Raw genomic sequence first — 57,671 nt, forward strand, 5'->3', positions numbered from 1 at the left:
TGGGGAACTATTCAGTGGACTGCAAGTACCACCTGAGAACTTTGTCATTGTTAACAAAAAAGGTGAGCGTTTTGTTAATGAATTTTCTGGACGGGATGTCTTGACTAAAGCGGCCATTGAACAGGGAAGTTTATTTTATCTAATCGCTGACGATGAGATCAAGAAAACCGCAGCGAATACCAGCCAAGAAAAGATAGATCGGCAGGTTGAAGCGGGTACTCTTTACAAAGCCGATACGATTGAAGAACTGGCAGTGAAAGTGGGTATGGACCCTCAGGTTCTCAGAACAACGATTGATAAGTATAACTCCTATGTGGATGCAGGGTTTGATCCCGAGTTCCACAAGGATACGTTTAGCTTAAAAGTGGAAAAAGCCCCATTTTACGCTACGCCTAGAAAACCTGCCGTTCACCATACGATGGGCGGGATCAAGATTGATACTCAAACCCGTGTATTGGATGAGAACGGTCAGCCGATTGCTCATCTGTACGCCGCCGGGGAAGTAGCAGGAGGGATACATGCAGGTAATCGTTTGGGCGGTAATGCCTTGACCGATATCTTCACATTTGGACGGATTGCCGGTAAAACGGCTGTTGAAGAAATAGAATGATGTTGAGAAACGGCAAAAAGAATTAAAGTCCTCATGCATATTGGATACAAATTTCATAATTTGAATAACCCGCTATACATGAGGATTTCAGCGTGTATAGCGGGTCTTTTTACGTTGAGAATAACTTCGTTACGACGGGAACATATAGCGTTGCAAGACAATATAAACTTGACGCGTGTAAAAGGGGAACTTCCACAAATTCAAAATGTAAGCGTTATAAAAATTTGTAGACACGTGCTGGGAAAGAGTGATATATTGTTTCTGTAAGAAACAATATTATTTATAACGAACATAAAAATAAGAAAAAGGATGGGATACACGATGAACAGCATCGAAACAACACTAAAATCCTTTGACGGAACACAGCTTTATTTCAGCAAAAATTCAGTTGAGGATGCGAAGGCAGCCGTAGTCATTGTACATGGATTGGCGGAGCATGCCAGCCGATATGATTATTTGACTGAGAAACTGAACGAGCGTGGATTCAACGTATATCGTTTCGACCATCGGGGTCATGCGAGATCGGAAGGACAGCGCACATTTTACAGTGATTTTCATCATTTGATCGATGATGTCAACGCTGTAGTAGAGGTGGCCTTGCAAGAAAGTGGAGATACCCCACTGTATATCATTGGACATAGTATGGGTGGCTTTGCTTCATCATCATTTGCAACGAAATATCCGGGAAAAGTAAAAGGCATCGTTTTGTCGGGAGCGCTTACTCGTTATAATACCAAGGTGGCTGGGGACCTGCCGATGGATCTGCCTGCAGGCACCTATTTCCCGAATGAACTTGGCAGCGGCGTATGCAGCGTTCCTGAAGTTGTATCCGCTTACGCGAGTGATCCACTGGTAGAAAAGCAGATTTCCGTAGATTTGTTTAACAGTCTGGGATATGGAGTAGAATGGCTGAAAGAACATGCAAAGCAATTCGTTGATCCGGTGCTTGTGTTACACGGAGCGAATGATGGACTGGTTAGCGAACAGGATTCCCGAGACTTTTACGGAGATATCGCTTCGACAGATAAAACACTGAAAATCTATGCACATCTCATGCATGAAATTTTTAACGAAACGGCGCGGGATGAAGTGATTGAAGAAGCGATCTCATGGATTGAAAAACGAATCTGATTTCAGTAGAGTAATAGAGAGAGAATTCGAAGACGAAAGGGATTACGCATGAAATTAGATTGGATGGGTGACCATCGGGAGCTTGTCGAGAAGATCATCAAGTACGGCAATGCTTACTCGAACACCTACAAGCTGCAACGAAGTTACGGAACAGATATGACGTTCTCTGCAGCCCAGATTCAGACGCTTGAATATATTCTGGAAGCAGAGGATCAGGAAGAGAAGATGTCCGAGATGGCCGCACGTTTGGGCGTTAGCCGTAGCACCTTTTCCAAAAATGTGAAAAATCTGACCGAAAAAGGACTGCTTGAAAAATATCATCTGAGTGGTAACCGCAAAGATATTTATGTCAAACCGTCTGCCAAAGGGCGGGAGGTATATACGAAGTACACCGCATTTGTTCGTGAGCTTTGTTTTGATGACATATTTAAGCTCGCAGATCAGATTACGGAAGCCGACAAAAAAAGCTTTATTCGTATCATGGATCTGTTCGCTGATGTACTCGTCTGGTACGGTGAAAAAGAACAAGAACCGCGCAAACTCATTAAAATCGAGCCATATAGCGACTAATTCACAATTACCTGAACGACAATTATGAAATGAAAGTAATCCCTTACAGCGCTCTATCCGCTTTAAGGGGATTTTTTTACTTACAGGACAGTCCGTAGCCCATTCCCTCCGCGTGTGTCGGTCATACAGTATAAAATGCCTAATGCAGCAATGCTGTATAACGATGCTAAACGCAGGGAGTGGGATGTGTGAAAACAAATATTAAAACAAAACTGACCGGACGTGTCATATTCAAAGGTGACCCAGGGTATGAAGCGGCACGTAAAAACTGGGACCCGCATACCGACAGGTACCCTAAAGTCTTCGTTTTTGCTCAAAAAACGAAAGATGTCTCCAACGCCATCAAATGGGCTCGCCAAAATAATGTACCCATCCGGCCGCGGAGTGGAAGACATGCGCTTGAGGTTAATCTGTCACAGGTGAATGGCGGGATTGTCATTGATGTTAGTGATCTGAACACCATCAAGCTGAACAAAAAGACAGGAACCGTGGTTGTGGGAGCAGGCAACCGTGTTGGGCGAATTGCACATACACTTGCACGTCAGGGGTTTATCGCTCCATTCGGGGATAGCCCAACCGTTGGTATAGGTGGTATTACACTTGGGGGAGGGATTGGGCCTCTTCAACGAACGATTGGTCTGATCAGTGATAATCTGCTGGAATTTGAGATGGTGGATGCAAACGGGAAAATCATTCGTGCGAACAAAAAATGCAATGCAGATCTGTTCTGGGCATCGCAAGGTGGCGGCGGAGGAAACTTCGGGGTCTACACCCGTTACAAATTCAAAGTACGCCGGGCGCCAGCCAGAGCGACAGTATATCGAATTACCTGGCCCTGGGCTCAGTTCGAGAAAGTGCTCAAAGTGTGGCAAAAGTGGGCGCCTTCCGTTGATACCAGGCTGGGGAGTGAACTGTCCATCGGGCCCAAAAAGGGTGGCAATGTCAGTATGGAAGGTTTGTTTCTGGGTTCTAAATCCGAGGCACTGCGTTTGTTAAAGCCAATGACCAGCACGGGCACACCTTCCCAGACGATCATACGTTCAGTGCCTTACACAGAGGCTGTTACTTTTCTTCTACCTCCAGATCCTGTACTTACTCAGAGATACAGTAATCAATTTTCCTCTGGATTTGGACGAAAGCCGTTTCCTGATCGGGCCATCAAATCGATGCGAGCGTTTCTGGAAAATGTGGAAGGAGAGTTCGCCGGATTCTTTTTCCTCAACTGGGGCGGAGCTGTCAGTCGTAAATCACCTACCTCCACAGCATTCTACTGGCGTAAAGCCAAGTTCTATGTGGAATGGAACAGTTCCTGGACGAAACCGTCTCAGGCGGCTAAAAATATTGCCATTGTGCGTAACACACGCCAAAAATTACAGCCTTACATCGTCGGTTCCTACATTAATGTACCGGATCAAGGCATCAAACGTTCAGGTCCGGTGTATTACGGGGCGAACTATGCGAGATTACGCAGAGTCAAAGCCAAGTACGATCCCCAAAATGTGTTCAACAACCCGCAAAGCATTCCTCCGGCACGTGGCCTGTAGTTATATAAAAGGAAGCGAGATCAATCAGAATGGTGTAATTGAAAAAATGAATATAATGGAAAAGGAGCCGCATGTTGCGGCTCCAGCGAAGTGCACATGCTCTGGCCTGTTACTTTTTCTGGTTAGCCAGCCACTCCATAAGCGTTACGGTTTTACCTTTGATTTTCACAGGTTTACCATTGAAGTCTTTGGCAATGTCATTGTTTAAAACAGGAATCCAGGACCAGTGCCCGTTGTACTCATATGGCGTGTTATCGCCGTTTCCTTTGGTGTATACTCCACTCATATCCAGCACATTATCAAAGTAGGAGTAATGAGCATTGTTGGCGCCCGCAGCAACCAGGCGCTTGTAGGTAGCTGTTGATGTTTTGGACGTATCCACCGTCTGATCCGCTCCTGCAGCCGTGAACCAGATCGGAATATTTTTCAGTTTGGCGATATCCTGTTTGGTCAACAAACGATCCTCGTAAGCTTCTGCGGAAGGATAAGCAGCTGCGAAGTAATCCGGGTTCGCAAGCAGCATATTCAGAGTCATAAATCCGCCATTGGAGCAACCGCCAATGTAGATTCGGTCTGTATCAATATCCGTTGCATGCTGTTTCACGTATTGCTTGATCAACGCGGTTAGCGGTTTCGTATACATACTCTTTCCGTCTTTGGTATATTGCCCGGTTCCATCATTCATCCAGAAGGTTGGAGTCTGGGGCACCAATACAGCGGCATCACCAAAATACTTCTGGATAGATTCATCGGCTAAAGCTGTCACTTTATTACCCAGCAGGGCAATTCTCGGATCAGTACCTCCTTCACCGGCACCATGAAGCCAAATGATCAACGGTTTTTTCTTGCTGGTTTCCGGCATATAGGAAGCGTACGTTAGATTAATCTGACCGAACTTGGAGTCGTTGTAACTGAATTTGCCGGATGTATCAAACACATCAACACCTTGTTCGATCATGGTATGCGGGGTGTCTGGTCTTGTGGTCATATGCTCAATGGCATTGCCCATGTTATCTTGAAGGGATTTTTGCTGAACAATCGTATATTGAAGGTCAACATACTTATTGGTAAATGACTGTAGATCAAACATAAACGGGCTTGTTGTCATTAGATCGGGATGGACTTTCATCTCTATCGTAATATATTGTCCTGTGGACAGGGAAGTTTTGTTGCCATCTTTGTCCGAAAGGTAAACTTTCTCAATCGTTCGGCTACTGCTGTCGGAGCCATCATACTTTTGCTGTGTTTGAAAATTTATCATTGGATAACTGCGTTCTGCAAAAACCTTGAATGTGTCTTTGGTCAGTGTATTTCCTTGAACGGTTATGCCTGTATCCAGAATGATCTTGTAAACACCAGGACCCCAGTCATAACCTTTGGTTACGAGGGAATAAGAGAGAGGAGAGCGTGAGTCGGCAGAATTGTTTGCGCTTACATTTGTAGATACGAGAAGAGTGGAAGTTAAAGCCAGAACCAGGAAACCTGAAAGCAGTCCTTTTTTCATCTTCATCAGCATATACCTCCGAATATATTATGTATGTCGCTTTTCTTATTGTACCATTTCAGGAGGAGCATAGGAAATATTGCACCATTTCCAGCTGTTTAACACGCAAAAGAACCGCTTGAAAATCACCTCTCGGTGAGATCCAAACGGTTCTTTTTATGTGTATTAGTGTTTAACTGCTTCGCCGGCAAACACTTCTACGTTCATTGGTGCAGCCATGAATGCCGCAGCTTGTTGAACAAACGCTTGGAAGTGAGCACTAGCGTTGTGGGCAGCGGTTGCTGGCTCATCTTTCCACAGCTCGATCATCGTGTAGCTTTGCTCACGTTCTGTGCTTTTCACTAGATCGTAGCTGATGTTGCCTTCTTCTTGACGTGTCGCAGCGATCAGTTCTTTGGCAGCAGCCAGGAAAGCTTCTTCTTGAGCGGCTTGTACTTGCAAATGTGCGTGAATGATAATCATAGTTGTGACCTCCAGAAAGTAGTTTGTATATATGAGTAAAAAATCAAGTGCTCCACTAATCCTTATTATTGAAGTCGTTTGAGCAACTTAAAAGCAAATGTTGTTTGAGCCTAATTATGCCCAAGTTGTGATTGTATCTACAGGCAGACGGTAAGATGGGTGACCTTCTTTGGCAGATTTACCGATCGAGATCAGCATAACCGGTTGATAACGGTCTTTATCCATGCCGAATGTTTCAGCGATTTGTGCTTTTTCGTATCCGCCAATTGGGTTTGTATCATAACCGTGAGCACGTGCAGCCAGCATCAATTGCATGGAAGCCAGACCAGCATCGATCAGGTTAACGTCACGCAGATCGGAAGCAGGCATATGGTCGTAGTAAGGTTTAACCACTTTCACTTGTTGTTCAGCGATTTCTTTAGGCATATATCCATGCTCTACCGCTTTACCGAAGATCTCTTCCAAGTACTCTCCATTCTTCATATCGATAAACACACCGATTACAGCGGCAGAAGTCAGCACTTGATTTTGGTTGAATTTAGCAAGTGGTGCGAGCTTTTCTTTGCCTTCAGGTGTATCAACAACAAGGAAGCGCCAAGGCTGCATGTTTACGGAAGATGGAGCACGGGAAGCTTCTGCTAAAATTTCAGTCATTTCTTCACGGCTGATTTTTACTTCTGGATCATACAATTTGACGGAACGACGACCGTACGTAATTTCGTTAAAATCATTTGTTTTTTGGAATTTGCTTTGTGTTGTAGACATGGGAATCTCTCCTCTATATATGGTTTAAAAATTGTTTTGCATACGTTCCAAGAAATCGGCCAGTGCCTGAATCTCATCTTCACTGAAACCATCCAGAATCTGATGAATATAATTGGTTTTCTCTGCTTTATATCCTTCAATCTGTTTGCGCCCATGATCCGTTAGACGAACAAAAGTTACCCGATTATCCTCAGGATTTTTGCGTCTTGTAACCATCTGATCCGCTTCAAGTTGTTTCAGGTGGCGTGTAATTGCTGCACTGTCGATGTTAATGATCTTCTGGAGCATGGATTGGTTGATCTCATCTACCTGATCCAGCTCGTGCAGAATTTCAAAGCGAGAGGAACTGATCCCGGTACAGCGTTCAAACTTGGGACTGATTTTGTTCCCCAGCACATTCAGCAGATTAATGATCTGCTCTTCTTTGGAAACCATACGTGTCATGACTAGACCTCCCGGGTGAATCCAATCAACAACGGCGTATGTTAACAAATAATTAAAGTTGCCAGTATACAATGCCATTGCTTCATGATTCTGTAGCTCTCTCAATCGTTGATGGATCAATAGTTGATACGTCAATCATTGATGGCTCAATTAATATAACATGTCATAGATAAGAATGCAACAGGTTGAAAAAAAGAAAAAATGGATTTTTTTTAAACTATCTTATCGTAGATATTCATAAAAAGGAGAGGTTAATAATATAGGTTGTCCCTAAAAGAATAATTTAACTCGGCATGAGTTTTATTGAGAATTATTATCATTCAAACTATAATGAAAATAAAAAAGTGTCGGCTTTTGCTAGTGAAACGGAAAAAACAAATTATTAATCTGGTGAGAAGCAGGACTTATCATAAGGAAAGGGAGTTATCATGGAAAGTAATGACTGGATTAAACGACTGGAGCAACTATATCTTTCGTCTGTTCACATCTGCCAATATGCTGGCACTCCAGGACAAGCCGAGCACAGGGTATGGAGAAGATTTGCCGTATGCAGAGTAATGGATGGCAGAGGGACTTTGACAATCGATAATGTAATGCATACGGTGTCCCGCGACGATTGGTTTATGCTTAGCCCAGGTATGCACGTGGAATTACAGACGGATATAGAAGCCCCGATCCGATATCAGCTCATCTTATTTTCCGGTGTTGGACTTGTTCGAACGCATAATGTATGGCGAACCGAGGCCTTTGATTTTCCCATTACGGGGAAGCTCAAACTTTCTTCCATTAGGCGAGATATTCAAGAAATGATGGATCGATTATTTTATAAAAATTTCACTGGAGCAGAATCGGAAAACATAGGCAAGAAATATCTTGTGCACCAGCTACTAATACAGTTGATGACTTATGTGCAACCCTTTGGTCAACCTCAGGCAGGAATGGATCTGGCCATAGATTATATGACACATCACTATACGAAGGAAATTCGAATACATGACATGGCCCGCCTGGCAGGACTTAGTGTGAATCATTTTATAAGATCATTCAAACGTCAATTTGGGATGACACCGATCGATTATATCCTGAAACTACGGATGAATAGGGCTAAACAGCTATTGTTTTCTACAGATAAAATCAAGATGATCGCGGAGCAGGTCGGATACAAGGACGAGCACTATTTCAGCCGGGTGTTTAAGAAAAATGAAGGTGTTGCTCCAGCTTTTTATATGAAAAATAAAGTTAGCCGTATTGCAACATTGTACTATGGGTTGGATGATGTTGTTCTAACACTCGGATTGAAACCTGTGTCTGCTTTATCTTATGTTCAGAGAGTAGCTCATCCTACCCTAATGCCTGCACATCAAGCCAATTCTTTTCAAGGACTTATTCTGGACAGTTCCGGTCAGAACTATGATAAGTTGAAGGGATTGCAGCCAGATTTAATCATTACGAGTGACCGTATGAAACCGAATGAATCCCTGCATCACATTGCTCCTACAGCTATCCTTAAACACACGAATCAAGTTGGCGAAAGTCTGCTGTATATGGCGGATATTATGGGACGTAAAGAACATGCTATTCGCTGGATTGAACAGCATGCGGATTTAAGCCATGTTCTTCAAAAGCGTATTCACTCCGAATGGGGAAGGCAGTCCGCTATGTTTATCCGCGTTTCCTCCCAATTTTATCGAATGTATGGATTGCATAATCAGACGGGTTCCTTGCTGTATGACGATATGGGATTACATATGCCAGAGGATTACCCAAGCGAACAGTGGGCTGTGGAGATGAACATCAATGATGTGCAGTTATACAACGCGGATCATCTATTTATTATGGTGGATCCGACAGAAGAAGCCCGTATTCAATTGCAACGTTTGCTGAAGTCTGATGAGTGGATGACATGCAAGGCTGTACTGGAAGGCCGTGTTTATGATGCAGGGGATATTTTCTTCCAAACGCTGGGTCCAACCGGACGTATAAGGGCTATGAAGTATGTAGCCAAGAAGCTTGGTGTTGCCTTAGGGTGATATTTTACACGTAAAGAGAGTGGAATAATCCATGGAAAGCTTGTTTGCTTTTCCCTACCATAATGATAATGATTATTATTATTAAGTAGAGAAGGGGAATTATAACGAATGCTAAGACAGAGAACAGCCTATATGATCTTTTTGTCCTTGCTCATGCTCGTTCTAGCAGCATGTGGCAAGACAACAACGGAAGGAACAGATGCAACATCTTCAAAACAGAATACGACGGCGGAAGAGAAGGGCACACAAACAGTCAACCACCTGAAGGGTACTTCGGTTGTACCCCAAAAAATAGAGCGTATGGTTGTGTTATCTGCCGCCTATATTGATCACATGCTTAGCATTGGAGAGAAACCTGCGGGTGTTAATGTAGAAGTACGTTACGGTGGAGATTACTTGCCCTATCTGGCAGATCAGCTTCAGGGTGTTCCAACGGTAGGTTCGGCAGATAGTCCCAACCTTGAAGCCATTGTTCAGATTGATCCCGATGTGATTGTAATTGAAAGTCGAACAGCTGAAAATTCATATGATCAGTTGGAGAAAATTGCTCCTACGATTGTATTGGGTGACGATTGGATGGACTACAAAGACGATACAACGTATTGGACTCAGGATTTGCTGACTATTGCTGGAATGTACAATAAGGTTGATCTGGCTAAAGAAAAGATTGCGGAAGTAGAGCAACAAGCCGATCAGCTTAAAGGTAAAATCGAACAATTGGATACGAAAAAATTGGCATATCTGAGAGTGAGGGAGAAGAACCTGCAAATTTATGCGGCCAAAGGTCACCCTACGAATACACTTTTGTATCATGATCTTGGGTTTGAACCTTCTGCTGTGACACCTGCTGACCAACGTGAGGATTTATCTATGGAGAAGATAGCAGATATCGATGCCAATTATGTTGTGCTTGAAGCTGACCCCAATGCCCAGGATTATTTAAGCAAGATGAAAGAAAGCGCACTTTGGAAAAACGTCCCGGCTGTTGGAGCTGATCAGGTCTATCAAACCGACTCCTTCTGGCTATTTAAAGGGTGGGGAGTTATAGGACGAAGCGAAATATTAAATGAAATTAAAGATATGATTCAATAGATGGTACTTTATTCAGGGAATGACCGTTCAGAGATGGTGGCTGTTTTGGAAACGTCTTTTGTGACGAGTATCCGTGGGGCCGATGAATCTTCCACCTATGCTTTTGCTGTCGGTGACTTGCTGCATGATGAGAAGAGAGACTTGATATTACACCAACAAGCCATACAACAGGGACTGGATCAAGACGGCACAGGAAGTGTGGCGGTAGGTACCCTTTTTGCCAAGCGATATTCGGTATGGGTTATGGCTGTAATCTCAGCTTGCAGTCTATATGATACTCTTCTGAATATCGAGGATGATGTTGTCCGATTTGAATTGAATGGCACGGGCGGCATGCGCTATGAGACTCGGTTGGAAAGAAGTCTAGATAATGGTTCAGGACTGGGGATTGGGGCAAATGTAGCTCCAACTAGTGAGGTTTTGGCTCAGCGCAGGACAGAAATTAGTATGCTACGGGATAGTTTACAGCTGCACTTGGGACGTATTTTCCAATCAGTTGCAGCGGCAACGGGAGCTAACCTGAGGGTTATGAATGCACTGGTTGCTCATAATGTGCAACAATTGCTTACGCGACTGATCGAAGATCAAGCGATATGGAAGACGGATAAGCGACTTCAGCTTATTAAGGATGATGTACAAGTATGGCTAGAGGAATCAACGAATAATTCATTTTTCACTCGGTTTCAACGCTTTGAACATCCGGAGTGGCAGGGGCCGCCGCTTCTGATCCGCAGGTATTGCTGTCTGGCGTATCAAGTGGGTAGCGGCAGTTCTGCCCACGGCTATTGTAACACCTGTCCAAAACTAGATTCAGAATCGCGACAGCGGATGCTTTTGAGGTAGTAGTCATTTCATACGAATACTAAAAACAGTTACAGTCGGTGTATTTCCCGAAGGTAGCTGTTTTTTGCTATGAGCTTAAGACTCGACGAATCCCTGTGAATTAGGCGGCTCACATAGCTAGTCTTAGACATAAAGTAAATGAATACAACATCGGTAGAAGGACTCTTCTGTAAGGAAGGAGGATTGTCTTGTGAGTAGCATACCTAAAAAGAAGAGAAAATTAAAATTATCTTTAACTGGAAAAACACGGCGAAAAGTTAAAAAGAAGTCAAAAACAAGGTTGATTTTAGTTAAAAAAAATAAATCTCATATAAAGAATAAACATAAAGCTAAAAGAAAAAGGAGATGTGATCCTCTTTATTTACGGGGACCAAGAGGGTATCCAGGGATAAAGGGGGCAACAGGTGGAACCGGAGCTACTGGAGTGGCTGGAGTAACGAGTGTGAGGGGAACAACTGGAGTCAAGGGAGAAATTGGGGCAACAGGTGCGACCGGAGTTATTGGAGATGCCGGAGCCACAGGTGTGACGGGATCGACTGGAGCTACCGGTGCGACGGGCACAGTAGGAGCCCCACCGGAGCCACGGGTACAACAGGAGCCACCGGAGCGACTGGTCCTAATGTTGCAACCGAAGGCTTTTCGGCTTTTCTCGCCAATCTGACTACGTCTACAAGTACACAATTAACAAACTGGTCGACAGCCAGTCCGTTCTACACTAGTCCTAACTTTAATGCAACAACAGGCAATTATACGATTCCAACGACAGGAAGGTATTCAATTGAAGCCACAATTAACTATGCAACAACCGCGGCCATTGCTCTTTCTCTGGGTGCAGGAGTAAATCCGGCTTTTCTGGTTCAGAGAACATCGCCAACCGTAACAACATTAGTGAGTGGATTGTTGCCCGTTCTGAATGTAGCTGTTACGTTGCTTACCCTTAGAGCTGTGCTCGGTAGCAGTTCTGTTACATTAGCGGTGGAAGTGGCTTTAAATGCAGGCGACGTCATTGGGCTGTTCTATGCTGCGAATGGCCTTACCATTTCACTCAACTTAGGTAGTGGTTCGACGAACGGGATTTTCTGGTCTGTTCATCAGATGACTTAGGCACGCCTATATAAAAGGTCATGTAAGAGGGAAAAAGATAATTTGGCAGAATTACAACAAAGGGGAGTCACAGAAAAACAGGCTTGGAGCAGATCTGAGTCTGTCTTTTTGTATGCTCTCCAGTTATCTTCATTGAATAAAGAGCATCTCAGCTCTACTTTACAACATAGTAATCTTCTTTAGTATCAAGAAACAAGTATACCCATCATTTTTAGGTTGAATGACAATTACGTTTCTGTTAGCTTCCCCTACTGGATTTCAACTCATATAATAACGCTAATTCTATTCGGATATTGCAATGCAACCTAGAGATAAGTATGTATGAATGCAACGGAGCCTGTTCTAGATAGATCATGAAAGGGTTGGTGAAGTATGGGCCTCGAAGCTTTGAATGAACGTGTGAAGCATGATTTAGCTTATTTATGTTTTGGAGGTACCAGCTGGGTTCGTACAAGAGAGCATGCAGAGGGGCATGTCTATGATGTTGTTATTGTAGGCGGTGGACAGAGTGGCCTTGGGGCCGCATTTGGACTTTTGCGCGAACGAATCTCGAATATTCTGATCATCGACGAAAATGTGGCTGGACAAGAAGGACCATGGGAAACTTATGCACGTATGGTAACCTTACGGACACCAAAACACCTAATTTCTATCGATTTAGGGATTCCATCGCTGACGTTTCGTGCATGGTGGGAGGCTCAGGCAGGTGTTGAGGGATGGGAGAAGATCGATAAAATTCCTCGCGGAGACTGGATGAATTATTTGCGTTGGTATCGGGAAATCCTGGACCTTCCAGTACAGAACGAAATTAAGTTGAATCTCATTGAGCCTGGACGGGAGGGAATCCATCGGCTACATGTAATCGAAAAAGGAAGTCGTGAAAAGCACATTTTGGCTCGGAAAGTTGTGCTTGCGACCGGTATTCAAGGAGGCGGCGAGTGGCATGTACCCTCACTAATCTCAGATCATCTGCCGCGAGATTTGTATGCCCATACTTCAGAAGGGATTGACTTTGAGCGGTTAAATGGAAAAAAGGTGGCAGTGCTCGGCGGTGGGGCCTCGGCTTTTGATAATGCAAATCACGTGCTGGCCTCAGGTGTGGCTGAAGCTCATGTTTTTGTCAGACGTGCACAATTACCACGTGTCAATCCCATTCGCCAAATGGAACAATCCGGCATGATCGAGCGGTTTCACGCTTTGCCTATTGCGGATAAGTATCAGGTGATATCTCACTTTTTCAAATATAATCAGCCACCTACCAATGATACGTTCAACCGCGCTGCATCTTGGCCTGGATTCGAGCTGCATCTGGACTCGCCTTGGTTAAGCGTGCAAGCTACGGATCAAGGGGCAAAGGTTGAAACTCCCCATGGAAGTTATACATTTGATTTTCTTATTATAAGTACAGGTCTGCTCAGCGATCCCGCTCTTCGTCCTGAACTGCAACTCGTGGATCAGCATATTGCTCGCTGGCAAGATTGTTATGAAGCCCCGTTGGAAGTTCGGAATGCCCTACTTGATGCACACCCTTTTTTAACGCCCGGATTTGCAATGACCAGTAAAAGTGAACAGGGAAAAGCGCTACTGCATGGCTTGTTTATATTCAATTATTCGGCACTGGCCAGTTGTGGGTTGTCTGCTTCAGCGATATCGGGCACCAGAAGCGCTATTCCCAAACTGGTTTCAGGTATAGCCGATCAATTGTTCCTCGATGACCGGGAGGAGACACTTCGTGAGTTTTATGATTACAATGAAGCGGAGTTTACGGAGACATGGGCGAAACGCCCGGTTCTTGGCTGATGCAACCCTATGATCGTTTTCGTGCAGCAGGTGAAGCTGCACGTTTTTTTTGTTTTTTTACAATGTGACTTACACTCGGTGTTGATTTGTTGTAAAATGTCGTTTGGATCATGTTAAAGGCAGGGATAAGAAATGGAACAAAAGAAACAAATAAAACAAATGAATTATGAGCAATTCAGGGCTCATGTGAAAAAGGCATCACGTATACGCAATGTACCTCTAATCAAAATTGTAGCTTTTCAAGAGAAATTTATGAAAATTGAGGAAGTGCAGTTCTATGATGTAGAGCAAAATTTTATGAGTGTACAAGCTTGTAATACGTTGTGGATGAACCTTGAGAACAAATCATTCCGTAATATGGTGTCCCAACCATTACAGGTTTATCGGCAGATGCCTAATCTTGGGCGGCTTTCTTTCGAGAATCTGATCCGAGAATTATATGACACCGCTGTACCGATCCTGATTGATTATGATCCTGATGAATATTATACGCTGGAACAGTTAATGGAGATATTGGCAACGGATGAGGAGAAGCTGATCGAGCAACTGGAGATGGGAAGATTCAAGGATGCTTTTATTAATGAAGAAGGTAAATGGTTGAAACCAAAGCCGGAAGTGGGAACCACGGAGTGAATGTAGAAATACACCCGTATTATACAAAAACGTCAAAATCCTGCAGCACTGCCACCAGAAGCGGCGGTTGTTGCAGGATTTTTAACGACAAGTCTTACTGAGCACGACGAACTACAAATCCATCTCTGCAACCATTGGGAGATCCGGGTATCGATAAGACACGCTTGCCCTGAATCAGGATTCCTTTATCTCTGGCACAGAAGGCGGGTGATCTTAGTAATGCTACCGCGCATACAGTCACCGGGGCAAACCGGATGGGGGATGATCGTTTCGGTTTCCGGCAGAATCCCCCACCAGGCATAATAGACGGGTTTGCCTTTTAGCCAATTATGGCTTGTTCCTGTCTGAATCAGATTTTTGTTTGCAAAACCGTCGATACCAATCCATGCAGATGAATACGAGCGGCGTGAAGAAGGAAGAACATATGGAACAGTCGACTCCGCAGAGATTCGTCTGTAGGATTGCCTTAATTTTCTTTTTACATAACCACTGGGACTAGATTATCAGATGCGTGCTATGGACTATTGGATAGGGACACTTGGACAATCAAATCAGTCGAATGGTGAAAGAATTTGAAGGTTTTTAAATTATTTTGAATGAAAATGATTGTTTTTTGCGGGATTTATGATACTATAGAAGCAGTTGGAGGAATGCATATGCTGACTGAAGAACGATATGCCGCAATTGTAGAACGCTTACATTTGCAGGGCATTGTGAAGTTGCAAGAGCTTGTTGATGTGTTGGGTGTTTCTGAATCCACGATTAGAAGAGATTTGATTGATCTGGAAAGCCGTCAGATGCTCAAACGGATTCATGGTGGTGCTTCACTGGTGAACGAAAAATCATTAGAACCAGGCATGGAGGAAAAAACGTTCAAAAACATTCAACAAAAGACAGTGATTGCCCGGCTGGCAGCGCAGGAAATCCAGAATGGAGAGTGCATCTATCTAGATGCCGGCACAACAACACTCGCTATGATCCCTTTTATAGAAGCCAGGGATGTAACAGTGGTGACCAATGGACTGTCCCATGTGGAGGCGCTGGTAAGCAAACGAATTCGCAGTTACTTGCTGGGTGGCATGATGAAAATTCATACCAAAGCGGTGATCGGCAGCATTGCGCTGCAGAACATGGACAATTTCCGATTTGACAAGTGTTTTCTAGGAAGTAACGGAGTAGACCCGGAAATGGGGTATACAACTCCTGATCCAGAGGAAGCCTTGATTAAGAGGCGTGCACATCAATTGTCAGGGAAATCTTATGTGCTGGCTGATTCCAGCAAAATTGGGGATATTACTTTTGCCAAATTGTTTGATTTGGAGGAGGCCGATCTGATTACGGAGCGAATGCCAGAACATTGGCGGACGGTAATCACCCAGAAAACTAAAATAATTGAGGGATAGCGATGATATATACGATAACACTCAACCCGTCCATTGATTACATCGTCGAAGTGCACGATTTGAAGCTTGGCGGGCTTAACCGCATGAATCGGGATTTGAAACTACCTGGCGGTAAAGGCATTAACGTTTCCAGAATTCTGAATCAACTCGGTGCTGCGAACACAGCTATCGGATTTTTGGGTGGATTCACGGGACGTTTCATTAATGACAAGTTGCAGGAAGATGCGATTCAAACAGATTTTGTCACCATTGCAGATGACACTCGCATTAACATCAAGCTGAAGCATGGAGATGAGACAGAAATTAACGGTCTTGGACCAGCGATTCGAACAGAAGAGGCCGAGCAATTATTGAATAAACTGTCTTCTTTGCAAAAAGGAGATATCGTCATTCTCTCTGGCAGCGTTCCGCCATCACTTGGTTCAGACTTCTATGATCGTCTTATTCATGTATGCAAGCAGACGCAAGCCGAGTTTGTTATTGATACTACAGGACCTGCACTGATGGAAGCACTTGTTCATCAGCCGCTGCTGGTGAAGCCGAACCATCATGAACTAGCTGAATTGTTTGGCGTAACCATTGAAACCCGTGAGGAATTGGTCGCCTACGGACGTAAATTGCTCGAAGCAGGTGCCAAACATGTGTTGATCTCCATGGCTGGAGAAGGAGCATTGTTTATCACCGAGACAAATGTCTATCACGCAACTGTACCTAAGGGGACTGTGAAAAATTCCGTTGGTGCAGGTGATTCGATGATTGGCGGATTTGTGGGTACCTACGTGCTGCAGGGAGACTTGCTTGAAGCATTCCGTGCAGGGGTAGCTTCCGGCAGTGCGACAGCCTTCTCGGATGACCTCGCTACACGTGAGTTTATTGACGAATTGCGTAATCAGGTGACGATTACAACGCTTTAATAACCATGAATAACTTGAACAACGGATATAAGGCCTGCTATGTGCAGGCCGACCGAACTTAAGGGAGTGTTCCAAGATGAAAATCACTGACTTAATGATCCAGGAAACGATGATTATGGATCTGCAAGCAACCACGAAAGATGAGGCAATCGACGAACTGATCGCCAGTCTTAACCAAAGTGGACGTATTAATGATCCAGCTTTGTTTAAAGAAATGATTTACAAAAGAGAAGCGGAGTCCAGCACAGGCATCGGCGGCGGTATTGCTATGCCACACGCCAAAACCAAAGCGGTTAATGAACCAACGGTCGTTTTTGCAAAAAGTAAACAGGGTTTGGACTTTGAAGCATTGGATGACGAGCCTGCTCATATCTTCTTCATGATTGCAGCACCAGAAGGCGCAGGCAATACACATCTTCGCACACTAGCGGCTCTTTCAAGGCTGTTGGTTGATAGCGATTTCATCGCTGAACTGATGAACACGAATACGCCTCAAGAAGTTAGCGCTTTGTTTGATGCGAAACAAGCGGAAGCTGCGGAGAAGGAAGCTGCGAAAGAGAAAGCTAAAGCAGAGAGAGAAGCACAAGCATCTTCGACTGAAAGTGGTGCTAACAACGTGAAAAACAACTCCGGTGTCATTGTTGGAAACGCAAATACAGAAGATTTTGTTGTTGCTGTTACAGCTTGTCCAACAGGGATCGCCCACACCTTTATGGCTGAGGATGCTTTGAAGAAAAAAGCCCAAGAGATGGGCATCAACATTCGTGTGGAGACCAACGGTTCCGAGGGCGCACAAAACGTATTGACAGCTGATGAGATCGCTCGTGCCAAAGGTGTCATCATCGCTGCTGATAAAAATGTAGAGATGGCTCGTTTTGACGGTAAACCGGTTTTGCAAAGACCCGTAAGTGACGGTATTCGTAAATCCGAAGAACTGATCCGCAAGGCGGTTAATGGTGATGCGCCAATCTATCGCAGCCAAGGTGGCAACGCCAAGGATGAGGGTACAGGCGATAGCAAGATAAGCGTGGGAAGCAAAATTTACAAAGATTTGATGAACGGCATTTCACACATGCTGCCATTCGTTGTCGGCGGTGGCATCCTGCTTGCGATCTCCTTCTTGTTTGAACAACTTGCAAGTCCTGAAAATCCAATTGTACAATTGCTGCAAACCATTGGTGGAGGAACAGGCGCGTTCCATTTCCTCATTCCTATACTTGCCGGATTTATTGCGATGAGTATCGGTGATCGTCCAGCCCTGATGCCTGGTATGGTTGGTGGTTTGATGGCTGTAAACTCGAATGCAGGTTTCCTTGGTGGTCTAGCGGCCGGTTTCCTTGCGGGTTATGTTGTCATTGGATTGCGTAAAGCGCTGAAAGGTCTGCCCAAAGCCATTGACGGCTTGAAACCGATTCTGCTCTATCCGGTTCTTGGTTTGCTGATCGTTGGTACGATTGCTTATTACATTTTTGATCCGGTTTTCGGAGCTTTGAACACATGGCTTGTAGATGCACTTGGTAATTTGGGTACAGGTAACAAAGTATTGCTTGGTTTGTTGCTTGGCGGTATGATGGCGATTGATATGGGTGGTCCGTTTAACAAAGCGGCTTATACTTTTGCGATTGGTGTATTTACATCCAGCGGAAATACAGACGGTGCTTGGATGGCAGCGGTTATGGCAGGCGGTATGGCTCCTCCACTCGCGATTGCACTTGCAACAACGTTCTTCAAATCCAAATTCACGGAACAAGAACGCAAATCCGGCTTGACAAACTATGTGCTTGGTCTTTCGTTTATTACAGAAGGTGCAATTCCATTTGCAGCGGCTGACCCGCTTCGTGTACTGACTTCCTGTATTATTGGTTCTGCGGTAGCAGGTGGACTTACACAGCTGTGGAATATCAACGTACCAGCTCCACACGGTGGTGTCTTTGTAGCACTCTTGGCTAACCACACCATATTGTTCCTGCTCGCAGTTGTTATTGGTTCTGTCATCTCAGGTCTCATTCTGGGATTGTGGAAGAAGTCACCTGCGCTTGTTAAATAATAAAATAGGTTAATGTAAGTTCAGGTGAACTTGCTATACCAATGGTGAAACGATGATCAACTCTAGGCATCTCCCCAGTGAAATTTTCATTGGAGGGATGCTTTTTTATGTTTGTTGTTTTGTTTGGAGAGGGGTATGGTAGCGAATACCTACGAGTTGGAGAAAATTCAAGAGCAAAAAAGCAGACCTCCTTTTTAAGAGATGTCTGCTTTTATTGTTTATTCCTGATCTTGATTCCTTCATTTTGGCTCCTTTCATCCAGGCAAACTTTTGCGTCATTATCCCGATGGGGCCACTGCCAAGTACAGTGACGGTATCCCCAGGCTTGACGCCGGCATTTTCAACACTCCAGTATGCCGTCGGCAACACATCGGAAAGGAACAACAAGACGACTCGATCCCCTTTTTTCACTCGTGTAACTTCAGGTCCGACTTCTTCTACAATGCCCATCGGTTCGTGACCGATTACATAGTCTTTTGCAGCAGGAAGCGCGCCTTGATAGATATGCAAATCCGATCCACAGATCGCCGTTGAAGTAATACGAATGATAATGTCATCCTGCTGTTACAGTGTCGGATCTTCGACCTGTTTCAGCTGAATGTCCTTGATACCCTGAAACGTAACGGCTTTCATCTTCATGTTCCTCCTTGGTCTTTGTGGGTTTCTCCCCCTTTTACCCCATTTTCACGAAAATGATATAGGTTCATACTAGTTTATACGACAGGCCATTTCACTTTTCGTAACGCATCGAGCAGTTCTGGAGGAGCGTTCAGATTGTCTCGTACCAGATCACGCGGTGTTAGAGCCATCCATTGATTGAGAGAGACATCCTCAAAACGGTCACTTCGGAATATTTCCAAAAACCATAATGTGTCTTTACCGGTATTTTGTATATAGTGCCCCATGGCAACGGGAACATATCCTACATCTCCAGCCCGGTAATCAAAGGTGCGTGCGATACCATTGCCACCAAAGACGGTCATTCTGCCTTCACCCGTCAAATAGTACTGCCATTCATCGGCATTGGGGTGCCAGTGCAGCTCACGCATCGCTCCAGGTTGGATCTCGACTAGCGCTGCAGCGACTGTAGTGGAGATCGGAAAGTTGGTGGAATCAACGATGCGCACACTTCCTCCAGGTGTGATCAAAGGTTCCTGTGCAAGCAAACGATAGGTAAACGGAAGAGGAACGGTTCCGTAGGGGGATTGAACGCGCTGGCTTTCAAGTGAACCGGGTACATTATCTTGAAAAATATAAACCTGTTCCTTGGGCATCGACTGGAAGGCCGACTCAGGAACGCCAAAATTCAATGATAGTACCTCTGGTGGCGTATGGGCAAACCAGTCCGAGATAGATAATGTATTCAGGTCAGAGAAGTTTCCATCATCGAATACCAATAAAAATTCACACCCGTTCTCTAATCCTTGAATCGAATGAGGAAGTCCTTTTGGGAAAAACCAAAGATCACCCGGACCGACATCAGCGATAAAGTTTCGCCCGTTCTGATCCACAGAAGTGATCCGGGCTGTACCCCAGATCATATAGGCCCATTCCGATTGCTGATGCCAGTGCAGTTCGCGGACGCCGCCTGGAGTCAGGCTCATATTCACACCAGCAAGCGTAGTGGCAACAGGCAGATCACGCACCGTAATTTCACGTGACCAGCCGCCGTGATTAAGCTGCATATGAGTGTCAGAGAAGGACATCCTGAGGTTAGGTAACAAGCCATTGTCTGTCTTAGGTGGCACAAGCATATCGGGATTTTGCTTGTCTCTTAACACGTCTCTTGGTCCATAATCCGGGCCGCCTGCCCCGTCGCTTCGAATAGGCTGGGGGATAATAAACGGCTGAGCACTGGGTTGTTTTTCTTTACTCATCCTGATGTCTCCTTCCGATATCTGCCGCAATCCGCGTCATGTGGATTTATCACTATGCTTACACCTATGAAGGCAGGCTTGGAAAATATGAAGGACAAAGATAAAAAAGACCTGACCCTATTCGGTCAAGTCCAGTTCTCCTCATAGATTTCATGCACCCGTTGAAGTACAGCAGAGCTTTGCTCGTGAAAACGAAGGCGTGCTGCCTTATTGTTAACCAGAAACGCACCGGAATCATGCTTCACGCTTCCGAGCACCGCGTCATGAAGCAGTGATGCACCTCGACTCGGGTGAGAGAAGAATAGCTTCATAAGAGGTTTGATATAGAAGGGCAAACCGGATGTTTTGTTGCTTCTTAGCGTGTTGTTTCCACCGGGATCAACACTAAGAAGCCGAATGCCATCCACCATAGCACTGGATGCTGCCTCAGCTGTCCATAATGAGAGAGCAAGCTTGGACGCAGCGTAAGGGCCAAACAGCTTTTTGAACGAAGTTGGCCGTTCCAGTGTATCAAGGTCGAATGTCTTCATCATGCGAAAAGCAGTTGAGGAGGTGTTCACTACGGTTTTCATCTTCCCTTGGCGGAGCAACTCATACAGTTCCCGATAAATGATATAAGGAACCACCGTCTGAAGCTCAAAATGCAGCTCCCGCCCCTGATCGGAGTATTGAAGGGTTGATGTGCTCCCGCCTGCATTGTTGAACAGGACGTCAATGGTATCGGTCTGTGATCGAATCTGGTCCAGTGCTGAGCGAAGGCTGGCATAATTCGTGAAATTGGCTTGAACGGCTCGCAACTGACCTGAGCTTAATGCGGACTGAATTACACGATCGTCTGCTGGAAACGCGGAGCGGTTAAGACCGATAATCTGCCATTGATTCGGTAGAAGCTGCTTTGTAAGCTCCAGGCCGATGCCTGAAGATGAGCCTGTGATTACGGCAGTGCGAAGCGGATTTACTTGGTTCATTTAGATGACCTCCTCATGTATTCGAGTTATATCAGAATCAATCGGTGTGCAATACAAAGAGCAAGTGAGTTTACCGATTAATCTGCACGAGAGGTCATTCTACAATTTGGAGCAGGCTCCAAGTCAAGAGTAGATTTCAGGCTTGACTTGGAGCCAGCTCCAAGTTATATGATAGAGAGAAGTATGGGTATGGGAGGGCTAATGATGAGTGAGCAAAGTATGTTCTCCATTCATGAGACATCGGAGCGGTCGGGGTTATCCAAAGATACCATCCGTTATTACGAGAAAATTGGTCTGCTTCCCCGTGCGGAACGTAAAGCAAGTAGCCACAGGGTCTATTCGGAACAGGACATCCAGACGATGAGTCTGATTACTTGTCTGAAGAAAACGGGCATGTCTCTTGAGGAGATGAAGCCATTTCTTCGGATGTCGCTGGAGTCGGATTTGAACGATTTCCCGGAGGAACGGGAGATGCTCGTCAATTATCAGAAAAAAGTAGAAGAGCAGATCACCTCTCTGCAGCAGGTCGTTGATTTTATTCAGAATAAGCTTGAGCAGCGCAGCATGTTTCCTGAGCAGTGTTCGCTGGAAGCAGAGAATCTAGTGACAGGGATCGCCAAAAAGAAAACTTTCTCTTGATGGAATATGACATGTAATGGAATATAAGATGTACGAAGGATATGGGGAAAAGGAGTCAAGTGATGACATTACAACAACTTAAATATGTAATCGAGGTCGCCACACACGGATCGATGAACGAAGCCGCCAAACGTTTGTTTATCTCCCAACCGAGCTTATCGAATGCGATTCGCGATCTTGAACAGGAGCTTCGTATTACCATTTTTGAACGGACCAATAAAGGCATTACTCTTTCCAAAGAAGGAGTGGAGTTTCTAAGTTATGCACGTCAGGTTGTCGAACAGGCCGAATTGCTGGAGAATCGTTATCTGAATGCGAAGCCTTCTCCGCAGCATTTTTCGGTATCCACCCAGCACTACGCTTTTGCCGTGAATGCATTTGTAAGGCTTGTTCAGCAGCATGGTCATGATGAATATGAACTTGCACTGCGCGAGACTAAGACGTATGAGATCATTCAGGATGTAAAAAGCCTTCGGAGTGAGATTGGCATCCTCTATCTGAACGAATTCAACAGCAAAGTCATCAACAAATTGTTGAAGGATGCCGGACTTGTGTTTACAAGCCTGTTTACAGCGAAACCACATATTTTCATCAGTGTGAACAATCCGCTTGCAAAGCAGGAGTCCGTGGCTATTGAGCAGCTTCAGGATTATCCTTACTTGTCCTTTGACCAGGGGGAGTATAATTCTTTTCATTTTTCCGAAGAAATTCTGAGTACGTTATCTCATCCGAAAAGCATTCAGGTGAACGACCGGGCAACTTTATTTAATCTGCTTATCGGTCTGAACGGGTATACGATCTCGACTGGAGTGCTTAGCGCCGATCTGAACGGCAACGAGATCATTCCGGTTCCGCTCGAATGTGAAGAGTCCATCAATGTCGGGTGGATTTGCCATAAAAGCACGTCACTTTCCAATCTCGGCGTGGCTTATGTGCAGGCATTACACGAAGCGATTGGTTTGCAAGATTGATTACACAGGTTCTTTGTAATATTGATTTCATAGGTTCAACGTATCATCCGAAGGGAGCAGGAAGTTGAGAGTACTATACCGGAATAAAAGTGAGCAGCATGAATTGACTGTGTACGAGACGAAAAGGCTTTACGGGGAAAAAGGACATTTTCGCGTATTGCAGTTCTCCAATGATGCCGTGCAGGGGGCGATTGATTTAGAGCAACCTTCCAGAATTGTTCTAGAGTACCCGAGGGCCATGCTGCACCTGATGGAGCGAAATAATCCGCATTACAATCGTGTATTCGTCGTGGGGCAGGGTATTGGCACAATTCCTTCATATCTGTCTGATCGACAAGTTAAAGTGGCGGAGCTGGATACAGAGGTTGTGGAAATCAGTCAGCACTTTTTTGGATACAAAGGGTCACCCGTCCTGGTGGGTGATGGACGAGAACTGCTGGAACGAGAGCAGACTGCGACGTACGATTATATCGTTATAGATGCATTTACGGCAACGGGCACACCAGAACAGTTTACAAACCGTTCTTTTTTTAACATGGCAAAAGACAAACTGTATGCGGGTGGTGCTGTGCTGCTTAATGTGTTTGGACGTTCTGGAAACGATCAGCTTGTCAATGCAATCTACACAACGCTTGCAATAGAATTTCCCTATGTCCGTGCCTTTGCACTTCCGGCCGAGACCAATGACGTCCAGAATCGCATATTGATGGGCAGTCTTCGTCCAATTGATGTTCGGATGAGGTATATGGCGGGCTTTGTGGAGCAAAACCTGGAAGAGGGTTATATCATTGAAGGATAACTAGATGAAGAGAATTCGCTGATTTCCCGGAGGTAGTATTTTGTCATGAATTCGTCAATCCTATAAATAAATGTTAAGATATCTCGTTCTCTTCATTGTTTCTTAACAACTTTATTATATGATGATATAGGTATGCTTTTTTATGAAAATCCGGGGGAAGCAAAATGATTGCAAATAAAAAAAAATCCAGATTACGCAGAAAAGTAAAGAAGTTCAAAAAAGTCAGTCTTGCCGCATTGTTTGGTGGTTTCGTTACCATTTCCGTATTAATGACGCTAACGATCATGGTAATTACCTCGTATACCACACAGAAACAATCTCTTATCAACAATACTCTCTCGGTTAACTATGCGAGTGCTGTACAGATGAGTCAAACGTTAAACTCCTTATTTGAATCCATGAAAAAAAGCTTAAAGTATGGAGCCGCACATTTCAAAGACGTCGATTTCAATGATATGGAGAAGCTGAACACTGCGCTGGATCTCATCCATAATAGCAGTGATTATTTTAACGCTGTGGTTTTGACAGACAAGATGGGGCTTGTACTGTCGAGATCACCGTATTCTCAGGCCAGCATTGGTAGACATGTGAGCTCCGAGGCGGCCAAAGCGGCGATCAAATCAAAAGCCGCATACGTATCGGATGCCTACCTCACACCGCGAACGAATCGTAGAATTGTTTTTCTCAGTGAACCGATTGTTGATCCGGTGGGGAAGTTCAAAGGCATGATTAGTGGCAGCATCTATTTGCAGGAAAATAATATACTCGATTTGTCGTTTGGAAGTCAACTTAAAACCGATAACGGAACATACTTTTTTATAGTTGACCATAAAGGAACGTTGCTTTTTCATCCCAACGTCAGCCGAATTGGCAGAGATATTAGGGATAATACCGTGGTGCAGAAACTGATAAAAAATCAGACAGGTCAAGAGCAATATACGAATTTGGATGGGATTAATACGCTTGCAGGATATTACAAAGTTCCAGCAACCGACTGGGGAGTGGTTGTCGTATCTCCAACCCAAATCGTATATGATCAGTTAAACCGTCAGATTGGACTGTTGCTGCTTTACATAGCTGTGCCGTTTATATTGTTGACTCTAATTGTGTTAAGAGTTGCGCGGAAGCTGGTACATCCGTTTGTATTCTTGGCTGATCTTGTGCAGCAAGTGGACAAAGGGCGGGTGGAGTTACCTGTCGTGAAGCCGCATTGGAACAGGGAAGCTGATTTGCTTACCCGAACAGTTCTTGGAGCCCTGGCAAGTTTCAGAAACAAGACGGATCAGTTGGTGTATGATGCGAGAACGGACGCATTAACAGGTTTGAATAATCGCAGAACCTTTGAGGAAGTGATTCAGGCATGGACTCATGATGAGAATCCATTTGCAATCATTGTTCTCGATATCGACCGCTTTAAGTTAATTAATGATACCTATGGTCATTCGACCGGAGATGAGGTTTTAAAACAGATCGCGAAGTTGATTCAGATGTCTGTAAGGCCTGAGGATGTTTGTTTTCGGTTTGGCGGTGAAGAGTTTGTTGTACTGTTGAGGGATTATGATTCGAAGAAGGCGTATGAGATAGCCGAACGCATTCGGATTTCGGTTGAAGAAAGCGTGCTCGCTGTTGATCGTACGGTTACGATATCCGCAGGCATTGCTGAATTTCCAATGCATTCCCGCTTGGAAACGGAATTGTTTCATCTTGCAGATAATGCGCTCTATCTGGCCAAAGAAGAGGGGCGCAATCGGACCGTTATCATTCAGACGGTGGAACAAGCAGAATAGTAGCACTGAAAACAAAGGAAGAGAAGAACCCGAACAGACCCTTATGGACAGGGTCTGTTTCTGTTTCTATATGAAAGATGACAGGATTCGGTCACATAAAGCCATCGTGCGAACATTATCACGGGCGCTTGAGAGTGGAACGGCCCCCGTCTGACAGCAGGTCATAAAGTGTCTCATTTCGCCTACAAAACCACGCAGATAAAGATCCCTATGGGCACCAGACATTGGCGTGCCGGAAGGTGTGTATACCGAGTCGTGTTCTCCAAGGGACTTCCATGGAAGCTGATTTCCTCTATAAGTTTCATGGATTGTAAGTTTGGTGATCTCATCGGCTAGTGCAAATCCGTGCTCAAAAGTAACTAGAACACTTTCGCTTTCACGTGACCATGCACTCATTCCTGTAAAATAGGCACTGCCCGTAACACCTTGATCAAAAATCAAGGAAATGCTCTGGTTAATATGATTTCCGTCTCTTACAGTAGTTCCGGTTACTTGCGTGACTTCGCCAAATAAATAGCGCATGAGATCCACCATATGTATGGCAGCAAGTTTTATGAACTGTTCTTCATTTTCGCAAAAGGGCGTGCTATCTACGGCAAATTTCATCTGGAACGAGCGCACTTTACCGAGTGTTCTCTCATCAATGAGTGCCTTGAGTTTCTGATAAATCGGAGCATAACGTTTCATAAAACCGACCATGACCACAACATCAGCCTGATCTGCTGCTTCGGCCACCTTTTCGGCTTCTTCTGCAGTCCAGCCGAGAGGTTTGTCCACATAGACATGTTTACCGGCCCCAATGCATTCCAGAGCAAGTTTGGTTTGATCCGCAGGCTGAGCAACGACGACGACCCCGTCACAGGTTTCCTGCTCCAGCATTTGGCGAATATGATTATAGGCTTGACCGGAACTGCCAAAGCGCACCAGGGCCGCCTGAGAACGTTCGAGATTCCTTGTAGCCACAGCCTGAATGGTTGCGCCTGCTTCGATCGCTGCAGGGTAAATATTCGTGGAGGCATGAAATCCAGCACCAATAAAACATAGTTTTGAATTTTGCAAATCAAAGACTCCTTCGTTGGTTTATATGCTTTATTTCAGTATGAAATTTCTATTGATAAACATAGCCGGTTTGGATTAGTGAAAAAAGGACATATGTCCCTCTATAGGGTTGAAAAAAGTTGTTGCATTATAAATTTGAAGCATGTATACTCTGAATTACGGTAAAACAAGGAATTGCTTCACCGGAATGCTTTTCATCGATGATGAAGAGATACATAATATGCGGTCGTGGCGGAATTGGCAGACGCGCACGGTTCAGGTCCGTGTGGGCTAACCCCCCGTGGAGGTTCGAGTCCTCTCGACCGCATAACAAAAAAAGGTTTGTACGTTGCCCGGTTGGGAAGTGTACAAGCCTTTTTTTTGTTTGCTTTTCTTTGTTAAGGGAGAGGGCTGAGCAGAAGTTAGGGATTCGTTACCTGCTGTGTAGTACAGTGTAGGACCGCGTTAGATGAAATTAACGTTCCTGAATCCGGTTATACCAAATTTTACTGGTCAGCAAACCTGAAAGAATACCAGCTAAACCGCATAGAGCAACACTAAGCATTAACTGAACAGGGGAGAAACGAAACAGAAACGCGATTCCGCTGCCAAAGGTGGTTCCTGCGAGAAAGCCCAAGGCGATCCCCAGATGTTTGGAAGTTTTCATTTTATTCACCTGCTTCTAAAATAAAAGTATGGAGTGGTTCATTTTTGGATCAGGATAGTTGGTTGTTTGCGTACGTATCCAACATTTATGTAATGTAATGATTCGTTCGCTGTACAGTTTCATTTTGTAGTTTTTTTAGGTGAATTATGCATCGTTCATCATTCTGGCGTATCCAATTTAAATAGGCTCTGGCCCCCGAGAGGGGCGCAGAGCCTATTGGCTGTTCACTGTTTTATTGATTTCGACGATCCTTAAGAATGACATCTGCGAACAGAATAGTTTTCGGGATGCGGAAAAATTGTTCCGCTTGTTCCTGAAACGCGGCAGAAGGCAGCGTCCCCTGATGCAGCCATTTGCGGAAAGTGCCGGGATGAACCCCGATCCAGTGGCTGACATCTGTCACCGACAAATCATGGACCATACACAGGCCGGTCAAAATACGGTTACTCACTGGAGAGCGGGTTACCGTCCGCTTCATAAAGCGGGAAGGCTCAGGTTGACAGATGACAGGACTATTGCGCACAACCTCTTCATTAAAAAGAATATGGCGCGGGTAGCCTAGCAACTGACAGGTCTTGTCCAGATTGGTACTGCCGGGTATTCGCCCTTCATACACCCACGCGCTTACACTGCGTGAGGAGATCGAGAGGTCTTCAGCGAGCTGAGACAATTTAATATCGTTGGCCATCAGCACGGCAAGAAGAACACGATTGCGGATTTGACAGCGTGTCGGTTTGCGGAACCGTTTAACACGGACACCTTTTCCCAAATATTTACGGTTGATCAGAGACCACGCCTGGATGGAATGTTGTTCTGGTTGATTAGGCATATTTCCTCCGATTTTTTTAACCAAATACTACAATAAATAAAGGGGTACTTTCAAGTGCCGCAATTACTGGTTTGAAAACCGCTTGTGCGTCATTCTACATGAAAGAGGGAACTATGAACTAGACCTCTTGCGAAACACATCCTAGTATATTCCTAGATTACAATGATTCACTAAAAAAGATGGAATGAATTGTACGAGATCACAAATTAATTAGTTCTATATACCTATTACTGGGTCTTTAGAACTTTTGTGTTGTTTTTGTTGATTTCATGCTGTTTTCCACCTGAACTCTCACTCTATTTGTGAATCTGCTTTTGGTGTTCAACCCAAAAAGGTGCACAAATCTGAAATGATAAATCCGCATGTTCAGCAAGACAGATGAACGGTCACAATCTCTCATTCTCACATATATTGTAGGGTGCTCAAACCAAGAAAGAACAAGGGAGAGGTGAGGAACGTGAGCCCAGCGGTGAGTTCGGTTACTGCTATTTCGGGAGCGGTTGTGACGTTCGCTTTTGGCGGGTGGGATCAGCTGCTTAGTCTGCTTGCGATCGCAATGGCCATTGATTATGTTACAGGTCTGGCGGCGGCGGTGAGAACGGGAACGGGATTGAACAGTAACATCGGCTTCTGGGGACTTGCGCGAAAAGGGCTAATGCTGACCGTTGTTCTGCTTGCTCACCGTATTGATCTGATTATGGGAACCGATATTATTAAGGGAGGAGCTATTTATTTTTACTTGGTCAATGAACTAATCTCAATAACAGAGAATTATGCTAGGATTGGACTGCCTTTACCTACCAAGCTCAGACAGGCTATCGCAGTACTTAAGAAACAAGAGGAACAGAATAGTCTGCCTGACCGGGAATGGAACATGCCTCAGCCAACTTCTGCTAGCCCTTCCTCCGTGAAAGAAGACGTTCAAACAAAAGAAGATGTTCAAACCGTGCAAGGTGAGGAGAAGGAGCCTGAGGATGGGGGAGTGTCCTCTGATACGTCGGATAAGTCGAAATTAACCAAGGATCAGCATTAGATTTATTATCACAGTTCGGGAAACGCATACAATGCATCCTTTCGTATTAGACGGTGATATGATATATTTTGGATACACGAAACATAGCTAATAGGTTCTAGTTATTAATTCAAACGAGGTGTTTGCCCAGATGATTAAGCATATTGTCCTGTTCAAAATGAAAGATCGTTCCGCAGAAAGTATTGAGGCCGCCGCCCAGGTTCTGCGTAATCTGGAAGGTAAGATTGATGTTCTCATGTCGCTTGAGGTAGGTATCGATGTTCTGCGCTCGGACAGATCGTTTGACATTTCACTGACGGCGGAATTTGCTTCGCTGGAAGATCTTCAAGCGTATCAGGTTCACCCGCTCCATCAGGATGTCATCAAGTATATGAATGAAGTCAGAGAACAATCCATTGCTGTTGACTATGTGATCTAAGGTTTTACACATTATATTCTGGATTTGAAGGGGAATCTTCATGAGCGATTTAAGAGACGTTATGGAATTTTTATATATTTTTGTTGTGTTTCTGATCGCTTGCCCTGTCATGATCTTCTGGCTTAAGCGCAGAGGAAAACGAAACCGATAACTCACTGAACGGGAAGTGAATGAATGTATTATGTGAACAGGGAGCAGATCGCTCGCCGGCTTGATGCGATACCGGAAGTTGCTGAAGGGCTTCGGCAGGTTGTACAGGCCTGGGATGGTGGTCTGGTATTGGGGATGGTGCAGGAACGTTGTCTGCATCTTGCCATTGAGATTGTGACTGATGTGGGCAGTTATCTCATTGATGGTTTCATTATGAGAGATGCAAGCAGTTACGATGATATTATTCAGATTAATTATGAAGAGAACGTATTTGATGAATCAACGTACGGTGTTTTGCGTCAACTTGTTACGTTGCGTAAACCGCTTGTGCAAGATTATTACAGCTGGCAACGAACCGTGTTGAATTCACTTAGTGCAGCCTTGCCGGATGTGCTTGAACAGTTCTCCGGCCAGGTAAGCACTTATGTGGAAAAAGAACTTGGACCGTTTCAGGGAAATGAAGGCCAAGTGACAGAGTAAGGAATGAGGGAAGTTGTATGGAGAAAGATTCGAAAGGGACAGATCAAGGAAAGCTGGAAAGCGACGAGATGTCTTCGGGTTTTCATCCCGTTTATATGGTGGAGTTCCTGTTTAATGAAAAGCCGGACGTGAATCGGCAGGTTTTACAGGAGGCGCTCATTCATCGGACGGGGCAAGGGAGACTCGATGTAAAGCAGGAGGAAAAGGAACAGGGAACACAGGAGATGCTGGTGTTTTACCATATGGCACATAAAGTGGCTTTCCAGGAAGGCAGTATTCCTGCTCAGACTTGTTTCCTGCCCGTACATGAGATTGTGGAGCGTGCACGTTTTGGAGGGGCTTTGCAGCAAGCTTGGCATTGGCCTGAAGCGGGACAAGCTTTAGCTTCTGCTCGATATTCGCTTCGGATTCATGATATGTTTACTGCTGCCATGCCGCGTAAACAGCGTCTGGACTTGTTCCAGAAAACGGTGCTGGCTGTATTGGACACGCTGAATTGTGATGCGCTTTACTGGTACGGCAGTGACAAACTGGTTGAACCTGAAGCTTATAAGCAATCCCAGGAACGCGAGGAGCATCTCTATGCCGCAATGAATGTGCGGATGTATCAAGCGGGGGGGACGGAGCAACAGCGAGAGCTGGTTATGGATACCGTAGGTTTATCTGCGCTTGGCGTGCCTGATGTGCAATGTCACTTTACTGGACTTGACCCCGATACAGTGGCTCAGACACTGCTGGGTGCTGCGTATTACATATTTGATCAGGGGGATGTATTACAGGATGGTCAAACCTTGGGCTCGTCCGGTGGACAGCGCTGGCGCTGTGAGCATCAGTTTGCTTTAATTGCACCAGGGCGATATGTGGTAGATCTGAATCCGGGAGAAGAGCATGCTGTACCTGCGCCTCAGGCAGTCCGGTAAAATAAGAAGACGATGGGCATGTTAACCCGGAGCGGCTTTTGTTCCGTTTTTTTTCAATCTGGAGTGTCAGGCCAAGCCCATCTTGCTTATAATGCATGAACAGAGTAGGCATTGGCCCAGATGAACAAATCCTATCGTTGATTCATAAACCGATGTCTAATCCAATGAAAAGGAGAGATGCATCATGAAAGATTCGAACAAAAGCTTGTTGTGGGGGGCTTTAATCGGCTCCGTCGTTGGTTCGGTCACTGCACTGCTGCTTGCACCAAAATCAGGACGTGAATTGCGTCAGGATATCACCGAGGGTGCACGTCAAGTCACAGACAAAGGTCAGGAATTGGCTGTAAAAGTGGGAGAGCAAAGCTCGCAGATCGTATCGAAAGTGAAGGAAACGGCGGATGTAGTCATTAAGGATATCCAGTCCTGGCGTTGTTCTTCGGACGGTAAAGAAATTCGGATTTCTGCTGCAATTGCAGATGCGGATAAAGTTGAAGGTGTACAGGGGCGTGTGCAGCCTGAGATCCAGGTTCAAGAGCAAGCAGAGGATGCAGTACAAACTCAAGGTTTGAAATTGGTGCCAGTAGAGCAGGGGAACGAAAATATTGTGAAGCTTACAACCGATGAGTCCAAAGACGAAAACTAAGCAATGCGGGTTTAGCAGGCTTTCCCCAATCGGGTGGAAAGCCTGCTTTGTTGTGTGCTCATGCTCTGCATGACAACAGGATTTATAACCTTAAATTTGAACCCGGCGATGAAATCGGGTAAGATGTAGGTACCTTTTTGCCGGAAATTTCATAGGGTAGGTAGAAAGCTTTTTTGGTATGCATGATCAGAATGAATTTAATGAAGAAGGAAGCGGTGTGTTCGTGCAGCAAGCTATTGCTATATTAGACTCCGGTGTAGGGGGATTGACCGTTGCGAAGGAAGTGATGCGTCAGCTCCCGCGGGAAAAGATCATTTATTTTGGGGACACTGCCCGGACACCGTACGGACCCCGTTCGTCCGAACAAGTGAAACAATTTACGGAGCAAATCGTTGATTTTTTGATCCAGTTTAATCCGAAAGTGATCGTGATCGCCTGTAATACGGCCACAGCCGCCGCACTGGAATATATCCGTGCGAAGGTGAACGTTCCTGTTATTGGGGTAATCCATCCTGGTGCAAGGGCAGCCATTATGGCGACACGCACGGGGCGGATTGGTGTCATTGGTACTGTGGGAACGATCGGAAGTGGGGCGTATACGTCCGCACTCAAGCAGCTGTCTCCTTATGTGGATGTGGTCAGTCAGGCTTGTCCCGCACTGGTGCCGCTGGTGGAGAAAGGTGAATTTCGTTCCGAACATACAACGCATACGGTGGACCAAGCGCTTGGAGATATTAAAGGACAGCCTATTGACTGCCTGATTCTTGGCTGTACTCATTATCCGTTTCTGATGGATACCATCCAGGATGTTATGGGCCAGGATGTAAAGCTCATCAGTTCAGCCGATGAAACAGCGAGAGAAATCAGTACCATCTTATATGATAAACGCAAGTTGGCAAGCGGAGACGAAACGCCTGTGCATCAGTTTTTCTGTACAGGTGATCCACGCATGTTCCAGAATATTACGAAGCAGTGGCTGGGAGAGCAAATTTCCAAGACACCTGTCGTCTGGCAGGTCACGCAGTTGTCGTAATTGCTGTCACGAAATGACTTTGAAATCATCATTTGTAGGAATGGAAAAAGGATTTAAGCCGCATTCATATTTGTAATTTTGCTTCGGTGCCCGGACCTGTAGAGGTTCGGGCTTTTATATTTTTCCTGAGCACGGTGTAACCTTGGTCTGCTCTGGCGGCTAGAACATCTAACATCGAAGTCTGCGAACGATGTCACATGACGGACAACCGTGCTCGCATACGATAATACAGAGCCGAGTAGGCGAGAACCCAAGTGGGAGAATAAGACCTGTGGAAGGGAGAACAACATGGAACTGCAATGGATTATCGTGAAAACAGGTGACACGTTACCGCGAATTGCTTCGGCATATCGTATGACTAAAGCATTGTTGTGTGCGTTGAATCCCGAAGCTGCAGCGCAGCCTTACTTGCTTGCGGGTCAGATGCTGCGTGTGGTGCCTGGAACTGGGCGCAGATATGCAGTGCCACCGGGAGAAACGGTGCAGGAAACGGCAGAACGTTTTGGATTATCGGAAGACCAGCTTCGTGAGAGGAATCCCGAAATCTCCAAGGTGAAGGATTGGGGTGGCTGCTGTATATATATTCCTCAGGCTGGTGGGAAAACCATCGTGAACATTGAGGGTGAATATGGATATCGTGAATTGATCAGAGATATACAGCGATTGGAAGTGCAATATTCCTGTGTAGAATCGGGAGAGATCGGTACAAGTGTGATGGGAAAAAAACTGCCCTATGTGCGAATCGGGCAAGGCCCCCGCCATATCCATGTTAATGCATCGGTTCACGCCAATGAATGGTTAACCACGCCTGTTCTCATGAGGTTTATTGAAGAATATGCTGAGGCGTATTCCTCGGACTCGCATTGGCACACTTATGATCCGCAGCGCTGGATGCAAGAAACGACCTTGTGGGCAGTTCCCATGGTGAATCCAGACGGTGTGGAGTTGGTTCAGGAAGGCGTAGTGAATCATCATAAGTATGCTTCTGAATTACTTGCGTGGAATGGTGGGCGGCCACACTTTACACATTGGAAAGCGAACATCAGAGGTGTGGATCTTAATGATCAGTTTCCGGCTCACTGGGACGAGGAGGTTGCGCGCAGGGGTGTTTTTTCGCCTGGTCCAAGGGATTATGCGGGCAAGGCTCCGTTAACAGAACCTGAGGCTCAGGCGCTTGCACGGTGGACGCAGGAACATTCATTTGCTACAGTTGTATCCCTGCACAGCCAAGGCCAAGAAATTTATTGGAATTATCGGGATCTGGAGCCGAGAGAGAGTGCACCGCTGTCGCGTAAGCTAGCAAAGGCATCCGGATATAAAGCGGTAAAACTTGGTGGTAGTGATGCTGGGTATAAAGATTGGTTTATTCAAGCGTTTGGCATGCCGGGCTTCACTGTAGAGGTAGGTCTGGGAGTGAATCCGCTACCTGTGGAGCAATTTGATGACATTTGCGTGGAAGTGGGCATGCTGCTGGCAGAATTGTTATCCCATGGAGAGCGTGAGGCGGGCGCTTCGAGTCAGCAGGCATGAAACGAAACGATCGTTCAGACGTATAACTGGAACGGGCGCTGAAGCGGCGCTCGTTTTTTATCTTTGTAAATCGAAGTTTAATAACCCTGATTCTGATGAATTGGTTTGTCAGCCGAGCTGAACGTAAATATCCTGTGCTGGTGTCCGAAAATATAACTTCATGTTGTTTTCGCATCAATGTTATTGCGATTAGTTGTAACTTTCTTTACAATAGATGCTGGAGTTTAAAATGAATGCTGAAATTGTTGAAACCAGCAATGACAATATAGGAGATGAATTGAATGAACTGCAAAATCACTCGTAACGCAGCGAAAGTGTTGAAGCTTGAACTGGACAAGCCGGAGAACGAAGGTAAACTATTGCGTGTTGTGATTACACATGCACACGGAGACCATGCGCATTACGGACTTGACCTGGATACGCCGGGAGATAATGACACTGTAGTATCTACAGATAAGGGCATTGACGTTATTTTGGAAAATGGACAACCTATGCTCGATGGCGTAAAAATTGATTACCTCTACTTGCCACAAGAAGGATTTGTGATCACGAATCCATCCAAAGGCAACCACGGCGACCACTAAGGGAGCGAAGAAGGGGAACTCATGGCTAACGATATCCGCGTATGCGAAAAATGTAATCATATCCGATTGAAGTCGATTGTGCCTAAGCTGGAGAAGATGGCTCCAGGCACAGAAGTCAAGATCGGTTGTAAATCTTATTGCGGCCCGTGTGCGAAGCGTGCTTTTGTTTTCATCAATGGCCGATACATCAGTGCTCCAACAGAAGAGGAAGTGCTGACGAAGGTTTCCAAGTTCATCAAGTAAGCGTATAGCAAGATGTTTTGACAACTTGCAATGAACTTGCAGTAACGATGCGATATACCTGAAAAGGAGGGGCAGAAGCCTCTCCTTTTTGCGTTTCATTTTGTTTTAGCCCAAGTTTTGATGACGATTCTCATGCGAATGGAGCAAAAATATTTGGAAGGTATCCTCCCGGATTTCAATGGCGATCCTAACCTCTTCTTTATTTAGAACATGAATATGGCCCATCCGTTCCTCCTTTAGTTCCGTCCAACCCGCCTCATGTAACTTTTGAAAATAATCTTCAGGCGGATATAGTCCTTGTTCACCACCGATGTGTTTCAGTTCATACGTTTCGCTTCGAGATTGTGTGGGATGATCGGAATATGCTGCGGATTCAATGAGTATAGCATTGGCAGGCACGGGGATATCCCTATGCAGCGCTGAAGAGACGTATCCTTTGATCTCATAAGTGGAGTTCGTGAGGCGCTGCGTCCAAACAATAAAAAATAGGAGTAACAGAACGGATAGCAATGAAACGGTTAGGAGGCCTAAACGAATCCCCTTTGTACTCAAGTGGCATTCCTCCTGTTTTTTTTGATCTTAAATGCTTCTGTTCTTTTAACGTATCTTGGAAGCATAAAGTTTGAACAAAATTTGAAAAAAAGAATAAGCTTGGCTTGTGCAATCCATGCTAACAAGGTGACAGGAATATGATTCCGAGGAGGAATAACTCATGCCCAAGCGTTATGATTCCAGTTTGCAAGCGAGTACAACCGTATCTCAGGCGCAAAATGCGGTGAACAAGCTTCATTATGCTGTTTCCCAGGCCATGTCCCATCCGAATGCACAGACCATCGTGCAGGCAGAGCAACGGCTGGCTCACACCGAGCAGGCGATGAAGCAGGCGGAGCTGTCTCTGGGTGGACAGGGCTTCGAGTTAGCACAGGAAATGTTCATTGAGGAGAAGAAAAGGTTACATTCACTCCAGAATCAGCACAGGCAAGGGAAGAAGTAAACCGTTCCTGTTACACCGCAAACCTGCAGGCCGTTATGGTCTGCAGGTCTTTTTTTGTTTTTTTTCAGCGCTTAAAATTCTGTCAGAAGGTTAATAGACCGTGAGCAGGCAAAAATCAATACGGGAGGTACAGGATGACCAAACATATTACAGATTGTACAATTCTGAACAACGGAGTGACAATGCCATGGCTTGGAATCGGGACTTATAAGGCGAAGGGAAAAGAAGTGCAACAGGCGGTAGAGACGGCTCTGGAAGTAGGGTATCGGAGCATTGATACCGCGTCTGTTTATGGCAATGAGGAAGAAGTGGGACAAGCCATTGCGAGTAGTGGTGTGGCCCGTAATGAACTATTCGTAACAACAAAGCTCTGGAATGATGATCAAGGTTATGATTCGACGCTTAGGGCGTTTGAAGCCAGCCAGAAGAAGCTTGGTTTAAATGTCATTGATCTATATTTGATTCACTGGCCAGGCCGGGATCAATATAAAGAGACGTGGAGAGCTTTTGAACGTCTGTATAGCGAAGGAAGTGTGCGTGCGATCGGTGTGAGTAACTTTCAGGTACATCATCTACGCGATCTAATAGATGAAGGTGGTACGGTGCCTGCGGTGAATCAGGTGGAACTACATCCGGGACTGATCCAGCAGGAACTTCAGGATTTCTGCGGAGCTCAGGGTATTCAACTTGAGGCATGGAGCCCAATTATGAAGGGTAAGCTGAATCAGGATTCAACTCTCAAGGGACTGGCTCAGAAGTACGGCAAAACGCCGGCTCAGATCATTCTGCGCTGGGACATCCAGAATCAGATTGTGACGATTCCAAAATCAGTGACACCTGAACGAATTCGTGAGAATGCAGATATCTTTGATTTTGAATTGACACCAGATGAACTGAGACAGATTGACGCATTGGATGCGGACAAACGCACAGGGCCGCATCCGGATCAGTTATTCTGGGATTAGGGCGAAGCTAATTTTCCAATTGAATAAGTATGGACGTTGGAGGAAGCGTCGGTGACGAATCGAACATGATATCGACGTTTGGTGAGAGCTCTGGTGACGAATCGTTCTTTCGATCGCTGTTGTTTTCGAATTTCCTTGATTGAAGATTCTAAAGGTTTGAAATTCGAAATCAAAGGCGAACGCTCCGCTTCTACAGAATCGATTTCGTCCCCTCCGCAGCAACGTTTGATAGGGGGAGTCACTTGGAAAAGTAGCTTCGGAGGTCGAGGGCAGTGACAAAACGGAGGGCTTCGCTTCTCCGTTTTGTTCTGTTTAGGTTGTTTGTTAGTGTGTAGAGGGGGACAGCGGCAGTAAACTTAAAAAGCAGCAAGGTCATGAGCATAGCCATGATCCTGCTGCTTTTTAAGTTAGTTAGAAGGTTTGTTTTGAGGAACCTCGCAACCTTCTTCTGTGCATACACCGTTGCTATCTGATGCGGTATCGTTCGATTCAACAATGGTGAACGGGGAGCGTTCATCCCATGCTTTTTGGAGAGCATCCAGGAAGACATCGTCAGGCTGCGCTCCGGAAACGGCAAATTTGCGATCGAGAACGAAGAATGGAACACCCCGGATGCCGAGCTGTGCGCCTTCTGCCTGGTCAGCACGTACGTTATCGGTATATTGATCGCTGGACAGAACGGCAATCGCAGCTTCGCGATCCAAACCTACCTCCTGAGCAAGATCAGCGAGTACTTGAGCATCACCAGCGTGTTTGCCTTCAATAAAGATGGCGTGGAACAAACGCTCACTCAGATCAAGTGCTTTACCTTGAGTATCTGCCCAGTGGGTCAGACGGTGAGCGGCAAAGGAGTTTGTTGGAATCATGGCATCAATATTATATTCGAGCCCTGCTGTACGAGCATTGGCATTCATCTGTGCATTCATCCCGCGAGCTTGTTCCTCACTAATGTTGTACTTGGAAGTCAGATAGTCTATATTTGTTTTTCCGCTGTTCTCTTCTGCGTTAGGATCAAGCTCAAAGCTTTTAAATTGTAACTTCACTTCATCCCGATGAGGGAATTTTTCCAGTACATTTTCTAGACGGCGTTTGCCGATATAACAGAAAGGGCACATGAAATCAGACCATACTTCAATATTCATTGGTTTAAAACCTCCATTATGTTCCTAATTGAAACTATTACAGTTACAATTATAAAGCGACTTTCGAATTTTCGCAAGTTATTCGGGTTTATTTGTTCGAGTAAGCCTTTGTCCAATGGTTTGGTTGAAGCTCATTTAATGTTTTGAAAACAAGCTGTCCGGAAGGATCGTATACAGCTGCTTTGACGTCCCCTCCCCAGTAAAAGAGACGTTCCTGGCAGATTCCGCAAGGTGTAAGCACTTTGAATCCGGTACTTTCGCCATCGCGCGCTACGCAGAGAGAGTGGGTTACCCGCTCATTTAATTTATGAGCTTCCAGATAAGCGCCTGTTTCCATGCAAAGATGCACTGCATCGTTGATGACCTCTGGGGCTACGCTGATGAGCAGAGATCCAGCATCGGTGTATACAGCACCTGCCCCGCCCCAACCTTGGGGGTACCGCTCTTTAACGAACTCGGTAGCAGCATCATAAAGTTTTTGTTCGATATCGTGTGCATGAATGTTAGATGACATAAGATGAGGCTCCTTTATAAAAGAGTGTGTCTGACATGTATTTCGTTTTTCTGTATCTGATTATTTTTTCGAAGAGTTCTCGGTTGCGTCTGCTGGATGTTCCTTTTCCTCACGGAATTGACGAATCAGATCGTAGGTAATGAGCGTATCAGACACATGCAGACGTTTTGAAGCTGTTTCAAAACCGACCTTGCAGGCGTTGATATCCGTCTTTTCGTGAGTGGATTGGTCGTAACAGGCTCCGTTTGCATAAAGGTAATCATCTGATGGAATATAGAACACTTTACTGTCTGTGAACGAACCGTTACGCAGCACTACCGTACGTTCCGTGTCGTTGTACACATTGTTTCCCATGTGATAATAGGATTCATCCGATATCCCTAGCAAATGCAGCACCGATGGTGTAATATCCAGCTGCCCTGACGGTTTATCAAAGGTACCGGCTTCAGCTCCGTCTGGTAAATGTACCAGCAGTGGAACCTCATTCATGATCTGTGCCATATCAAGGTCGTTCAGCTTACGGCCTAGAAATTTCTCATATAGAGCTTTGTCGGTAATCGAGCTGTCATGGTCACCGTAGAACATAAAGATGGTTTTTTCCCATAACCCCCGATTCTTCAGATCTTCCACCATACCACCGATTGCGGCATCCACGTAGTGAACAGACTGCAGATAATTTCCGAACATTGTACCTTGGAATTCACCCACATCCAGCTGCTGTTTCTCTTTAGGCAGAGAGGCGTAAGGGTGATGACTGCTAAGCGTGATGAGGAATGAATAAAAAGGTTCCTTCGCCTCATTGCTCATTTTCTCCACGGACTGCCGGAAAAAAGATACATCTGACAATGACCAGCCAAGCGGGTCATCTTCGACGAAATCATTTTTGCTGTAGAACTTGTCGTATTTCATATTCTGATACATCGTATATCGGTTCCAGAACCCGCTCTCGTAGGCGTGAAATACGTTGGTGTTATAGCCATGATCCTTCAAAATGGAAGGCAACGAATCGTACATATGGTCTGCATATCGTACAAATGCTGAACCTACAGGAAGAGGGTGCAGAGAGATGTTGGCGCCGAAGTCGGCATCTGACGTTCTTCCCTGTCCAGTCTGGTGATAAAAGTGGCTGTAATACTGGCTTTCTTTCATCAGTTCATTGAAGTGGGGGGTGATTTCCTGCCCGCCAATGCTTTGTCCAATCATAAAATTCATAAAGGCTTCGCCTTGCACGATAATAACGTTGCTATCTTTATATTTTCCGTATAACGGCTGGTTGTTCTGTCCTGCACTTGACTTTTGTCGATCTGCAAAATAAGCTTTGACCTCCTGGATATCGGCGGGATCAGCTTCGGGGCCGGAACCCATATTATTTTTGACATAAGAGTACGTATCATAGCCGTGAAAAGCGAGTAATCCGGTTACGTTGTACATGGATACATTCCACCAATTGTTATCAAACAGCCCTTTGGCCCAGGTTTTGCTGTAATAATAGATAGGTCCGGCACCAAGGCCCAATCCCAGAATGAGCGCTGTGACACCTGCCAACAGACGGCGGCGGAGACGCTTTTTAGGAGATGTGGAGGAAGTGAAAGAGTAACCGCCGTAACTACCGATAGAACTGCTTGTGTACATCCCTGACGCTTGACCCGAGCGATAACGTCTACTGAACAGCATTAAGGCTGCAAACGGAATAACAATGAACAAATCGGCAAAAAACCATATATCACGGGCATAGATTAAAGTGGCAATGCTGTCTCCGAGTGCGTCCACCTGTCGTGCCTGTAGGAGCACAGGAATGGTAAGGAAATCCTGAAAGTAGCGATAATAGACCATATCCGCATAGATGAGTGCAGTAAGAAATAAGTGAAGGATCGTAAGTGCAGCAACCATGCCCCTACGAGGCAGCCACCAGACCCAGAAGGACAGAAGTAGCAAGGAGCCGATCGCAATCACTTTGTCGAGCAGTCCCATGGTGATGTTATACGCGTGCAGATTGTGATGCAGCAGCATCAGTTTAAGCAGGATAAGTACTGTGAAAATAACATATAGCGTCAATGGGTGACGCAGAAGCCCGAGCGTTCTGGAACTCCGCATAGGCTGACTGAAAACCATCTTGTTTCCCCCTTTTTGTGTATTTGTTCATGATTCGAGAGGATGAGGCTGTAGATTAAAGATTGTTATTTATTTTGTTAACGGAATGTAAAACAGGACTTCATATATTATAGCGTGACCGCTTCGCATTTCAACTATGCTCATCTTCATACTCGCCTGTCATACAGGCCTTCTTATAAGGTAGGAAGTCTGCTTTTGTTGGGTGTTCGGTGATCAAACAAAAGAAAAACGCTCCAACCGTAAAGGTCAGAGCGTTGCTTAACCATAATTATCTTTAAGCTTGCGGTGTTTTGTTGCGCGGTGGCAGTGGCCCCAAATATTGATAGTACTGGGTTTCAATCCGTCCATTGAACAGTTTGCGACGCTTGTCCGCTTTATGTCCGAAATACTCTTCAAATGCTTTCGTGGAGGTGATGGCAAAAAACGACCACGTTGGCATATCTAGATAAGAGCGACCAAGGGAACGGAGCAACTTCTGCACTTCTTTTTCTTCACTCAGACGTTCGCCATAAGGTGGGTTGGTAATGATAACCCCATATTCCCCTTGAGGTCTGGCCCGGTGTGCTGGCAGTACACTGACTTCAATATCTTTGGCAAAGCCAGCACTTTTGATCGCCGCTTGCGCAACCTCAATCGCTTCAGGATCGATGTCGCTACCTGAAATTTGCAGAGGTACATCGTCACGCACGGCATCAAATGCTTCCTCGCGTGCTTGTTCCCAAAGCTCAGCAGGAATCACGTCCCAGTTCTCGGAGTTAAATGTACGACGAAGCCCTGGCGCGATATTCCATCCAATCATGGCGGCTTCAATCAGCATGGTGCCTGAACCGCAGCATGGATCGTAGAACGGGCGGGAAACATTCCAACGACTAAGCTGAATCAGAGCAGCTGCCAGTGTTTCTTTCAGTGGCGCTTCTGTAACAAGTTTGCGGTATCCGCGTTTATGAAGTCCTGGGCCTGTTGTATCCAGTGTAATCAGAGCGCGGTCATTCAACAGAATCACTTCGACCACATAACGGGCTCCATTTTCAGGGAACCATTCAGTGTGATGCGTCAGCTTCAGTTTTTCAACAATCGCCTTTTTGACAATACCTTGGGAAGCAGGCACACTGCTCAGTTGTGATTTCTGTGATCGTCCTTCAACCGGAAATTCACCGTTTGCGGGAATCCACTCTTCCCACGGTAGTGCTTTGGTGCCCTCAAACAATTCATCAAATGTGGTTGCAGGGAATTCACCCATATTAACCAGCACACGATCCGAACTTCTCAGCCACAGGTTACAGCGACAAATATCAATATAATCTCCTGTGAAAAATACCCGGCCATTATCGACCCTAGCGTCCTCATACCCCAACTGTTTCAGTTCCCGGGCAACAACGGCCTCAAGTCCCATCGCGGAGGTTGCAATCAATTGCAATCGAGCCATGTGAATTCATTCAACTCCATTTCAAGCCGCAGCTGGCGTAAGCTTCCCGCGGCGAATATAGTAACGGTGCGGCCTTGCCGCTTTCCGTGAAAAAACTTACAATGAGTAATGCGGCTTAACCGCATAGACATCAATGCAGATTATTCGTTTTTGTGCGTAGAGTACACTGTGTTGATACCAAACATTTATTATAAAACATTGGCATCCATATGAAAAGCTATCCAAGGCATTTATAAAGAAAGCTGTCTAGGGGCATTGATATGGAAAGTAGTCCAGATGTGCAAGGAGGAACTTCGTGGTGAATCTGACCCCGGACGAATATGTAAATCAATTATTTCAAGAGGATGAGCTCTTGTTAAAAGTAAAAGAGGCCATTCGAGCGAATGGCATGCCGGAGGTTTCGGTGGCTGCGGCGTATGGACGCTTGCTCACCTTTCTGGCCAAAACCTCTAAAGCTGAGGCTGTGCTCGAAATTGGTGTGCTCGGCGGTTACAGCGGCATCTGCCTTGCTCGTGGGCTGAGCGAAGGGGGACGCTTGACTTCCCTAGAACTGAAAGAAGAATACGCGGCTATGGCTCGTGGACATTTGGAGGAAGGTGGGTTCGGCAGTCAAGTCGAGTACCGAATTGGGCCTGCGGCAGACAGTCTGGAGCAACTGGCACAGGAAGGACGTACCTTTGATTTCTTCTTTATTGACGCAGATAAGGAAAATTATCCGGTTTATCTGGATTATGCAATTCGCCTTGCGCGTCCAGGTGCAGTCATCGTAGGGGACAACTGTTTCCTGCGCGGTCGCACGCTTAATCCGGACAAGCAAGGCCCGGCCGTGCTTGCTGTGCGTCGTTTCAACGAGCAGATGGCAAGTGACCCGCGTTTGGTTACAACCATGCTTCCGGACTATGACGGTTTGGCACTGGCTTGGGTGAAATAGATCATTTGAACTCCGTTGAAAGCCTGCTTGAAAGCCAAGTTAAATGTGAAATTAGATCGTGGTGACATGTAGTTTTAATTTATGCCTTTTGCATGTGTCATACAATTCACTTGAAAGCGTCCGATACAATACGGGTACCTGTAATGGTTTCGAAATAGTCTACCTTCAAGCTTCGTAACGATGACAAAAGTTCGACCTCGGCCTTTGTATGATCAGGCAACGGATAATGTATAGCCGAATAGTTGGTATGCAATTCGGGAGTGAAGGTTGTGCCACCGCTGATGAATCCAGTGCGGGGATACTGAGATTCGAGGAAAAAGTAATCCATATGTGTTAATGTTCCTTTCCGAATGTTGTCTATTATTCATTATAAAGGATAATAGGATGGGGAAAAGGCCAAAGCAGGATGAACCTCTGCTTTGGCCTTTTTACGTACATCTGGCAATTATTTTTCGATGACTTATACTTCTGGGGTGCCATATGTTTCGAACCATTTTTTGATCGTATCAAAATCATCACTGAAAGACAGTCCGAGCATTAAAAGAATCCTTGCTTGCTGTGGACTGAGGTTATCCCCGGCAATGATGCCTTTTCCTCCGCCATACACGCTGCCTGAACCAGTTCGGGTTGTCGTGACGAAAATAACCCCTTCTTCAATAGCCTTCGTACGGGCTTGCCCCATTGCCCTGGAAATTCCGCCTGCCCCTGTGCCTGAGGTGACAATGCCTTTCACTCCATTTTTCACAAAACCTTCGATCGCTCCGCCGCCGGCTTCTTGATAAGAGATGGCGATCTCCACTTTGGCAAGATCGGCTTTGGTAATTTTGCTAAGGTCAAATGCAGGTTTCGCTGTGCCCTCCGGTTTCATAGCACGAGCCGGAGCGCGATAAATCCGAATGTTCTCTTCATCAATATAACCCACTGCACCGAGCATTGGCGTTTCAAAAGTGTCTGTCCGGTAGTCGTTGGTTTTGGTTACCCCACGTGCAAGCTGAATCGTATCATTCAGCATCAAGACGGTGCCAAAAGATTTCGTGCGGCCGCTGCCAGCCAGCTTAATTGCATTGTAGAGATTCGCTTGGGCATCAGAGCCAATGACCGTCCAAGGTCGCATTGAACCTGTGATGATTACAGGTTTGTCGCTTTGTACGGTCATATCAAGGAAGTAAGCAATTTCCTCCATCGTATCTGTACCTGTGGTTACTACCACGCTGTCATATTGAGCGAGAGCTTTATCCACAGTTTGAGACAAGTCGTACAGGTCAGCCATCGTATAGGAGCCTGAACCGGAATTGCCGAATTGAAGTGTGCTCACATCCGCAATTTTCTGTTTGTCCGGCAAGTCTTTGACCATATCAGCAATAAGAAGTGTGCCGGCCTTATAGTTTTGGAAGCTGGTTGCGTCTTCCGATTGTCCTGCAATCGTTCCACCTGTACCGATTACAAGCACATTAGGAAGTGAAGATTGTTTGGAGGATTCAGGCAGAGCGGGGATCGTAGTGTTACGTGTAGGACTTGCTGGGGTGGTCTGAACATTGCCTACTGTACCCTTAACCTCAACTGTAGCGGCTTGAGCGGCATAAGTTCCTATTGGAGACAGAGAAAGGGTTAGTGCGGTTAGTGCAGCGGTACTCCATACGGCCCAAGGGCGAAGGTTAGATGATTTTTTCATGCTGATACACTCCTTCAAGTAATTTTTGTGTGAGGTATTCTCTTTTTTTATGTAAGTAGATTGAGATAATAATATTTGGTGTTAGATAATATAACAAACATAGATTCATACAGAAATAACGCTTACAATCAATGTTTTTAATAGATAAACAGATATTTAATAGGGAAAATGGCTGAATTTAAATTTTTATATATTCTTAGTTAAAAGGTGAGAGAAGAGGAAATCGTAGAAAAACCATTACTATATGTTATCTAAATTAACATAGTTATCTTTCGACATTTACAAGGGTAGTTGGTAGCATACGCTGGGACGAGAGACTTATTTACGCTGAAATAGTTGGAATCCCTATCCAGTTGTGGTTATAATGAATAGGAACATATATGTAAATAAATATATATTAATGATTGGAGGAAACACGATGAAACAAGCACCCCGAAAATATGCCAATTACATTCCTATTCGGGAATTGCACAACAAGGAGCGCCAATTATCTCCCTTCCAGGTGTATGCAGAACTTCGTGAGAACACTCCAGTCCGATATGATGAGCATCGTGAATGCTGGGATGTTTTTCGGTACGAAGATGTGCAGTATGTGTTAAAAAATCCTAAGCTGTTCTCTTCTGAACGTAACCGTGCCGGTACCAGCATGTTAACGACAGATCCACCGAAGCACAAACAGCTTCGTGACTTGGTCAATCAGGCGTTTACGCCCAAGGCGATAGAGGCTCTTGCACCACGTATTCAGGAAATCACGGATGAGCTGCTGGCTCCGCACTTGTCGGGTGGAAGGATGAACCTGATTGATGATCTTGCAACGCCACTACCCGTCATCGTTATTGCTGAACTGATTGGTGTTCCGGCTACAGATCGGCGTGAATTCAAAGAGTGGTCGGATGTGCTTGTGAAAGGTGCACGTGATGACAGTGAAGAGGCTTTTCAAGAGTTGGAGAAGGAAAAGCTGAAGAATATACAGGAGTTATATGCCTATTTCACAGACATTATGGAACAGCGTCGTTTAAAGCCTCAAGACGATCTTATCTCTTTGCTATTAGATGCGGAGATTGAGGGCGAGAAGTTAACGGAGGAAGAAGTGGTCAATTTTTGCATTCTCCTGCTGGCTGCAGGGAACGAGACAACTACCAATTTGATTGCAAATGCAGTGCGTATTCTATCTGAACAACCCGAACTGCAAGAGGAGTTGCGTGAGCATCCGGACAAGGTGGCAAGTGCCGTAGAAGAGACACTGCGTTATTATCCGCCGATTGTAGCCATTGGACGTGTTGCGAGGGAAGATATAGAACTAGGAGGCAAGGCGATCAAGGCAGGTGAGCAGGTTATATCCTGGGTTGGGGCTGCCAATCGCGACAGTGTACAGTTTGAACGTGCAGATGAGTTTGTGTCGAATCGTAAACCCAACAGGCATATGGGATTTGGATTCGGAATTCATTTCTGCCTTGGTGCACCGCTGGCACGTCTGGAAGCAAGAGTGGCGTTGCATACCTTACTCCAGCGTATGGAACGGATACACTTAGCTCCTGAAACGACCCTGGAGCCGATTCAAAGCGCTTTTGTATTTGGAGTAAAGGAATATCCGATTCAATTCAATAAACGACGAGTATAGTAGAAAAGCCGCTCTCAGGCCAGGAATGGCGCTGAAGCGGCTTTTTATGCTTATTATGGTTTGCGATGAGTGTGTGGAACGGTATGCTCTTCTACAATATTTCTGTTCCTATAGAACATTTAAGTCGTTTTTGATTCCTCCATACGGACAGGTGTTTTGTACAATTTGAATCGAACCCATACCATATTGAGCAATAGTAGGCCGCCGGATACGATAAAGAGTCCCTCAATACCTATGAAGCCGGCGAGGAATCCGCCAATGACTGCGCCCAGCATATTACCGAGAGCAAGTGTGCTTGTGTTAAAACTGAATGCCCGGCTAATCATGTTATCAGGGGAATACCCCCGAATCAATGCGTTTACGCTTGGAAGCAAGCCGCCCATAAATATCCCCATCACAAAGCGAACAAGGATGAGTTGCCACACCGTTTGCACGAAAGCTTGCGGAATAAGCATGATCCCGGTTCCGATCAGTGAAAAAGTGAGGACTCGGTGTGATCCAATCCGGTCACTGAGTTTTCCGAGTACCGGAGACATCGCCATATTGGATATCCCTGTAACTGCACCGACCATACCTGCCCAGAAGGCTACGTCCACTGCGGTTCCATGCAGTTTTTGTACATATATGGGCAAGAGCGACATCGGACTGATCATTGCAAATTGCAGCAGGAACGTCACAGCGAATAGTGCCGGCAGCTGAGGTAATTTGCTAAGCTCCTTCAAACCGGATAATACCGATTGATCTGGCAACTTGGCAGCTTTTTCACGGTCGAACGTCTCCCTTACGAGGAACATCGCAAGCATAGAAGCTACAAAGATGAGCCCGCCTGTAATGTAGAAAATAGGACGGAACCCCACCGCATCCGCAAGCAGGCCGCCAATAAGTGGACCCAAAATCGTACCTGCCACCTGACCGGACTGGCTGATCCCCATCGCAAACCCCATACGATCCTTTGGCGTTGTGCCTGAGATCAGAGCAACAGCTGCAGGGTTGAAGCCAGAGATGGTTCCGTTCAGCAAGCGCAATAAGAGAAGTTGCCAAGGGTTTTGCACGAGACCCATCAATGCGATAACAACAGCCATACCGAAGCCGGAGCGAAGCAGCATAATTTTTCGTCCGTATTTATCCGACAACTTGCCCCAGAGCGGCTGAAACAAAAAAGAGGTGAGGAAATTGGCTGCAAAAATAAATCCGGCCCAAATTCCAATTTCGTGCTCACCTACAACGCCCAGATCTCTGGCAAGAAACAGCGACAGAAAAGGCGTAATCATGGTCATGCCTGCATTGACCAGGAATTGTCCAAACCAAAGCACAATGAGATTGACTTTCCACGTTTTCAAAGTGCTTTCACTTCCTTTCAAAGATTTTTCTGTAATTCTCAAAAAAAGCGATTCTTTTATTATATCACAAATGGCATATCCATGAGGGGTGTAACGAATGTCATAGTATTGTCACTTGGAACACATCCCCATATGGTTGTTACGGCTGTATAAAAAGGGCATAATGGTAGTTATGAGTCCAAAAACTATTGGAGGCTTCTTACATGAGCTATAATGATCGACTGATTCGGGCTAGTTTCAAACAGCAGGTTGACCGTGTGCCGGTATGGTATATGCGCCAGGCTGGACGTTACGATCCTGAATATCGCAAAATTAAAGAAAAGTACTCCTTGCTCGAAATATGCCAGCAACCTGAACTGGCGGCTGAAGTTACACTCATGCCTGTACGTAAGCTGGGTGTGGATGCGGCTATTTTGTATTCCGATATTATGAATCCGGTTGCTTCGCTTGGCATTGATTTTGACATTGTAAAAAATATAGGTCCGGTGATTGATAACCCCATTCGTTCGGCTGCCGATGTAGATCGTCTACGTCCCATCGATGTGGAAGGGGACTTGTCTCACATTCTGGAAACCATTCGTATTTTGGACAAGGAACTTGACGTTCCGCTAATTACATTTGCAGGGGCTCCGTTTACGATTGCAAGTTATCTGATTGAAGGTCAACCTTCCAAAGGATATATTCGAACCAAAACGATGATGTACAGTGAGCCGGAAGTGTGGCACAAACTGATGCAGAAGCTTGGCGATATGGTCATTACATATATTCGTGCTCATATCGCAAATGGCGGTAAGGCATTTCAGTTATTTGACAGCTGGGTAGGGGCGCTCTCTCCCAAAGATTTCAAAACGTATGTGCTTCCAACGATTACTCGTATCTTTACCGAATTATCTGATTTGAATGTACCGAAAATCTATTTCCCTGGAGTGGCCTCAGGTGAGTTGTTGCCAACCCTGCAGGATTTGCGGGCGAATGTCATCGGACTTGACTGGAGAGTTTCCATATCAGAAGGTCGTAGGCGCTTGGGCGGGAAATTTGCGGTGCAGGGTAATCTGGATCCGTACATCCTGACTGCCCCAATGGAATTAATCAAAGAACAGGCGAAAGCAATCATAGATGAAGGGATCAAGGACCCGGGTTATATTTTCAATCTGGGACATGGCTTGTTCCCGGAAGCTTCTCTTGATAAATTAAAAGAACTCACAGCTTATATTCATGAATATTCAACAGAAGCTTTGAAGACGGGAGTGACGGTTAGCAATGACTAATACTGTAGGCGTACTGGTGATGTCATATGGCACACCTGAAAATATGGAAAGTGTTGAGGCGTATTACACACATATCCGCAGAGGGCGTCCGCCTGAGCCGGAACAGCTGAAAGAACTGAAAGATCGCTATGAAGCGATTGTTGGCGGCGTGTTCCCTTTGCGCGAGAACACAGATAACCAGGTGAGAAACCTTCAGGAGACGTTGCAAAAGGATGAGCGTCGCGGCGAGGTTGGATTCCGCTGTTATCAAGGACTGAAACATGCTTATCCTTTTATTGAGGATGGTGTGGAACAGATGGCGAAAGATGGCATTAAGAACGCTATTGGCATTGTGCTTGCGCCCCATTTCTCCACCATGAGTGTAGGCAGTTATATTAAACGTGCACGAGAAAAAGCCGAAGAACTTGGTATCCAGATGTCCTTTATTGAAAGTTATCATTTGCATCCGAAGCTCATTCAGGCTCTTTCTACGCGAGTAAGTGCTAAGCTTGATGCATTCGAGGAAGCGGGAGCGAAACGCGGAGATGTTAAGGTACTGTTTAGTGCTCATAGTCTGCCCGCACGCATTGTTGACATGGGTGATCCTTATCCGAATCAATTGCTGGAAACTTCCGAGGCCATTGCTTCCCGAGTGGGGATTGCCAACTGGCAGTTTACTTGGCAAAGTGCTGGGCGGACTGCTGAACCTTGGCTCGGCCCGGATATTCTGGATACACTCCAAGAGCTTTCGCGCGAACAAGTGGAAGATGTGCTCGTAGCTCCAATCGGTTTCGTCTCGGATCATCTGGAAGTATTGTATGATCTCGACATTGAAGCCAAAGCGATTGCTAAAGAAATGGACATGCGGTTGATGCGCATTGATTCGCTTAATAGTGATCCGTTGTACATGGAGACATTGAGCGATTCTATTATTAGCCAATGGCAGCAAGGGTCTGATAACTAATGGAAGACAAGAAAAGACGTATTGTTATTGTCGGCGGGGGCCTGACAGGCCTCAGCGCGGCATTTTATATCCGCAAGCATTACAGGGAAGCTGGTTTTGAACCCGCGATTACCTTGCTTGAGAAGAGTTCGTCTATGGGCGGCATGATCGAAACGCTGCATCGGGACGGATTTGTAATCGAGAAAGGTCCTGACTCTTTCCTGGCTCGTAAAACAGCGATGATTGATCTGGCAAAGGAACTGGAGATGGATCATGAACTCGTCAGCCAAAACCCGGAGTCGAAAAAAACATATATTATGCAGCGCGGTAAGCTTCATCCCATGCCAGCGGGTCTGGTGTTAGGCATCCCGACAGAACTGAAGCCTTTTCTGAAAAGCGGGCTGGTCTCTCCGGCGGGCAAGCTGCGAGCGCTGATGGATTTTATTATTCCACCCAAGCGTACAACAGAGGATGAATCTCTCGGTTATATGATTGAGCGCAGGCTTGGCTCAGAAGTGCTGGAAAACCTGACTGAACCGCTTCTGGCGGGCATTTATGCAGGAGATATGCGAAAGCTCAGCCTACAAGCGACGTTCCCGCAGTTTGGAGAGGTGGAGCGGGATTATGGCAGTTTAATCCGAGGCATGATGACAGGACGTAAACCGACTGAGACACATACAGGCACCAAACGGAGTGCGTTCCTGAACTTCCGTCAGGGGTTGCAAAGTCTTGTGCATGCGCTTGTCCATGAGCTTCATGATGTGGACCAGCGTTTGAATACGGGCGCCCAATCCTTGGAGCGTGTGGATGAACGTAACGCCAGATATCGGGTTGCACTCGATAACGGACAATTTTTGGAGGCAGATGACGTTGTAATCACCGTGCCGACTTATGTGGCTTCTGGGCTTCTAAAACCGCATGTGGATACATCGGCGCTGGATGCAATCAATTATGTATCTGTTGCTAATGTCGTTCTGGCCTTTGAGAAAAAAGAAGTGGAACATGTCTTCGACGGTTCAGGGTTCCTGGTGCCACGTAAAGAGGGACGTAATATTACGGCCTGCACGTGGACATCTACCAAATGGCTGCATACCAGCCCGGACGACAAAGTCTTGCTTCGTTGTTATGTGGGCCGCTCTGGAGATGAACAGAATGTGGAGCTTCCGGATGAGGCGCTTACGGAGCTAGTCATGAAAGATCTAAGAGAAACGATGGGTATTCAAGCAACGCCGATTTTCTCCGAGATTACTAGATTGCGTAAATCAATGCCGCAGTATCCTGTCGGCCATCTTCAGCATCTTGCTAACCTTCGTAAAGAGCTTGGAGAAAAAATTCCGGGTGTTTACATTGCAGGGGCTGGTTATGAGGGTGTGGGATTACCGGACTGTATCAGACAAGCGAAAGAAATGTCCATACAGGCCTCCGCACAGCTGACCTCGACGAACTAAGAGTATGAATTATAGATCCGCCGTCTCCAATGTAGCAGCATCTACAAAAGGGGCGGCTTTTTTTATAGGATGTACATCCAGAATATGCTTGATATAATGGTAAGCATATGGATCTATTGTTAAGAAGAGGAGTTGCTTATGTATCCCCCAAGGTCACAGCGAAGCTCGGAAAAGAAAAAAGTAAGACGAACCCGTAATACAAAAATCAGGATTGTAAATGTAATATTAATTCTAGCAATTGGTCTTATCGGCTTATATTACCTCTTGAACACACGTGAACAGCAACCTTCCCAGCCTGCCAATTCAGAGGTTGTACAGCAGGATCCGCCCTCAGGGGTGAACGATAAGGGTGGGGATGCATTGAACCAGCCCGAACCTGACGCTGATTCAGCTGAATCACCGGATAAAGATGCTGCTTCGGTAGATGGGAAACCAAATGCAAAGCCGGACGATGCTGTAAACAACCCTGAATCGGGTACGGGCGAAACATCGGGGGCAGGTAGCGAGAAGCCGGCAACCGGAACAAAGCCTGCAAATACTGGCAAGGGGAACTCGGGTAAGACAGATGGTGATAAGGGAACTCCTTCAACGTCTGATTCATCCAAGGATGTCACCATTCATTTTGTTGGCGACATTCAATTTTCCGGAAAAATTGCAGAATTGCTGGAGAAGAACGGATACGATTATCCATTTGCCAAGCTTGGCTCTATGTTTCAGAGTGACGATTTAACGATCGGTAATCTGGAGACTCCGGTGACCCATGGTGGTACGGGGGCTGCGGATAAAACCTATGTTTACAAATCCTCGCCCAAAGCGTTGCAAGCTATGTCTGCGGCAGGGTTTGATGCCGTTAACCTGGCAAACAATCACATTCTGGATCAAGGTGTGGAAGGGCTCGTCGATACGTTAACGTATCTTAATGATTACGGTATCGCACATGCTGGTGCGGGTATGAATGGTACGGAGGCTTATGAACCTGCCTATTTTGAGCGCAAAGGCATGAAAATTGCTTTGCTTGGTTTCAGTCGGGTCGTTCCTGTAGCTAGCTGGAAGGCAGACGGGAATCGGGCTGGTGTAGCGGAAGCGTATGACTCTACAAGAGCGATCGCAGCGATTCAGTCTGCGCGTAAGAAGGCCGATCTGGTTATCGTCGTCGCGCATTGGGGGGAAGAGCGTGTGAGTACCCCTAATGCCGATCAAACGAGGCTGGCGCATGAGTTTGTGGATGCGGGTGCTGATCTGATTATTGGCGGTCACCCTCATGTTTTGCAAGGGCTTGAGTACTACAAAGGCAAATGGATTGCATATAGTACGGGGAATTTTATTTTTACGAGATCGACGAATGAAGAAACGTGGAAAACAGCTGTCTTTCAGGCGCGTTGCAGTCGCGAAGCGGTGTGCAGTATGAAGGTGATTCCGTATGAAGCGGCTCTTGGGCAGGCTGTGCCAATGCTTGATGAGGCGAACCGACTTCTGCTGGAGCAGATGTCTAAGATGTCATCAGGCGTTCGAGTGAACGCAGATGGAACTGTAGTGCCTAACTAAGTAGCGTTTTGCTGAGGAGAGATGATGATGAACAATCTATGTGTAGCCCATCGTGGATTTTCTTCCATTGCACCAGAGAATACGATGGCCGCATTTAATATGGCGATGGAAAGACCGGAAGTCCAATGGATGGAACTGGATGTGCAGTTATCACGGGACGGCGTTCCTGTAGTGATCCATGATTTCACACTGGAGCGTACGACGAATGGTAAAGGGCGAGTTAAGGATACCGATTGGTCTATCTTGAAACAACTGGATGCAGGATCATGGAAAGGCAAGAACTACACAGGCGAGCGTATACCTTCCCTGAGCGAACTCTTGGATCGTTCCTGCGGCAAAGTTCGATTAAATATTGAATTGAAAACACAAGGAGACATGTATCCCGGTCTGCCTGCAGCGGTGATTCACGAAATCAGAAAAAGACATATGCAACATGATGTTGTCATCACATCGTTTGAGCCAGCTGCATTGGTTGAAGTGAAAAAGCTTGCTCCTGAGTTAGAAACGGGTCTTATCATTGATGCCAAACCAGGGGATTTGCTTGCGGTACTCCAACAAATGCATTGTACGTTCCTCTCCATCGGATACACCAATGTAGACAAAGCGTTAATGAACGAAATGAATGCTGCAGGCATTCGAGTGATGGCGTGGACAGTAGATGACAAGGCAAGTATGAAAAAGCTGGCTGCGATCGACCCAGATGTAATGATATGTACGAATCGTCCTGATGTCTGGGAAGACGCGTTTCAGGAGACGAGTAGCCGCTTTTTCAGACCTTAAGGTAAACTGAAGTTGAACGAACAAACGAAGCAATGAACGAAGTAATGAATCCAGTAAAGGTGGTTACAACTCTATGTTGACGAATATTCGCAATGTATATTGTGTAGGACGAAACTATAAGCTTCATGCGGAGGAACTGGGTAATGCCGTTCCGGATGAACCGATGATTTTTATGAAGCCTTCTCATGCAGTTGTGCCATTGAACGGAGAGTACTTAGAATTGCCAGCTTCTAAAGGCGAAGTTCATTATGAGGCTGAATTGGTGATTCGCATTGGTCAGGATTACAAGCCAGGAGTGGGTGTCGATGAGCTGGTCGATGCCTATGCATTTGGTATTGATTTTACGTTGCGTGATGTACAGACAGTGATTAAGAAAAAAGGACACCCGTGGACGGCTGCCAAAGGATTTAAAAATGCTGCACCCATCACACCCTTTCAGACATTTCCTGGAGCAGCGGCGCTTCTCGAAAAAGATTTCACCTTGACAAAGAATGGTGTTCAGGTTCAGCGAGGCAATATCGTCAACATGATCTTCAGTTTGCAGGATATTGTGGATTATGTAGGTCATCATTATGGCCTCGGGCCGGGGGATATCATTTTCACAGGTACACCTGAGGGAGTGGGAGCTGCGCAGCCGGGAGATGTGCTTGAGCTGGCATGGGCCGGTGAATCATTAGGAGCATGTACGATCAAGGCAGCGGAGTAATTGAATCAACGCTGTAAGCCGCAAGGTGAATTGCTATAGAGCACAAACACGAATCAAAACAGTTTCGTGTTGACAGGAGGGGCGTAATTGCGCTCCTTTTTGCGTTGCGCTGCCTTGAAGTTTTTAATACATCGAAGCGAAATTTGAATTAGATATATGCTCTGTTCGCACTCTCTGCGATCAACTCCGCAATTTCCATGGACTGAAGAGCGTGTTGCTCAGAACTGATACTGCCGCTAGCAAGGCGCTCATCCAGTTGTGTCTGGAGCTGTTTGATCTGAATGGCAACGACCTTTGCTAAATCACCCCCGCTACTCTCTGCAATCGTTCGTAACGAATGCCCTTGATACAGCTTCTCCGCCAGTTCCTCTTCGGAAGCCTGATTCAGTGCACCCAGCAGATCATCATCTTCATTCTCATTGCTGTTATCCAGGTCGACAATAGACCATTTGGGTTCGGGAATGGGGGAGATGGTTGATTTACTCCATGCGGAGCCTGCGAAAGACATCGTTACAATCATTGTACCTAGTATAAAAACCCTTTTCATATTCATCGTTATTATGCTCCTTGTTTTGTGTTGTGTATGAACCGAATTGTAGTTGTTCAATTGATCTTGTTGGTTGAGCTAGCCTTATTGTAACTCCGAAACCTGAAGTAAAACTTAAAAATGAATTAGGATTTGTCTAGCTGCATGTTCAGTTTCTGCTTTGGTGTCAAACCGTGGTATAATTAACATTCAAAAATATATAAACGTCATGTGAACGGTATTGATGTCACATGCAGGAGAACCTATGGATTGGATTATTGGTGCTGTGTGCGCTTCTCTGGTAGCGGGGGCCGCTTATGCAAAGAGATCGCTAACCCTGTCTGGATGCCTTGCCGCAATCCTGATGGGTACGATATATTACGGGGCAGGCAATCTGTTCTGGTTTGGCACACTGTTATTATTTTTCATCACGTCAACGCTGCTTTCCAGGTTTCGCAAAGACCGCAAGCAGGAGATGGAGAAGTCTTATGCCAAGACAGGTAATCGGGATGCCGGGCAAGTGATGGCTAATGGCGGTATAGGTATGCTGTTATGTCTGGCAAACTGGATCATGCCGCATCCAGCGTGGTTGTATGCTTTTATCGGGGTTATGGCAACAGTCACCTCAGACACATGGGCAACCGAAATCGGAAGCCTCAGTCGCAAGCCTCCTCGCTCTGTACTCACATGGAAGATACTAACCCCCGGAGCCTCGGGAGGTGTTTCTTTATTAGGGAGTTCAGCTGCTGCACTTGGCGGTATTGTCATTGGTGTGGGGGCATTTGTTTTTGCGTCGATTAGCGGATTGGAACAAACAGGCTGGTTCGGCTGGACCTTGGTTGGACTGATCGGTGGGCTAGCAGGAGCGTTCGCGGATTCCTATCTTGGTGCAACCGTGCAAAAGATGTATCGTTGCACAGTATGTGGCCGAGAAGTTGAAGTTCATGAACATTGTGGTCAGCCAACATTACAGGCTCGGGGCTGGACCTGGATGAGTAATGATCTGGTCAATGTGCTTAGTTCTGTGATTGGTGCATGTATAGCTATAGGTTTAGGTAGTATTTTGGCGTTGTAAGGAGGGGATACAGGTTGAATACGGTACAGGGAGACAAATCGGAGGTCATTCTGGATGCGGCCTACGGCATATTTGGATCGAAAGGGTTCTATGAGACTAAAATGTCCGATATTGCCGATGAGGCTGGCATTGCCAAAGGCACGATTTATCTTTATTTTAAAAGCAAGGAACAACTGTTTATCGCTGTAACCAAGCGGGATTGTAACAGTTTTATCAGTCGTTTGGAATATGCATTGCAAGCGCACGAGAACACGGGTGACAAGCTTGGCGCGATCGCCAAAACACATCTGACCTATTATTATGAACGACGCAATCATACAAAGTTATTTTTTATGGCACCCAATAATGACCCGGATTTGATGAAGTTTATGAAAGCTTTTATGAACGAGTATATGAGCATGGTATGCAAAGTTCTGGAAAGTGCAGGTGTACCAGAGCCGGCGCTGCTTGCTGAAGCGTATATCGGTATTCTGGATCGGCTGAAGATGAATATCATGCTGAATCCAGAGTTCAATGAACAAGATCTGAACAAACGAATCGCTTTTGCGGCGGCGCTATTTTTGGACGGATGCCGTTCCTTTTTGCGAGTATAAGTAGGTTTGCTAGAGCGTGTATTAGAGGATAGAGCATTTCAAATTATAGAGAAGTGTGGGTAACGGGCAATGAATATAATGACGGTAGAACAGATTGCAAAAAGTTATGGCGAGAAAATCCTGTTTAAGGATGCTTCCTTTGGTATGGCGGATCAGGATAAAATCGGTGTTGTTGGTGTAAACGGCACCGGTAAATCGACGTTTTTGCGCGTTATTGCAGGTATGGAGCCTGCGGACGAGGGGCAGATCTCCATCGGCAATGATGTACGCGTGCAATTTCTGGCACAGAATCCGGATTTTAATCCGAGCAATACCGTATTGCAACAAGTATTTGAAGGCGACAGTGCCGAGATGAAAACTGTGCGTGAGTACACGGAAACGATGGAATTGCTGGAATTAAACCCATCCGATACGGCCTTGAACGAACGTCTGATGCGCCTGAACCAACAAATGGAGCAACTTCAGCTTTGGCAGATGGAGAGTGAAGCGAAGAGCATTTTATCCAAGCTGGGTATACAGCAGTTCGATGCAGTAATGGGAACTTTGTCAGGTGGACAACGGAAAAGGGTTGCGCTTGCTTCCGCGT

The 57,671-nt window shown here is 45.7% G+C and carries 56 protein-coding genes, 1 tRNA gene and 4 pseudogenes (2 of these 61 cut by a window edge); 41 read left to right on the forward strand and 20 right to left on the reverse strand.

What is annotated here, in order from left to right; translation table 11 throughout:
• From EC604_RS11005 to EC604_RS11020, 4 genes are all read left to right on the forward strand, one after another.
• On the forward strand, positions 1 to 610 hold the 3' end of the coding sequence (locus EC604_RS11005) for a flavocytochrome c (protein WP_123064231.1). It extends 1,814 nt beyond the left edge of the window; the window shows 610 of its 2,424 coding nt (coding positions 1,815-2,424); its start codon lies beyond the left edge, outside the window; its stop codon occupies positions 608 to 610.
• 321 nt (positions 611 to 931) lie between these two features.
• Positions 932 to 1,741: an alpha/beta hydrolase gene (locus EC604_RS11010; protein WP_123064232.1), complete on the forward strand. Its 810-nt coding sequence runs from the start codon at positions 932 to 934 to the stop codon at positions 1,739 to 1,741.
• Positions 1,742 to 1,789: 48 nt separating this feature from the next.
• Positions 1,790 to 2,311, forward strand: coding sequence for a MarR family winged helix-turn-helix transcriptional regulator (locus tag EC604_RS11015; RefSeq protein ID WP_123064233.1), 522 nt, complete (start codon positions 1,790 to 1,792; stop codon positions 2,309 to 2,311).
• Between the two features lie 188 nt (positions 2,312 to 2,499).
• Positions 2,500 to 3,855 carry an FAD-binding oxidoreductase gene (locus EC604_RS11020; RefSeq protein ID WP_123064234.1) on the forward strand — a complete coding sequence of 452 codons (1,356 nt, stop codon included), beginning with the start codon at positions 2,500 to 2,502 and terminating at the stop codon, positions 3,853 to 3,855.
• A 109-nt stretch (positions 3,856 to 3,964) separates the two neighbouring features.
• On the opposite strand, the gene EC604_RS11025 is transcribed toward EC604_RS11020, so the two are convergent.
• From EC604_RS11025 to EC604_RS11040, 4 genes are all read right to left on the reverse strand, one after another.
• Positions 3,965 to 5,365, reverse strand: a complete 1,401-nt coding sequence (locus tag EC604_RS11025) for a prolyl oligopeptidase family serine peptidase (RefSeq protein WP_161556917.1) — start codon at positions 5,363 to 5,365, stop codon at positions 3,965 to 3,967.
• Positions 5,366 to 5,524: 159 nt separating this feature from the next.
• On the reverse strand, positions 5,525 to 5,821 hold the full coding sequence (locus EC604_RS11030; protein WP_123064236.1) for a putative quinol monooxygenase: 297 nt from the start codon (positions 5,819 to 5,821) through the stop codon (positions 5,525 to 5,527).
• Positions 5,822 to 5,935: 114 nt separating this feature from the next.
• Positions 5,936 to 6,586 (reverse strand): nitroreductase family protein, encoded by a 651-nt coding sequence (locus tag EC604_RS11035; protein ID WP_123064237.1) that lies wholly within the window; start codon positions 6,584 to 6,586, stop codon positions 5,936 to 5,938.
• A 24-nt stretch (positions 6,587 to 6,610) separates the two neighbouring features.
• Positions 6,611 to 7,030, reverse strand: a complete 420-nt coding sequence (locus EC604_RS11040; RefSeq protein ID WP_123064238.1) for a MarR family winged helix-turn-helix transcriptional regulator — start codon at positions 7,028 to 7,030, stop codon at positions 6,611 to 6,613.
• Positions 7,031 to 7,458: 428 nt separating this feature from the next.
• Between EC604_RS11040 and EC604_RS11045 the strand changes: the two genes are divergently transcribed.
• From EC604_RS11045 to EC604_RS11070, 7 genes and pseudogenes are all read left to right on the forward strand, one after another.
• Positions 7,459 to 9,060, forward strand: a complete 1,602-nt coding sequence (locus tag EC604_RS11045; RefSeq protein WP_123064239.1) for an AraC family transcriptional regulator — start codon at positions 7,459 to 7,461, stop codon at positions 9,058 to 9,060.
• A 108-nt stretch (positions 9,061 to 9,168) separates the two neighbouring features.
• The gene (locus EC604_RS11050; protein ID WP_123064240.1) at positions 9,169 to 10,152 is read left to right on the forward strand and encodes an ABC transporter substrate-binding protein; all 984 of its coding nucleotides are present in this window, start codon (positions 9,169 to 9,171) and stop codon (positions 10,150 to 10,152) included.
• Positions 10,153 to 10,995, forward strand: coding sequence for a (2Fe-2S)-binding protein (locus tag EC604_RS11055; protein WP_123064241.1), 843 nt, complete (start codon positions 10,153 to 10,155; stop codon positions 10,993 to 10,995).
• Between the two features lie 310 nt (positions 10,996 to 11,305).
• Positions 11,306 to 11,625, forward strand: a pseudogene (locus tag EC604_RS30495) (hypothetical protein); the annotation flags it as partial.
• Positions 11,626 to 11,883: 258 nt separating this feature from the next.
• Positions 11,884 to 12,099: a hypothetical protein gene (locus EC604_RS30500; RefSeq protein WP_240036840.1), complete on the forward strand. Its 216-nt coding sequence runs from the start codon at positions 11,884 to 11,886 to the stop codon at positions 12,097 to 12,099.
• A gap of 372 nt (positions 12,100 to 12,471) precedes the next feature.
• On the forward strand, positions 12,472 to 13,899 hold the full coding sequence (locus EC604_RS11065) for an NAD(P)-binding domain-containing protein (RefSeq protein ID WP_123064242.1): 1,428 nt from the start codon (positions 12,472 to 12,474) through the stop codon (positions 13,897 to 13,899).
• A gap of 132 nt (positions 13,900 to 14,031) precedes the next feature.
• Positions 14,032 to 14,532, forward strand: coding sequence for a hypothetical protein (locus EC604_RS11070; RefSeq protein WP_123064243.1), 501 nt, complete (start codon positions 14,032 to 14,034; stop codon positions 14,530 to 14,532).
• A gap of 185 nt (positions 14,533 to 14,717) precedes the next feature.
• Here EC604_RS11070 and EC604_RS11075 read toward each other — a convergent pair.
• Positions 14,718 to 15,011 (reverse strand): annotated as a pseudogene (locus EC604_RS11075) (G1 family glutamic endopeptidase); the annotation flags it as partial.
• A gap of 177 nt (positions 15,012 to 15,188) precedes the next feature.
• Here EC604_RS11075 and EC604_RS11080 point away from each other — a divergent pair.
• From EC604_RS11080 to EC604_RS11090, 3 genes are all read left to right on the forward strand, one after another.
• Positions 15,189 to 15,935 (forward strand): DeoR/GlpR family DNA-binding transcription regulator, encoded by a 747-nt coding sequence (locus tag EC604_RS11080; RefSeq protein WP_111273017.1) that lies wholly within the window; start codon positions 15,189 to 15,191, stop codon positions 15,933 to 15,935.
• Between the two features lie 2 nt (positions 15,936 to 15,937).
• Complete coding sequence (gene pfkB, locus EC604_RS11085; protein WP_123064244.1) at positions 15,938 to 16,849, forward strand: 1-phosphofructokinase; 912 nt, start codon at positions 15,938 to 15,940, stop codon at positions 16,847 to 16,849.
• Between the two features lie 76 nt (positions 16,850 to 16,925).
• Positions 16,926 to 18,896, forward strand: coding sequence for a PTS fructose transporter subunit IIABC (locus EC604_RS11090; protein ID WP_123064245.1), 1,971 nt, complete (start codon positions 16,926 to 16,928; stop codon positions 18,894 to 18,896).
• Positions 18,897 to 19,139: 243 nt separating this feature from the next.
• Here EC604_RS11090 and EC604_RS11095 read toward each other — a convergent pair.
• The 3 genes and pseudogenes from EC604_RS11095 to EC604_RS11105 form a co-directional block, all read right to left on the reverse strand.
• A pseudogene (locus tag EC604_RS11095) lies at positions 19,140 to 19,529 on the reverse strand (alcohol dehydrogenase catalytic domain-containing protein); the annotation flags it as partial.
• Between the two features lie 80 nt (positions 19,530 to 19,609).
• Positions 19,610 to 20,773, reverse strand: a complete 1,164-nt coding sequence (locus EC604_RS11100; RefSeq protein ID WP_123064246.1) for an oxalate decarboxylase family bicupin — start codon at positions 20,771 to 20,773, stop codon at positions 19,610 to 19,612.
• A 125-nt stretch (positions 20,774 to 20,898) separates the two neighbouring features.
• A complete protein-coding gene (locus EC604_RS11105) occupies positions 20,899 to 21,741 on the reverse strand; it encodes an SDR family NAD(P)-dependent oxidoreductase (RefSeq protein WP_123064247.1) in 843 nt (280 codons plus the stop codon).
• 204 nt (positions 21,742 to 21,945) lie between these two features.
• Here EC604_RS11105 and EC604_RS11110 point away from each other — a divergent pair, with 204 nt between their 5' ends.
• The 4 genes from EC604_RS11110 to EC604_RS11125 all read left to right on the forward strand — a co-directional run bounded on the left by EC604_RS11110 (position 21,946) and on the right by EC604_RS11125 (position 25,937).
• Complete coding sequence (locus tag EC604_RS11110; RefSeq protein WP_240036812.1) at positions 21,946 to 22,380, forward strand: MerR family transcriptional regulator; 435 nt, start codon at positions 21,946 to 21,948, stop codon at positions 22,378 to 22,380.
• A gap of 62 nt (positions 22,381 to 22,442) precedes the next feature.
• Entirely contained in the window at positions 22,443 to 23,351 is a 909-nt protein-coding gene (locus EC604_RS11115) for a LysR family transcriptional regulator (protein WP_123064249.1), read from the forward strand.
• 64 nt (positions 23,352 to 23,415) lie between these two features.
• Positions 23,416 to 24,150, forward strand: a complete 735-nt coding sequence (locus EC604_RS11120) for a spermidine synthase (protein ID WP_123064250.1) — start codon at positions 23,416 to 23,418, stop codon at positions 24,148 to 24,150.
• A gap of 164 nt (positions 24,151 to 24,314) precedes the next feature.
• On the forward strand, positions 24,315 to 25,937 hold the full coding sequence (locus tag EC604_RS11125; protein ID WP_123064251.1) for a sensor domain-containing diguanylate cyclase: 1,623 nt from the start codon (positions 24,315 to 24,317) through the stop codon (positions 25,935 to 25,937).
• 66 nt (positions 25,938 to 26,003) lie between these two features.
• Here EC604_RS11125 and EC604_RS11130 read toward each other — a convergent pair whose 3' ends face one another.
• The gene (locus tag EC604_RS11130) at positions 26,004 to 26,996 is read right to left on the reverse strand and encodes a Gfo/Idh/MocA family protein (protein ID WP_123064252.1); all 993 of its coding nucleotides are present in this window, start codon (positions 26,994 to 26,996) and stop codon (positions 26,004 to 26,006) included.
• Between the two features lie 222 nt (positions 26,997 to 27,218).
• Between EC604_RS11130 and EC604_RS11135 the strand changes: the two genes are divergently transcribed.
• A tRNA-Leu gene (locus EC604_RS11135) sits at positions 27,219 to 27,303 on the forward strand.
• A gap of 147 nt (positions 27,304 to 27,450) precedes the next feature.
• On the opposite strand, the gene EC604_RS11140 is transcribed toward EC604_RS11135, so the two are convergent.
• Both EC604_RS11140 and EC604_RS11145 read right to left on the reverse strand, forming a co-directional pair.
• Positions 27,451 to 27,642 (reverse strand): hypothetical protein, encoded by a 192-nt coding sequence (locus EC604_RS11140; protein ID WP_123064253.1) that lies wholly within the window; start codon positions 27,640 to 27,642, stop codon positions 27,451 to 27,453.
• A gap of 232 nt (positions 27,643 to 27,874) precedes the next feature.
• Positions 27,875 to 28,471 (reverse strand): helix-turn-helix domain-containing protein, encoded by a 597-nt coding sequence (locus EC604_RS11145; protein WP_090920440.1) that lies wholly within the window; start codon positions 28,469 to 28,471, stop codon positions 27,875 to 27,877.
• Positions 28,472 to 28,919: 448 nt separating this feature from the next.
• Between EC604_RS11145 and EC604_RS11150 the strand changes: the two are divergent.
• From EC604_RS11150 to EC604_RS11190, 9 genes and pseudogenes are all read left to right on the forward strand, one after another.
• Positions 28,920 to 29,336: pseudogene (locus EC604_RS11150) on the forward strand (phage holin family protein); the annotation flags it as partial.
• Between the two features lie 298 nt (positions 29,337 to 29,634).
• Entirely contained in the window at positions 29,635 to 29,922 is a 288-nt protein-coding gene (locus EC604_RS11155; RefSeq protein ID WP_123064255.1) for a Dabb family protein, read from the forward strand.
• Between the two features lie 174 nt (positions 29,923 to 30,096).
• Positions 30,097 to 30,552 (forward strand): DUF86 domain-containing protein, encoded by a 456-nt coding sequence (locus EC604_RS11160; protein ID WP_123064256.1) that lies wholly within the window; start codon positions 30,097 to 30,099, stop codon positions 30,550 to 30,552.
• 17 nt (positions 30,553 to 30,569) lie between these two features.
• Positions 30,570 to 31,472, forward strand: coding sequence for a DUF4261 domain-containing protein (locus tag EC604_RS11165; RefSeq protein ID WP_123064257.1), 903 nt, complete (start codon positions 30,570 to 30,572; stop codon positions 31,470 to 31,472).
• A 184-nt stretch (positions 31,473 to 31,656) separates the two neighbouring features.
• Positions 31,657 to 32,115 carry a YtxH domain-containing protein gene (locus EC604_RS30985; RefSeq protein WP_123064258.1) on the forward strand — a complete coding sequence of 153 codons (459 nt, stop codon included), beginning with the start codon at positions 31,657 to 31,659 and terminating at the stop codon, positions 32,113 to 32,115.
• Positions 32,116 to 32,338: 223 nt separating this feature from the next.
• Positions 32,339 to 33,148, forward strand: a complete 810-nt coding sequence (gene racE / locus EC604_RS11175; RefSeq protein WP_123064509.1) for a glutamate racemase — start codon at positions 32,339 to 32,341, stop codon at positions 33,146 to 33,148.
• A 288-nt stretch (positions 33,149 to 33,436) separates the two neighbouring features.
• Positions 33,437 to 34,678, forward strand: a complete 1,242-nt coding sequence (locus EC604_RS11180; protein ID WP_429350604.1) for a M14 family metallopeptidase — start codon at positions 33,437 to 33,439, stop codon at positions 34,676 to 34,678.
• A 281-nt stretch (positions 34,679 to 34,959) separates the two neighbouring features.
• The gene (locus EC604_RS11185) at positions 34,960 to 35,262 is read left to right on the forward strand and encodes a heme biosynthesis protein HemY (protein ID WP_090920458.1); all 303 of its coding nucleotides are present in this window, start codon (positions 34,960 to 34,962) and stop codon (positions 35,260 to 35,262) included.
• A 21-nt stretch (positions 35,263 to 35,283) separates the two neighbouring features.
• Positions 35,284 to 35,505, forward strand: a complete 222-nt coding sequence (locus EC604_RS11190) for a DUF1450 domain-containing protein (protein ID WP_123064259.1) — start codon at positions 35,284 to 35,286, stop codon at positions 35,503 to 35,505.
• A gap of 105 nt (positions 35,506 to 35,610) precedes the next feature.
• On the opposite strand, the gene EC604_RS11195 is transcribed toward EC604_RS11190, so the two are convergent.
• Positions 35,611 to 36,057: a hypothetical protein gene (locus EC604_RS11195; protein ID WP_123064260.1), complete on the reverse strand. Its 447-nt coding sequence runs from the start codon at positions 36,055 to 36,057 to the stop codon at positions 35,611 to 35,613.
• 160 nt (positions 36,058 to 36,217) lie between these two features.
• Between EC604_RS11195 and EC604_RS11200 the strand changes: the two genes are divergently transcribed.
• The gene (locus tag EC604_RS11200) at positions 36,218 to 36,499 is read left to right on the forward strand and encodes a hypothetical protein (protein WP_123064261.1); all 282 of its coding nucleotides are present in this window, start codon (positions 36,218 to 36,220) and stop codon (positions 36,497 to 36,499) included.
• A 134-nt stretch (positions 36,500 to 36,633) separates the two neighbouring features.
• Positions 36,634 to 37,464, forward strand: a complete 831-nt coding sequence (locus EC604_RS11205; protein WP_123064262.1) for an aldo/keto reductase — start codon at positions 36,634 to 36,636, stop codon at positions 37,462 to 37,464.
• 407 nt (positions 37,465 to 37,871) lie between these two features.
• On the opposite strand, the gene EC604_RS11210 is transcribed toward EC604_RS11205, so the two are convergent.
• The 4 genes from EC604_RS11210 to EC604_RS11225 all read right to left on the reverse strand — a co-directional run bounded on the left by EC604_RS11210 (position 37,872) and on the right by EC604_RS11225 (position 42,658).
• Positions 37,872 to 38,606, reverse strand: coding sequence for a DsbA family oxidoreductase (locus EC604_RS11210; RefSeq protein ID WP_123064263.1), 735 nt, complete (start codon positions 38,604 to 38,606; stop codon positions 37,872 to 37,874).
• Positions 38,607 to 38,694: 88 nt separating this feature from the next.
• On the reverse strand, positions 38,695 to 39,120 hold the full coding sequence (locus EC604_RS11215; RefSeq protein WP_123064264.1) for a cytidine deaminase: 426 nt from the start codon (positions 39,118 to 39,120) through the stop codon (positions 38,695 to 38,697).
• Between the two features lie 60 nt (positions 39,121 to 39,180).
• Complete coding sequence (locus tag EC604_RS11220; protein WP_123064265.1) at positions 39,181 to 41,232, reverse strand: LTA synthase family protein; 2,052 nt, start codon at positions 41,230 to 41,232, stop codon at positions 39,181 to 39,183.
• 274 nt (positions 41,233 to 41,506) lie between these two features.
• Positions 41,507 to 42,658, reverse strand: coding sequence for a THUMP domain-containing class I SAM-dependent RNA methyltransferase (locus EC604_RS11225; protein ID WP_123064266.1), 1,152 nt, complete (start codon positions 42,656 to 42,658; stop codon positions 41,507 to 41,509).
• 298 nt (positions 42,659 to 42,956) lie between these two features.
• Here EC604_RS11225 and EC604_RS11230 point away from each other — a divergent pair, with 298 nt between their 5' ends.
• Positions 42,957 to 43,589 (forward strand): O-methyltransferase, encoded by a 633-nt coding sequence (locus EC604_RS11230; RefSeq protein WP_123064511.1) that lies wholly within the window; start codon positions 42,957 to 42,959, stop codon positions 43,587 to 43,589.
• Positions 43,590 to 43,695: 106 nt separating this feature from the next.
• On the opposite strand, the gene EC604_RS29720 is transcribed toward EC604_RS11230, so the two are convergent.
• Positions 43,696 to 43,917, reverse strand: a complete 222-nt coding sequence (locus EC604_RS29720) for a hypothetical protein (RefSeq protein ID WP_151458069.1) — start codon at positions 43,915 to 43,917, stop codon at positions 43,696 to 43,698.
• 132 nt (positions 43,918 to 44,049) lie between these two features.
• The gene (locus tag EC604_RS11235; RefSeq protein WP_123064267.1) at positions 44,050 to 45,261 is read right to left on the reverse strand and encodes an asparaginase; all 1,212 of its coding nucleotides are present in this window, start codon (positions 45,259 to 45,261) and stop codon (positions 44,050 to 44,052) included.
• Positions 45,262 to 45,679: 418 nt separating this feature from the next.
• On the opposite strand from EC604_RS11235, the gene EC604_RS11240 reads away from it, so the two are divergent.
• Complete coding sequence (locus tag EC604_RS11240) at positions 45,680 to 46,882, forward strand: cytochrome P450 (RefSeq protein ID WP_123064268.1); 1,203 nt, start codon at positions 45,680 to 45,682, stop codon at positions 46,880 to 46,882.
• 119 nt (positions 46,883 to 47,001) lie between these two features.
• Here EC604_RS11240 and EC604_RS11245 read toward each other — a convergent pair whose 3' ends face one another.
• Entirely contained in the window at positions 47,002 to 48,222 is a 1,221-nt protein-coding gene (locus EC604_RS11245) for an MFS transporter (protein WP_123064269.1), read from the reverse strand.
• Positions 48,223 to 48,425: 203 nt separating this feature from the next.
• Between EC604_RS11245 and hemE the strand changes: the two genes are divergently transcribed.
• The 6 genes from hemE to EC604_RS11275 all read left to right on the forward strand — a co-directional run bounded on the left by hemE (position 48,426) and on the right by EC604_RS11275 (position 54,891).
• Positions 48,426 to 49,490, forward strand: a complete 1,065-nt coding sequence (hemE, locus tag EC604_RS11250) for a uroporphyrinogen decarboxylase (protein ID WP_123064270.1) — start codon at positions 48,426 to 48,428, stop codon at positions 49,488 to 49,490.
• The gene (gene hemH, locus EC604_RS11255; RefSeq protein WP_123064271.1) at positions 49,483 to 50,433 is read left to right on the forward strand and encodes a ferrochelatase; all 951 of its coding nucleotides are present in this window, start codon (positions 49,483 to 49,485) and stop codon (positions 50,431 to 50,433) included. Before hemE ends, hemH begins: the two co-directional genes overlap by 8 nt.
• Positions 50,433 to 51,860, forward strand: coding sequence for a protoporphyrinogen oxidase (gene hemY, locus EC604_RS11260; RefSeq protein ID WP_123064272.1), 1,428 nt, complete (start codon positions 50,433 to 50,435; stop codon positions 51,858 to 51,860). Before hemH ends, hemY begins: the two co-directional genes overlap by 1 nt.
• 138 nt (positions 51,861 to 51,998) lie before the next feature.
• A complete protein-coding gene (locus EC604_RS11265) occupies positions 51,999 to 53,405 on the forward strand; it encodes a CapA family protein (RefSeq protein WP_123064273.1) in 1,407 nt (468 codons plus the stop codon).
• Positions 53,406 to 53,432: 27 nt separating this feature from the next.
• Entirely contained in the window at positions 53,433 to 54,185 is a 753-nt protein-coding gene (locus EC604_RS11270; protein ID WP_123064274.1) for a glycerophosphodiester phosphodiesterase, read from the forward strand.
• A gap of 73 nt (positions 54,186 to 54,258) precedes the next feature.
• Positions 54,259 to 54,891, forward strand: a complete 633-nt coding sequence (locus EC604_RS11275) for a fumarylacetoacetate hydrolase family protein (RefSeq protein WP_123064275.1) — start codon at positions 54,259 to 54,261, stop codon at positions 54,889 to 54,891.
• Between the two features lie 148 nt (positions 54,892 to 55,039).
• On the opposite strand, the gene EC604_RS11280 is transcribed toward EC604_RS11275, so the two are convergent.
• Positions 55,040 to 55,444: a hypothetical protein gene (locus EC604_RS11280; RefSeq protein WP_123064276.1), complete on the reverse strand. Its 405-nt coding sequence runs from the start codon at positions 55,442 to 55,444 to the stop codon at positions 55,040 to 55,042.
• A gap of 238 nt (positions 55,445 to 55,682) precedes the next feature.
• On the opposite strand from EC604_RS11280, the gene EC604_RS11285 reads away from it, so the two are divergent.
• The 3 genes from EC604_RS11285 to EC604_RS11295 form a co-directional block, all read left to right on the forward strand.
• Positions 55,683 to 56,492, forward strand: coding sequence for a DUF92 domain-containing protein (locus tag EC604_RS11285; RefSeq protein WP_123064277.1), 810 nt, complete (start codon positions 55,683 to 55,685; stop codon positions 56,490 to 56,492).
• A gap of 14 nt (positions 56,493 to 56,506) precedes the next feature.
• Positions 56,507 to 57,085, forward strand: coding sequence for a TetR/AcrR family transcriptional regulator (locus tag EC604_RS11290; RefSeq protein ID WP_123064278.1), 579 nt, complete (start codon positions 56,507 to 56,509; stop codon positions 57,083 to 57,085).
• Between the two features lie 69 nt (positions 57,086 to 57,154).
• On the forward strand, positions 57,155 to 57,671 hold the start of the coding sequence (locus EC604_RS11295) for an ABC-F family ATP-binding cassette domain-containing protein (protein ID WP_123064279.1). 1,421 nt of this gene lie beyond the right edge of the window; the window shows 517 of its 1,938 coding nt (coding positions 1-517); the start codon lies at positions 57,155 to 57,157; its stop codon lies off the right edge, out of view.

Source organism: Paenibacillus amylolyticus, assembly GCF_003719335.1.
Taxonomy (GTDB): domain Bacteria; phylum Bacillota; class Bacilli; order Paenibacillales; family Paenibacillaceae; genus Paenibacillus; species Paenibacillus amylolyticus_D.

Bases quoted from the DNA above. Each gene is read 5' to 3' on its own strand.
- EC604_RS11070 (WP_123064243.1), top strand. From the start codon at position 14,032: ATGGAACAAAAGAAACAAATAAAACAAATGAATTATGAGCAATTCAGG.
- EC604_RS11220 (WP_123064265.1), bottom strand. From the start codon at position 41,232: ATGGTTTTCAGTCAGCCTATGCGGAGTTCCAGAACGCTCGGGCTTCTG.
- EC604_RS11280 (WP_123064276.1), bottom strand. From the start codon at position 55,444: ATGAATATGAAAAGGGTTTTTATACTAGGTACAATGATTGTAACGATG.
- EC604_RS11090 (WP_123064245.1), top strand. From the start codon at position 16,926: ATGAAAATCACTGACTTAATGATCCAGGAAACGATGATTATGGATCTG.
- EC604_RS11105 (WP_123064247.1), bottom strand. From the start codon at position 21,741: ATGAACCAAGTAAATCCGCTTCGCACTGCCGTAATCACAGGCTCATCT.
- EC604_RS11285 (WP_123064277.1), top strand. From the start codon at position 55,683: ATGGATTGGATTATTGGTGCTGTGTGCGCTTCTCTGGTAGCGGGGGCC.
- EC604_RS11190 (WP_123064259.1), top strand. From the start codon at position 35,284: ATGGCTAACGATATCCGCGTATGCGAAAAATGTAATCATATCCGATTG.
- EC604_RS11045 (WP_123064239.1), top strand. From the start codon at position 7,459: ATGGAAAGTAATGACTGGATTAAACGACTGGAGCAACTATATCTTTCG.
- EC604_RS11025 (WP_161556917.1), bottom strand. From the start codon at position 5,365: ATGAAGATGAAAAAAGGACTGCTTTCAGGTTTCCTGGTTCTGGCTTTA.
- EC604_RS11205 (WP_123064262.1), top strand. From the start codon at position 36,634: ATGACCAAACATATTACAGATTGTACAATTCTGAACAACGGAGTGACA.
- EC604_RS30985 (WP_123064258.1), top strand. From the start codon at position 31,657: ATGAAAGATTCGAACAAAAGCTTGTTGTGGGGGGCTTTAATCGGCTCC.
- EC604_RS11145 (WP_090920440.1), bottom strand. From the start codon at position 28,471: ATGCCTAATCAACCAGAACAACATTCCATCCAGGCGTGGTCTCTGATC.
- EC604_RS11050 (WP_123064240.1), top strand. From the start codon at position 9,169: ATGCTAAGACAGAGAACAGCCTATATGATCTTTTTGTCCTTGCTCATG.
- EC604_RS11015 (WP_123064233.1), top strand. From the start codon at position 1,790: ATGAAATTAGATTGGATGGGTGACCATCGGGAGCTTGTCGAGAAGATC.
- hemE (WP_123064270.1), top strand. From the start codon at position 48,426: ATGAGCTATAATGATCGACTGATTCGGGCTAGTTTCAAACAGCAGGTT.
- EC604_RS11040 (WP_123064238.1), bottom strand. From the start codon at position 7,030: ATGACACGTATGGTTTCCAAAGAAGAGCAGATCATTAATCTGCTGAAT.
- EC604_RS11115 (WP_123064249.1), top strand. From the start codon at position 22,443: ATGACATTACAACAACTTAAATATGTAATCGAGGTCGCCACACACGGA.
- EC604_RS11215 (WP_123064264.1), bottom strand. From the start codon at position 39,120: ATGTCATCTAACATTCATGCACACGATATCGAACAAAAACTTTATGAT.
- EC604_RS11180 (WP_429350604.1), top strand. From the start codon at position 33,437: ATGGAACTGCAATGGATTATCGTGAAAACAGGTGACACGTTACCGCGA.
- EC604_RS11235 (WP_123064267.1), bottom strand. From the start codon at position 45,261: ATGAAAAAATCATCTAACCTTCGCCCTTGGGCCGTATGGAGTACCGCT.
- EC604_RS11125 (WP_123064251.1), top strand. From the start codon at position 24,315: ATGATTGCAAATAAAAAAAAATCCAGATTACGCAGAAAAGTAAAGAAG.
- EC604_RS11030 (WP_123064236.1), bottom strand. From the start codon at position 5,821: ATGATTATCATTCACGCACATTTGCAAGTACAAGCCGCTCAAGAAGAA.
- EC604_RS11200 (WP_123064261.1), top strand. From the start codon at position 36,218: ATGCCCAAGCGTTATGATTCCAGTTTGCAAGCGAGTACAACCGTATCT.
- EC604_RS11275 (WP_123064275.1), top strand. From the start codon at position 54,259: ATGTTGACGAATATTCGCAATGTATATTGTGTAGGACGAAACTATAAG.
- hemH (WP_123064271.1), top strand. From the start codon at position 49,483: ATGACTAATACTGTAGGCGTACTGGTGATGTCATATGGCACACCTGAA.
- EC604_RS11110 (WP_240036812.1), top strand. From the start codon at position 21,946: ATGAGTGAGCAAAGTATGTTCTCCATTCATGAGACATCGGAGCGGTCG.
- EC604_RS11265 (WP_123064273.1), top strand. From the start codon at position 51,999: ATGTATCCCCCAAGGTCACAGCGAAGCTCGGAAAAGAAAAAAGTAAGA.
- EC604_RS11270 (WP_123064274.1), top strand. From the start codon at position 53,433: ATGAACAATCTATGTGTAGCCCATCGTGGATTTTCTTCCATTGCACCA.
- EC604_RS11080 (WP_111273017.1), top strand. From the start codon at position 15,189: ATGCTGACTGAAGAACGATATGCCGCAATTGTAGAACGCTTACATTTG.
- EC604_RS11240 (WP_123064268.1), top strand. From the start codon at position 45,680: ATGAAACAAGCACCCCGAAAATATGCCAATTACATTCCTATTCGGGAA.
- hemY (WP_123064272.1), top strand. From the start codon at position 50,433: ATGGAAGACAAGAAAAGACGTATTGTTATTGTCGGCGGGGGCCTGACA.
- EC604_RS11035 (WP_123064237.1), bottom strand. From the start codon at position 6,586: ATGTCTACAACACAAAGCAAATTCCAAAAAACAAATGATTTTAACGAA.
- EC604_RS11225 (WP_123064266.1), bottom strand. From the start codon at position 42,658: ATGGCTCGATTGCAATTGATTGCAACCTCCGCGATGGGACTTGAGGCC.
- EC604_RS11210 (WP_123064263.1), bottom strand. From the start codon at position 38,606: ATGAATATTGAAGTATGGTCTGATTTCATGTGCCCTTTCTGTTATATC.
- EC604_RS11055 (WP_123064241.1), top strand. From the start codon at position 10,153: ATGGTACTTTATTCAGGGAATGACCGTTCAGAGATGGTGGCTGTTTTG.
- EC604_RS11185 (WP_090920458.1), top strand. From the start codon at position 34,960: ATGAACTGCAAAATCACTCGTAACGCAGCGAAAGTGTTGAAGCTTGAA.
- EC604_RS11140 (WP_123064253.1), bottom strand. From the start codon at position 27,642: ATGAAAACTTCCAAACATCTGGGGATCGCCTTGGGCTTTCTCGCAGGA.
- EC604_RS11065 (WP_123064242.1), top strand. From the start codon at position 12,472: ATGGGCCTCGAAGCTTTGAATGAACGTGTGAAGCATGATTTAGCTTAT.
- EC604_RS11155 (WP_123064255.1), top strand. From the start codon at position 29,635: ATGATTAAGCATATTGTCCTGTTCAAAATGAAAGATCGTTCCGCAGAA.
- EC604_RS29720 (WP_151458069.1), bottom strand. From the start codon at position 43,917: ATGGATTACTTTTTCCTCGAATCTCAGTATCCCCGCACTGGATTCATC.
- pfkB (WP_123064244.1), top strand. From the start codon at position 15,938: ATGATATATACGATAACACTCAACCCGTCCATTGATTACATCGTCGAA.
- EC604_RS11160 (WP_123064256.1), top strand. From the start codon at position 30,097: ATGTATTATGTGAACAGGGAGCAGATCGCTCGCCGGCTTGATGCGATA.
- EC604_RS11010 (WP_123064232.1), top strand. From the start codon at position 932: ATGAACAGCATCGAAACAACACTAAAATCCTTTGACGGAACACAGCTT.
- EC604_RS11100 (WP_123064246.1), bottom strand. From the start codon at position 20,773: ATGAGTAAAGAAAAACAACCCAGTGCTCAGCCGTTTATTATCCCCCAG.
- EC604_RS11165 (WP_123064257.1), top strand. From the start codon at position 30,570: ATGGAGAAAGATTCGAAAGGGACAGATCAAGGAAAGCTGGAAAGCGAC.